At 66.9% G+C, this 45,280-nt stretch carries 29 protein-coding genes; 16 read left to right on the top strand and 13 right to left on the bottom strand.

The window, feature by feature from the left end:
• Window positions 1-15: 15 nt before the first annotated feature.
• Both LBC97_02325 and dapA read right to left on the bottom strand, forming a co-directional pair.
• Window positions 16-1,704 carry a ribonuclease J gene (locus LBC97_02325; protein ID MDR2564895.1) on the bottom strand — a complete coding sequence of 563 codons (1,689 nt, stop codon included), beginning with the start codon at window positions 1,702-1,704 and terminating at the stop codon, window positions 16-18.
• Between the two features lie 46 nt (window positions 1,705-1,750).
• A complete protein-coding gene (dapA, locus tag LBC97_02320; protein ID MDR2564894.1) occupies window positions 1,751-2,677 on the bottom strand; it encodes a 4-hydroxy-tetrahydrodipicolinate synthase in 927 nt (308 codons plus the stop codon).
• A gap of 244 nt (window positions 2,678-2,921) precedes the next feature.
• Between dapA and LBC97_02315 the strand changes: the two genes are divergently transcribed.
• The 6 genes from LBC97_02315 to LBC97_02290 all read left to right on the top strand — a co-directional run bounded on the left by LBC97_02315 (window position 2,922) and on the right by LBC97_02290 (window position 9,310).
• Window positions 2,922-3,452 (top strand): GNAT family N-acetyltransferase, encoded by a 531-nt coding sequence (locus LBC97_02315; protein MDR2564893.1) that lies wholly within the window; start codon window positions 2,922-2,924, stop codon window positions 3,450-3,452.
• A gap of 127 nt (window positions 3,453-3,579) precedes the next feature.
• Entirely contained in the window at window positions 3,580-3,963 is a 384-nt protein-coding gene (locus LBC97_02310; protein ID MDR2564892.1) for an MmcQ/YjbR family DNA-binding protein, read from the top strand.
• A 258-nt stretch (window positions 3,964-4,221) separates the two neighbouring features.
• On the top strand, window positions 4,222-5,982 hold the full coding sequence (locus LBC97_02305) for a sugar transferase (GenBank protein MDR2564891.1): 1,761 nt from the start codon (window positions 4,222-4,224) through the stop codon (window positions 5,980-5,982).
• 302 nt (window positions 5,983-6,284) lie between these two features.
• Window positions 6,285-7,787 (top strand): hypothetical protein, encoded by a 1,503-nt coding sequence (locus tag LBC97_02300; GenBank protein MDR2564890.1) that lies wholly within the window; start codon window positions 6,285-6,287, stop codon window positions 7,785-7,787.
• Window positions 7,771-8,598 (top strand): aldo/keto reductase, encoded by an 828-nt coding sequence (locus tag LBC97_02295; protein MDR2564889.1) that lies wholly within the window; start codon window positions 7,771-7,773, stop codon window positions 8,596-8,598. Before LBC97_02300 ends, LBC97_02295 begins: the two co-directional genes overlap by 17 nt.
• 1 nt (window position 8,599) lies before the next feature.
• Window positions 8,600-9,310, top strand: a complete 711-nt coding sequence (locus tag LBC97_02290; protein ID MDR2564888.1) for a hypothetical protein — start codon at window positions 8,600-8,602, stop codon at window positions 9,308-9,310.
• A gap of 14 nt (window positions 9,311-9,324) precedes the next feature.
• Here LBC97_02290 and LBC97_02285 read toward each other — a convergent pair whose 3' ends face one another.
• From LBC97_02285 to LBC97_02265, 5 genes are all read right to left on the bottom strand, one after another.
• Window positions 9,325-11,052, bottom strand: a complete 1,728-nt coding sequence (locus LBC97_02285; GenBank protein ID MDR2564887.1) for a 2-succinyl-5-enolpyruvyl-6-hydroxy-3-cyclohexene-1-carboxylate synthase — start codon at window positions 11,050-11,052, stop codon at window positions 9,325-9,327.
• 155 nt (window positions 11,053-11,207) lie between these two features.
• Window positions 11,208-12,665 (bottom strand): lipopolysaccharide biosynthesis protein, encoded by a 1,458-nt coding sequence (locus LBC97_02280; protein MDR2564886.1) that lies wholly within the window; start codon window positions 12,663-12,665, stop codon window positions 11,208-11,210.
• Between the two features lie 129 nt (window positions 12,666-12,794).
• Window positions 12,795-14,096 (bottom strand): polysaccharide pyruvyl transferase family protein, encoded by a 1,302-nt coding sequence (locus tag LBC97_02275; GenBank protein ID MDR2564885.1) that lies wholly within the window; start codon window positions 14,094-14,096, stop codon window positions 12,795-12,797.
• Between the two features lie 54 nt (window positions 14,097-14,150).
• Window positions 14,151-15,272, bottom strand: a complete 1,122-nt coding sequence (locus LBC97_02270) for an acyltransferase (protein MDR2564884.1) — start codon at window positions 15,270-15,272, stop codon at window positions 14,151-14,153.
• 110 nt (window positions 15,273-15,382) lie between these two features.
• The gene (locus tag LBC97_02265) at window positions 15,383-16,540 is read right to left on the bottom strand and encodes a hypothetical protein (GenBank protein MDR2564883.1); all 1,158 of its coding nucleotides are present in this window, start codon (window positions 16,538-16,540) and stop codon (window positions 15,383-15,385) included.
• A gap of 467 nt (window positions 16,541-17,007) precedes the next feature.
• Between LBC97_02265 and LBC97_02260 the strand changes: the two genes are divergently transcribed.
• From LBC97_02260 to LBC97_02240, 5 genes are all read left to right on the top strand, one after another.
• Window positions 17,008-18,546: a hypothetical protein gene (locus LBC97_02260; GenBank protein MDR2564882.1), complete on the top strand. Its 1,539-nt coding sequence runs from the start codon at window positions 17,008-17,010 to the stop codon at window positions 18,544-18,546.
• Window positions 18,547-18,634: 88 nt separating this feature from the next.
• Window positions 18,635-19,438 (top strand): WecB/TagA/CpsF family glycosyltransferase, encoded by an 804-nt coding sequence (locus tag LBC97_02255; protein ID MDR2564881.1) that lies wholly within the window; start codon window positions 18,635-18,637, stop codon window positions 19,436-19,438.
• A 166-nt stretch (window positions 19,439-19,604) separates the two neighbouring features.
• A complete protein-coding gene (locus tag LBC97_02250) occupies window positions 19,605-21,083 on the top strand; it encodes an LCP family protein (protein ID MDR2564880.1) in 1,479 nt (492 codons plus the stop codon).
• Window positions 21,084-21,115: 32 nt separating this feature from the next.
• On the top strand, window positions 21,116-22,102 hold the full coding sequence (locus tag LBC97_02245; protein ID MDR2564879.1) for a GDP-mannose 4,6-dehydratase: 987 nt from the start codon (window positions 21,116-21,118) through the stop codon (window positions 22,100-22,102).
• Window positions 22,103-22,120: 18 nt separating this feature from the next.
• On the top strand, window positions 22,121-23,119 hold the full coding sequence (locus LBC97_02240; GenBank protein MDR2564878.1) for a GDP-mannose 4,6-dehydratase: 999 nt from the start codon (window positions 22,121-22,123) through the stop codon (window positions 23,117-23,119).
• Here LBC97_02240 and LBC97_02235 read toward each other — a convergent pair.
• The 3 genes from LBC97_02235 to LBC97_02225 all read right to left on the bottom strand — a co-directional run bounded on the left by LBC97_02235 (window position 23,067) and on the right by LBC97_02225 (window position 37,253).
• Window positions 23,067-28,721, bottom strand: a complete 5,655-nt coding sequence (locus LBC97_02235) for a YDG domain-containing protein (protein ID MDR2564877.1) — start codon at window positions 28,719-28,721, stop codon at window positions 23,067-23,069. The two genes, LBC97_02240 and LBC97_02235, sit on opposite strands and share 53 nt — an antisense overlap.
• A 228-nt stretch (window positions 28,722-28,949) precedes the next feature.
• Window positions 28,950-34,841 (bottom strand): YDG domain-containing protein, encoded by a 5,892-nt coding sequence (locus LBC97_02230; protein ID MDR2564876.1) that lies wholly within the window; start codon window positions 34,839-34,841, stop codon window positions 28,950-28,952.
• 960 nt (window positions 34,842-35,801) lie between these two features.
• Window positions 35,802-37,253 (bottom strand): MFS transporter, encoded by a 1,452-nt coding sequence (locus LBC97_02225; protein ID MDR2564875.1) that lies wholly within the window; start codon window positions 37,251-37,253, stop codon window positions 35,802-35,804.
• Between the two features lie 160 nt (window positions 37,254-37,413).
• Here LBC97_02225 and LBC97_02220 point away from each other — a divergent pair, with 160 nt between their 5' ends.
• Together LBC97_02220 and nudC are read left to right on the top strand one after the other, a co-directional pair.
• Window positions 37,414-38,193 carry an SDR family oxidoreductase gene (locus LBC97_02220; GenBank protein ID MDR2564874.1) on the top strand — a complete coding sequence of 260 codons (780 nt, stop codon included), beginning with the start codon at window positions 37,414-37,416 and terminating at the stop codon, window positions 38,191-38,193.
• A gap of 71 nt (window positions 38,194-38,264) precedes the next feature.
• The gene (gene nudC / locus LBC97_02215; GenBank protein ID MDR2564873.1) at window positions 38,265-39,053 is read left to right on the top strand and encodes an NAD(+) diphosphatase; all 789 of its coding nucleotides are present in this window, start codon (window positions 38,265-38,267) and stop codon (window positions 39,051-39,053) included.
• Between the two features lie 4 nt (window positions 39,054-39,057).
• On the opposite strand, the gene LBC97_02210 is transcribed toward nudC, so the two are convergent.
• Window positions 39,058-40,035: a 4-hydroxy-3-methylbut-2-enyl diphosphate reductase gene (locus LBC97_02210; protein ID MDR2564872.1), complete on the bottom strand. Its 978-nt coding sequence runs from the start codon at window positions 40,033-40,035 to the stop codon at window positions 39,058-39,060.
• A gap of 91 nt (window positions 40,036-40,126) precedes the next feature.
• Window positions 40,127-40,876, bottom strand: a complete 750-nt coding sequence (locus LBC97_02205; protein MDR2564871.1) for a hypothetical protein — start codon at window positions 40,874-40,876, stop codon at window positions 40,127-40,129.
• Between the two features lie 157 nt (window positions 40,877-41,033).
• On the opposite strand from LBC97_02205, the gene LBC97_02200 reads away from it, so the two are divergent.
• The 3 genes from LBC97_02200 (at window position 41,034) to LBC97_02190 (ending at window position 44,409) form a co-directional block, all read left to right on the top strand.
• Window positions 41,034-42,791, top strand: coding sequence for a fumarate hydratase (locus LBC97_02200; protein ID MDR2564870.1), 1,758 nt, complete (start codon window positions 41,034-41,036; stop codon window positions 42,789-42,791).
• A gap of 164 nt (window positions 42,792-42,955) precedes the next feature.
• Window positions 42,956-44,203, top strand: a complete 1,248-nt coding sequence (gene xseA / locus LBC97_02195; GenBank protein ID MDR2564869.1) for an exodeoxyribonuclease VII large subunit — start codon at window positions 42,956-42,958, stop codon at window positions 44,201-44,203.
• The gene (locus tag LBC97_02190; protein ID MDR2564868.1) at window positions 44,200-44,409 is read left to right on the top strand and encodes an exodeoxyribonuclease VII small subunit; all 210 of its coding nucleotides are present in this window, start codon (window positions 44,200-44,202) and stop codon (window positions 44,407-44,409) included. The genes xseA and LBC97_02190 overlap by 4 nt, the downstream gene beginning before the upstream one ends.
• 89 nt (window positions 44,410-44,498) lie before the next feature.
• On the opposite strand, the gene aspA is transcribed toward LBC97_02190, so the two are convergent.
• The coding region (aspA, locus tag LBC97_02185; protein ID MDR2564867.1) for an aspartate ammonia-lyase at window positions 44,499-45,280 on the bottom strand (782 nt) is incomplete at its 5' end.

Below are 45,280 nucleotides of genomic sequence, written 5' to 3'. Positions count from 1 at the left end.
TTGGGCCCCGTCGCCCTACGCCAGGACTATCACCGGGATGATCATGGGGCGGCGGCGGAGCTTCTTGGAGATCCACCGGCCGGCCACGCGGCGCATCACCTGCTGAAGCTGGTGCGTGTCGTGCGCGCCCTGGTCCATGGCCAGCACCAGCGCCTGGCTGATCTGGACCACCAGTTCGTCGAACACGCCCGGCTCCTCGGCCACCCCGCGGGCCTGAATGGTCGGCTCGACCATGATGTAGCCCTCCGCCGGGTCGACCACGGCGAAAATCGACACGAAGCCCTCGTCCGCCAGGATGCGGCGGTCCTTCAGCCCGACCTCCGTCAACTCCCCCACGGAAGAGCCGTCAACGTACACGTTGCCCACTTCGACGGCCCCGACAATCTCCGCCAGGCCCTCTGCCAAGTCGATCACCATGCCGTTCTCCGCCAGCACCACCTGGTCGGACGGGACGCCGGTGGCCACCGCGTGCCGGCCGGCGGCCACCAGGTGGCGGGCCTCGCCGTGGATCGGCATGACGCAGCGCGGGCCCACAATGTTGAGCGTGTACAGCAACTCCCCCGCCGCGCTGTGACCCGAGACGTGGACGGCCGCGTTGCCCTTGTGGACCACCTTCGCGCCCATCCGCGTCAAGCCGTTGATCACCCGGTAGACCGAGTTCTCGTTCCCGGGGATCAGGGAGGACGCCAAGATCACCGTGTCACCGGGCCCCACATGGATCTTGTGGTCGCCGTTGGCGATCCGGGACAGGGCCGCCATCGGTTCGCCCTGCGAACCCGTCGTCACGAACACCACCTCGTCGCGCGGCAGCGCGTCGGCGGTGTTGAGGGGCACAATGGTGCCCTCCGGGGCGGTCAGGTACCCCAAGTCGATCGCGATCGTCATGTTGCGGATCATGGACCGTCCCGCGAACGCCACCTTGCGGTCATGCGCCGCCGCGGCGTCCAGCACCTGCTGAACGCGGTGCACATGCGAGGAGAAGCAAGCCACCATGATCAGGCCCGGAGCCTGGTCGAACACCAGATCGAGGGTCGGCCCGATTTCCCGCTCAGTCGGGATGAAACCGGGCACTTCCGCGTTGGTTGAGTCCATCATCAGCAGGTCGACGCCCTCATCCCCCGCGCGGGCGAAGGCCCGCAAGTCGGTGATCCGGCCGTCCAACGGCAGTTGGTCCAGCTTGAAGTCGCCGGTGTGCAGCACGCGGCCCGCCTCGGTGGTGATGGTCAGCGCCAACGAGTCCGGGATAGAGTGCGTCACCGCCATAAACTCGCAAGTGAACGGCCCGAAGGTGGCGACTGAGCCGTCGTCCACGGCCAAAGTCAGCGGCTTGATGCGGTGCTCGGTCAGCTTCGCCTCAATGAACGCCAGCGTCAACTGCGACCCCACCAAGGGGATGTCGTCCCGCAGCCTCAGCAGATACGGCACCGCGCCGATGTGGTCCTCGTGCCCGTGCGTCAACACCAGCGCGACCACGTCATCCAACCGGTCGCGGATCGGCCCGAAGTCCGGCAGGATCAGGTCCACCCCCGGCTGGTGCTCTTCCGGGAACAGCACCCCGCAGTCGACCAACAGGATCTTCCCGTCGATCTCGAAGACCGTCATGTTCCGGCCGACCTCGCCCAGGCCGCCCAGCGGGATCAGCCGCAGCACGCCTTCTTCGAGTTCCGGCGGCTCGGACAGTTCGGGCCAGACTTTTGATTGCACCGCTCAATCCTCCTTCGGGGGTGTTTGAGCCCCTAACACTAACCGCCTACGCCGCCGGCGCCGTCCGCCCGGGTCCCAGCCCCACCACCGCCAGGGCGTGGCGCACGTGCCCGGCCTCCACCTCCGTGGCCTCAGCCAAGGGCAGCCTCACGGTCCGGCGGGGAAGGAGTTCCATGATCTCCAAGGCCGCCTTGATCATGACCGCGCCTTGGCCGCCGCCCATGACCGCGTCGATCACTGGCAGCATCCGGGCCATGGCGTGACGGGCGGCCGGCAGGTCGGCCCTGTCGACGGAATCGATCACCTGGCGCCAAAGATCTCCCGTCACGTGGCCCACCACCGAGACCACGCCGGAACCGCCGCTGGTCAGGAAGGCCAAGCCCAGCAGATCGTCGCCGGCGTAATACGCCAGGTTGGTCCGAACCATTTTCTGGAAGGCCGCGCCCGCCTGCCCGGTGGCGTCCTTGACCGCGACAATGCGGTCGTGGCGGGCTAGTTCCGCCAGCGTGTCCTCATGCAACTGAACCGCGCTGCGGCCGGGGATGTCGTAAATCATCACCGGCAAGTCCGTCGCGTCCGCGATGCGGAGGAAATGCTGGATCAACCCGGCCTGGCTGGGCCTGGAGTAGTACGGGGTGACGGCCAGCAGGCCGTCCGCGCCAGCCGCGGCCGCGTCAACCGCGAGCCTGACCGAGTGGGCCGTGTCGTTGGTGCCGACCCCGGCCACAACCTTGATGGCCGGACCCACCGTTTCGCGCACATCCTCAATGACCTGGCGCTTCTCCTGGTCGGTGGTGGTGGGGGCCTCACCGGTGGTGCCGTTGACCACAATCCCGTCGTGGCCGTGGGCCACCAAGTGGGCGGCCAGGTGGCGCGCCGACTCGCGGTCAAGGCCGCCGTGCTCTTTGAAGGGCGTGGCCATGGCGGTCAGAAGGGCTCCGAACGGACGCGAAGGGCGGTCAAGCTGAGACATGCACCTAACCTAGCGCTTCACCGGGTTCGACGCGCGGCGGCACCCGGCGCGGGTACGGGACCGTGGACGGTGGCCGCCAAGGCAGAGCGCCGACTTCCGTTTCCCGCCCCTGGAGGCGTTCAGGTGCAACCCAAACCACGATTGTGATCCACCACCGGATCACGATCGGCCCGAAAGTCGCACCCGTGACCGGGAGGCCGGCCGGCGGCGCCAAAGGCGGCGCGGCAGAAGGCACAATGGTCGGGTGCCAAATTCCGTGCGTGCCGCTGCCCCACTCGACGCGCCCGCTCTCGCGGCGATTCACCGCGCCAATTGGCTTGCCCTGTTGGGACTCGATTTGCCTGGCCTGGAAGCCAGTTTGGACGCGGCCGGGCTGACCCAAACCTGGGGCAACGCCATCCAACTGAGCGGCGGCGACGGCCCCTACGCCGTCTTGGCGGCGGAGGATGCGGGCGGGGCGGTGGTCGGCTTCGCGGCCCTGGGCCCGCTACTGGATCCGGACGGCGGCAAAGGCGCCGCCGAACTGGTGGCGCTGTGGGTGTCTCCAGATCACCAGCGCGCCGGCCACGGCTCGCGTTTGCTGGAGGCCTCCGCCGACGCCGCCCGCCGCCTCCAGGCCGCATCCCGCCTCTCACATTGGGTTGCCCGCCAAGACGTTTTCCGCCAGCGGTTCCTGCGCTCGGCCGGTTTCGGCGCTGACGGGGCCGAACGCTCTTGGCAGGCCCCCACCGGGGAGATCATCGACGAGGCCCGCTGGTCCGCTCGCCTCGACTAGCTCGCTGGTGCCAGGGGTGCGCTCGCGCTCGTGATGCCCCAACGCGGCCCGCCCTGGGGACTTCTTGCCGGTGGCGAGAACGCCTTCGCAGCGTGGCAGGTGAGTGGGAGGCATCTACACTGGGCGCATGGCGCGGGCCTGGCGACGGCGATACGACCCGGACGACCCGGTGCTGAAGGGTGTGCTGGACGGCATCGCCCACCTCCCCGAGGCGGGGCATGAGGAGACCTGGGGGGTGATGACGCTGCGGGTGCGGCGAAGACTGTTCGGGGTGTACGGCGGCGGGTTGGCAGGCGAGGGGCGTTGGCTGATCTTCAAACCCGTGCCGTCGGAGCGGGCCGCGCTGGCGGCCGACCCCCGGATCGGCGTGGCGCCGCATTTCAAACTGTGGCTTGAACTGGACCTCGACGCGGTGGCCGACTGGTCGGAGGTGCGGGAATTGTTGACTGATTCGTACGCGCTGGCGGCCCCGGCGGAATTGGCGGCTCGGGCGGGCGGGCGTCCGGTTTAGTCTGCGGCGGCGCGCCAGCGCCGATTCCCTCCAGCATTCCCACCCGTGCGCCTCCCCGTGCCGGGGCCGGTTGCGGTTAGCATTGACCAACAGTCACGATCCAAATAACCCCAACGGAGTTCCAGTCTTGACTACGTGCCTCGGGAGCGCACCCGCGAAATCCAGACTGCCTCGGCCGCGTATTATGATGGTTTTCGAGGTGGGGCACACGCCGCTGCCAGGCGTTTTCGAAGCGGCGGGTCCGACCAGGCGAACTTTATGACTATTCTGACCAAGACCGGCGATCAGCCCGTCCCCTCGTTGCGAGCACCCCGCATGGGCGCGGTCTACTACGTGATCGGCACCGCGATCTTGGTTGCAATGGTCGTCGCAATTCTGGTTCCCGCCTGGGCGCTCGGCCCGTTCCACTCGACCTTCCGGGGACTGGTCGCCGCAGACCGGCCTTGGCGCGAACTCTTGGCCGATCAGCCGGCCTGGCTGTGGGCTGTTCTGGGCGTGTCCGGTTGGTTGATTTCCTCGCTGTCGTTGCTGAGGATCCGGTCCCATTCCCGAGTAGTCGACTATCAGGGTTCATTGACCATGCGTAGCGCCACCGGGTGGCGCCGGGTCTACTCGCACCGCCTCGCCCTAACCGATCTGATGTCCGTCACCTGGGCGGTACTGGGGGCGCAGCTGATCTGGTTTGGCACCTCCGCCGAGTCGGCGCTGGTCGGCGCCGGCCAAAGACTCGACTATCCCGGGATCTCGTTGGTCGTGATCGTTGGCTGGATGGCGGCGCTCGAAGTCGCCGGCGGCCGGGACCCGTTGCTTTATGGCGAAGGTCCGGGCGAGTACAGCCGGGTGGCGGCGGCTTCTTTTGTCTGGTTCGGGTTGGTGGCGATCATCGCGATGGTTTGGAAGATCGACCTCGCGCGGGGATACATACTGCTCGCTTTTCCGCTCGGGCTGACGGCCTTGGTCGTGGACCGCAAAATGTGGCGATCATGGCTGGTCATCAAGCGAAGCCGCCAGGGCCTCTACACCCAGCGGGCGGTTGTGGTGGGCTCGGCCGGGCAGGCGGAAACCATCGCCAACGAGTTGATGCGCTCGCCGGCCGCCGGCTATTCAATTCAAGCGGTGGCCCTGCCGGAGGGCGAGGAACCGCCAACGGCGCTTTACGAGCTAGGTGTTCCGATCGTGACGTTCCCCGAATCGGTCACCGCCATGCGGGCCTGCATGGCGGATTCGCTGATCATCGCCGGTGGCGAAGGCGTTGACGCCGCCCTGGTCAGAGAGCTGAGCTGGGAGCTCGAACCCGGCGTTGAGCACCTGGCGGTGGCACCCAGCCTGCTGGACGTGGCCGGGCCCCGCCTGGCCACCCGACCCGTCGCCGGCCTGAACTTGCTCCACGTTGAGACCCCGCGTTTCACCGGGCCGGGCGCGAAAGCCAAGCGAGTGTTCGACGTGGTTGTGTCCGGCGCTGGCCTGTTGATCCTGTTGGTGCCCGGCGCGGTTCTGGCCCTCTTGATCAAGGCCACCTCCAAAGGGCCGGTCTTCTACCGTCAGCAACGCGTGGGACTGCATGGGTCCACTTTCTCCATCTGGAAGTTCCGTTCCATGGTGGCGGACGCCGACCAGCATGTGGAGCACCTGCGGGACCAACGCGACGCCGGCAACGAAGTCTTGTTCAAGATCCGCGACGATCCAAGGATCACGGCGGTCGGGCGCTGGATGCGGCGTTTCTCCCTGGACGAGACCCCGCAGTTGCTGAACGTCCTCTTCGGCACCATGTCCCTGGTGGGACCCCGCCCCCCCTTACCCGAGGAGGTCGACCACTACACCCAGGAGCAGGTGGCCCGGCGTTTCTTGGTGCGTCCAGGCATCACGGGGCTCTGGCAGGTGTCGGGCCGTTCCGACCTGAGTTGGACCGAGTCGATCCGACTGGATCTGTATTACGTTGAGAATTGGACGTTCATCGGCGACCTGCAACTGCTGTTCAGGACGCTGAAGGTGGTCCTTGCGGGACACGGCGCCTACTGACGCCGGCACCGCCATGTGGTTGGGGGCGGCCGGACTCCTGTCGTGGTCGCTGGCGTCATGGACGGGGGACCATCCCCAGGCCCCCGAGGCGGTTCGGCGTCACCTGGCGGAGGAAATCGCGGATCTGCCGAACGACCGGCGGCCCACTCTGCGGCTCAAGTCATGGCGCCTTTGGGGACAGAACACGACAGCCACCCGATATTTCAACATTGACGACCCGGCTCCTGCCACAAGGACGCCTCGGAAACCTGCGGCAGCCCCGGTTTTGGCCCAGGTCAGGAACGCGGCTATCCTCGTTGCCTGTGTCGTCCACCAAGCTCGGAACTGTCCTCGGGTGGGCTCTGACGATTGGGCTGGTCGCAATACTCTCGGTGATCGCGGCGGTGGCGGTGCGGTACTCCGACAAGATCCAATTGGGCCCGTGGTGGCTGGCCGTGGGCGAGGGAATCGTGTTGGCCGCGCTGGCCTGGCGCCGGTACGGGTACCGCGTGCGGGTTGCGTGGAGCCGCCGGAGCGCGCCCGGTTGGGCCGTCCCGTGCGCCGTATTCAGCGGCTCACTGGTTGTCGACCTGGTCGCGGCGCTCGCGGTGAGGACCAAGCAGTCCATCGACTGGGAGGCGATGCTCGGAGCGGCGCAGTCCATCGCTGACGGCGATTGGAGTTTCAGCGAAAGCGCCTATTACTACTATCACGCGTACCAGACGCCGTGGACGCTGCTTGAGGCCGGCCTGCTACGGGTGGGCGGCGGCAGCGTGGTGCCCATCCTGATTGTGAACGCCTTGGCGATGGCCGGCACCAATCTGCTGGTGTACCTTATGGCGCGGAGGCTGACGGGATCTGCGGCGGTGGGGATCGCAGTCGCTGCGGCCTACTTGCTGTGTCCGGGGCATATTCTGCTCGCGAACGTGTTGACGAACGAGCACATGTCTACGGTCCTCCTGTACCTCGGCTTGTACCTGGCCGTTTTGGCGGCGGCAGGACCGTTCAAATGGCGCGGCGCGGGCCTCTTCGCCGCGGCGGGCCTGGCGCTGGAGCTTGGCAACCTGGCGCGTCCGGCCGGGATAGCCATGTGGATGGGGATGATCGGCCTACTGGTCTGGTCCTTGATGTCCGCGCGGAAAGGAGCCGCAGGCCGTCGGGTGGGACGGATAGCGGCCGGGATGGGAGTCGCCGCAGCCGTTTACTTGATCGTGGGCGCCGGCGCCTCTTGGACCATCCAGGCCACCGGGGTCAATGACCAAGGCCTGAAAAACAACCTGCCGGAGCTGAAGGTCCTGAGGGCTTTTGCACCCGCCAACCCGGAGGTTCTGGACCAGGCGCGTGAGGACGTCGGCTTCGGGTTTCCGGGTGTGCTGGAAGACCCGCCGCATCCCGAGGCCCGCGAGATCGTGCGGCGCTATGTTGAGAAGGAAATCGCGGATCTGCCGAACGACTGGCAGCCCACTCTGCGGCTCCAGTTGTGGCGCCTTTGGGGACAGAACACGATGGGCGCATGGTATTTCAACATTGACGACCCGACTCCCGCCACCAGTTTCGCCCGCGCCGGCCTGGTCCTGCTGGAGCGGGGTCTTTTCCTCCCGATCGTCATCATGGCGGGATGGGCCACCATTATGAACCGGCGCTCATGGAGTGTTCTGGCGACCGCCCTCGCGTGTTTCGTCGCGGCCTACGCGCTGATGCATTTGGCGATCGAAGTGCAACCGCGCTACCGCTACCTCGCCATGCCGGCCCTGTTCGCCCTCGGCGCGCCAGCCTGGGCCCGCCTCATGGGAGGCACCAGGAGATCGCGTGACCGACAGCCGTAGGCCCCAGGTTCCCAGCTTCACGTTGGGCACATTCAACCAAAAGGATTCGCGCGCGCTGGGCCGCGTCGTGGCAGAGGCAGTTCGGCTGGGCGGGATCGGCTTCGACACCGCCCCCGGGTACGGGACCCAGCTCACCCTCGGCTCGGCGATTCGCGCCACCGGGTGCGACCGCTCGGCCGTTTTTGTCTCCGACAAAGTCGACGGGATACAGGTGCAAGAGAGCGCCGAGGGGGGAAAGAGCATAGTCCGGCAAGTCCTCCAGGTGCTGGCGGCGAACCGCCTTGCGTACTACGACGCCATTTACGTTCATTGGCCTTTTCTCGACTACCTTGACCACGCCTGGGCTCAGCTGCGCGAACTGAGGGACCGGGGAGCGGCGCGAGCGCTGGGGTTGTGCAACGTGACTCCCGGCCACCTCACCGATCTACGCGATCGGGGAATAATCCCCGACCTGGTCCAGAACGAAGTCCACCCCCTTTGCACCGACCAGGAACTCACGTCCTATTGCACCGAACACGGCATTCCGCTGGTCGCCTACACGCCGACCGCCCGGCTGAGCCCACCGGTCGCCCAAAGTCCCGCGCTCGCGCGGATGTCCCAACAGCACGGTGCTTCGCTAACGCAGGTCATTCACCGTTGGCACATCCAAAGAGGTCGGCACGTGGTCTTCATGACAACCAAAGTGGGCCGCGTCTTCGAGAATACGCATGTCGACCATTTTTCCCTCGACGAGGACGACCTTCGCGCGATCGACCAACTCAATCAGAACGCAAGAATGTTCCTGCCGTCGCTTGGCGTCACAGGATACTGACATGGGCAGAATCTACTTGGTCCTGTTCGCCGGCAAGTTCGCCCTGGCGGGCCTGCTCGCGCTTGGCGGCGCGGCCGGCCTGCTGTTCGGCTGGCCCGGCTGGGTGTGCGGGATCGCATTCTTCTTGTCCGTCCTCGTTCTGGCGCTCACAGCAATGGACCTCTGCGTGCACCGGATGGTCGCACGGCCGCTCGCTCTCACTTGGACCGATTTCCCGGCCTCGCGGAACTTCGACGCGCTCATTGTGGGCGGCAAGGAGGCATGGCTCCGCCATGGTTTCAAGGCGACGTTTGGGGACGCCAAGACTCTTTCATTGTGCCTGCCCGGCCAAGAGGAGCGGCTCAGCACACTTGTTGTGATGCGCTACCACTCGTACCTGCGCAAAGGCGGCACAGTTGTCTATTACCTGGACCCGGCGGCCGAAAAGGGCCGGGCCCTGCGGTCATATGCCAACCTGTCAATGCTTCACCCGATGGACCAACGCCGCCTGACGGGAAAGATGCTGCGCAAGTGGGACCGGATGGCGCCGTTGGTCTTTTACCCTTGGACCATCCAACTCCCGGCCGCGTTGTTGCGGGCCGCCATTAGGCGTCGCCGAGTTGAGCCAGCCGAATGCCCCCCAGGCGAGCCGCCGGCCCCCTTGCTGGACTTTTGCCGGGAGCGCGGTTACAAGCTGGATTACCTGGTGGTGGGAGACGCCAGGCCTTCATGAGCCGGGGCGCCCGCTCAGCGCATGCCGATCAGTCGTTTCACGGCCGCCTTCAGGCCCGGCGGCAAGCGCCGTCCAACGGACCTCGCCCAGCGGGAGCCCCGTGCCGGGCTTCTCATCAGCTCCACCGCTCGCGTGTCGTCCTCCATGGTCACGAACACTTCGAACAGCACGGGCGCCTCTCCGTCTTCTAGAAAGCGCCCGATGCCGTCGTCGAACTCGGCCGTGGAACGGGCGGCCACGTACCGAAAACCGCTCGCTTCGGCCCATTCGCGGGCGGCGCCAAAATGACCCGCCGCCGCGGTGAAGCGGTTCGCCCGTTCTCCGAACTGGTAGGCCGCGTTGGTGGTCATGCGGAACTCGGCGCCACCACCGTTGTTCACAACCAGGATTCGCGCGTTGCCCTTGATGTGGCGATTGCCGATCGCGTTCATGTCGTAGAAGAAGCTGAGATCTCCTATGACCAGCACGGAAGTGCGTTCCGTGGCCACGGCGTGCCCCAGGAAGGTCGACAAGGACCCGTCAATCCCGAATCCCGCGACGTTCGAGTAGACCCGGATGCTCGGATCCAACGGCACCATGTCCCAGTGGCGCAGCGAATTGAGGATGCCCAAATGAAGGACGCACCCGGCCGGGAGGCGTGGCGCCAGCGCCTGCGCCACATACGCCTGAGACAGGGGCAGACCGTCCGGCGGTTCCACCTTTGCCGCAGCCTCCGCCCAGGCATCGAAGAAGGGCGCGGCCACCGGGCCGTCGCCAAGGGACTCGGCCATGCGCCTGAAAAACTGCTCGTCATCGCATTCGAACACGCGGGTCATCCGGCCGTAGGTGTCCCTGATCTCCCCGTCCGGGCCGACCCGCCAGTGCTCGTATTCGCCAAGGCTCAAGAAAGCCCGAAGATCGTAATCGCCGAGCAGGCCGCCAATCGAAATGACCACGTCTGGTCGAAAAGCCGCTGACGGCACGCGCCCCAGACGCTGCAAGACCGGGTTGCCGTGAACGGACCTTGGGCCATGGTAGTTGGACAGGTGGCTGACGAACACGATTGAGTTCGTGGCCTCGGAAAACGAATCCAGGGCCGCCTGCTGGGAAGCCGTGAACGGGCTGTGTTGGCCAACCACCACCATGACCCGGCTCCGGCGCCCAAGGCTCGGCCAATCCTGGTCCGGCAGCGAATGGTGCCAGATCCGACGCGGCTTTTCCAGGCGGTCACGCCCCCGCGCCCACTGGTCAATCGTGGGGACGTTCACCTGGACCGGGCCGCCTCCGTGGAGCGTCAGCGCCGTCAACGCTTGGTTGACCAACCTGACGCAATAGCGGGCGTCGTCGTCATCCTTGACGACCGGAAGCGTGACCGTCACCTTGGCCGTGTCCGAGGGCACAGACGATTGCCTGACGCACTGCATGTTTAACTGGTCGATTTGGCTGGGGGGGTAGTCGCCCATGATCGCCACGATCGGCGCCTGCCGGTAATAGGCCTCCGTCAATCCCGGGAGGTAGTTCCTGGTCGCTTGGCCGCTGGTGCAACTGAGGGCCACCGGTTCGCCGGTTTCAAGATAGATCCCTATGGCGAAGTAAGCCGCGCCCCGTTCGTCCACCACGGAGTAGCAAGTGAAATCCGGATCATCCTCGACGCTCTTGACGAAGGGGATGTTTCGCGCCCCCGGAGAGATCACCACATGGCGGACACCGTAATCCTTGAGCAGCGGTAGCAGGATCCGGTAGTTCCTTTGCGCGGTGTACAAGGGGTAGACCTCCTGACGGCCTTACGATTGATCGGCTTGACCGGGTTCCCGGCGGCTCCTGGGCCGGTCTCAACCAGGTCGGCTGTTCATACTACCTCAAGGCCTGTCTCAAGCCGGGATCCGACCACGCGGGCGGTGGCCTTCTTGCCGCCGTCCTAGGCCATTGACCGCACGGCGGTTCTGGCGTCGCGAAATGCGGCCCTGAGCGCCCGGCGGCTCGCGCCCCAGGCCATCGACAGAACAAAGAACACGGCAACGGCACCGAGGGCTCCCGCAATCGTTCCGACCAACGCGCCCAAACCGGACAGGTATGGTGCGCCGACCCAGCAAACCCCGTAGGTGACACAGGCGGGAGCCAGAATCGCAATGCCGCCGCGCACAAAGTCATGTGAGACCAGCGCGCCGTGACGTTGGCCAACCCGCAGGGCTATCAGCCAGGTGAGGCCGGTTGAAATGGAAAACGCCCAGGCCACGGCTTCGGTCGATATCAGCGAGAACAAGACCACAGCGGCGACTGTGATGGACTTGGTGATCGCGTTGGATTGCAGAAGACCGCGGCTCTTGCCCGATGAGACAAACGCCCAATAGTTAACGGTGTTGAGCGTCCAGAAGACCCCGCCCAAGGCGAGAATGCGAAGCAGCGTGCCCGTCTCCGCCCAATCGGCTCCGAACAGCAGGTCTATAAGAGGAGACGCGCACCCCGCGATCGCCAGGAACACTATGGCGACGGGGAAGCCGACCAGCGACTGCAGCCTGACCAGCAGCGCCTGCCTATCGCGTCCCTCTTGGGAGGCTTTCCTCAACGTCGGTATGACAACGTTGGTCATCGGCGACAGCAGCGCCGCCTGGGGCGCCAGGAGCAGTTGAAAAGCGCGGTTGTAGTAGCCCAGGGGCGTGGACCCGAAACGCGCGCCTATCACCATGGTGTCGGCGTTGGACGCGGCGAATTGCAGCAACGACGACAAACCGTAGTGCCCTCCCGCCCGGAAAAGCGCCGTTGACGACCTGAGATGCCTGGGCTTTTGGGGACGGAATCTGGTCAGCCACCACCGTGACACCACCATCACACACGCCACAACCAGCGGCTGAATGGCCAGCGCCCAATAGCCCATGCCGTTCGCGGCTCCGACGATGGCGAACCCATAGCCCGCGCCCCACGCCAGGCAGTCGCTGACGACCACGGCGACGAACCGCATGGCCCGCACCAGTTGCACCTGGAGCTGGGCTTGGGCACCGTTCAACAAGGTGGCGGCCGCCATCCAGGGAATGATGGTCCCCAGGCGCGGCTCCCCGTACAACGCCACCACCAATGGCGTGAGCCCCACCAGCAGGAGGCCGCCCAAAGCGCCGAGCACAACGTTCGCCCAGAACAAGTTCGAGGCCTGCTGGGCGGACAAGTGCTGTGCCTGGATCCCGGAAGTCGACATGCCGAAGTCCCGGATCAGTTCGCTCAGGGCCACGAATACGGCCACCATTGCGACCAAGCCGAAATCCTCAGGCAGCAGAAGACGCGTCAACGCGATGGTGCCGAAGAAGTGAATCGCCACCCGGCCGAACTGGCCCACAAGGCTCGCCCCCGCGCCGCGGGCCCCGGAACGCAGAGCCGTGGACACGGCATCCAAGACTACCAAGAACCCCTGGTGCCGATGGCCTTCCCGCGTTTCCCCGTCCCCCGTTCCCCTGCGCCACGTCTCCGCGGCCGCCGCCGTCCAGGCCACCGGCCGTGGGGGCCGCGCCCCCGCTCAGCGCTCGGCGCGCGAACGCTCGTCGGCGGGGGAGGCCGGGGCCGCAAGGCCGACGAAGTTCGACTGGGCCAACTCGCTGAGCCGCCCAACTCCAGGCCCCACGTCGGGACCGGATCCTTGGCGGGCATAGGCCTCAAGAATCGGTATCACCTGGTCGGCGAAGCCTTCTTTGGGTTCTAAGCACCAGTCCGGGGTTCCAACCTCGCGCAGCAGTCCCGCCACTTTCCCCTGGGTGCTCAGGACGATCGCGGGAGTGCCCTGCGACAGGGCGAGAATCGCCAGGTGCATCCTGCCGGTCAGCACCAGGCTCGCGCGCTCCGCCAGGGCCTTGATCTGCTGGGGGGTTAGCAACGCCGACACCTGCCCCGGCTCCCAGGCGAGCCGGTCCACCACGGTCCGGATGGCCGACGCGTCTCCCCCGGCGGCATCGCCGACATGAGGGACAAACAGCACTTGAAAACCCAACGCGCGGGCCGCGTCCGCGACCCGCTGGTAGTCGCGGGAAAGGTCCACGCTTCGCGCGATCAAGGCGCTCACGTTGACCAACAGCAGCGGCCCCCGCGAGGCCAGCTCTTGCGCCAGACGAACGGCCGGCTCCGAATCATCCTTGCCCTGCAGACGGAAGACTATGTCGGCGGCGCGGCGGGCGGGCGCACCCGTGGCGGCTTCGAAGCGATCCGCCGAGTCGGGGTCCCTCAGATAGGCGACCACGCCGGACTCGACCGCGCTTCGAGCCGCGTCCGCGACCGCCTGGTCAACGTCCTGTTGCCAACTGAAACCCAACACTCGAGTCGGCAACCCCGCCTCAGCCGCGCCCTGGGCCAACGCCCACTCCACGACCGACTTGCGGACGCCGTAACCCCCGTCCATCACGTCGGCGCCGACCAGGGCGACCGACCGGGCGCGGGTCGCCAGGCGGGCGAAGCGCGCCACGTCCCGTCGATGCGAAAGGCCGAATCCGTAGATCAAGCGGCCAAGCTTGACCAGACGAACGCGGTCCGCCGCGTCATCCGGAATCCGGTACGTCGCCCTGGGCCCCGTTATGGCGAGGATGCGGCCCGGCGCGTTCTGAACAAAAGTCTCGAACATCGCCTGGTCGCCAATGTTGTTCACCCCTGTCGACGTGATCAAGAGATGATAGCCGGGCCCCCTCCGGGGCTCCCGCGCGGCCTCCCCAAACGTCCTGAGAACGCGCCGCCGAGTCGCCCGCACCAAACGGGGAGAGTCCGCCGCGCCCAAGACGGCGCGCCGCGCTTTCATGAGGGCGCCGATCAGGTGCCGCTTCAGAGCGTTGGTCATGTTCCGCCTAACCTTTCGCCGACTTGCAACTCACCGCTACCCCCAGTGGAGCTATCAAGTCCGCTCGCTTGAAAACAGTTGTTTCAGTCTTAGCGCCGGCGTCTCGATCAATCGCCAACTCAAGTATCCCGCGGTGATCGCCAACCCCATCGCGCCGAATGAGACGACTAGCGCCCACAACCCTGCCAGGGCGAACTCCCCGGTGACAAACGAGACCAAGTGGAAGACGGGGGCGTGAACCAGGTACAGGCTGTAGCTGGACAATCCGACCACCTGCACAAACCGGACGGAGACGACCTTCTCAAAGGCCAGACGGATCCGGGTCGGCGAATTGGGGCGCAGCATGCCGTAGAGGATCAGACCGCATGCGACTGCGGATTGCGCGGTGTAGCGGATTGTGTCCCTGAACATGTCGTTGCGCACCGCCACCGAAGCCAGGTAGAGCATGATCATCGCCAAGAGCATCCAGTCGCTGCGGAAGATGGCCGACACCCGTCTCCAGAGGTTGTTGGCCAGTTTCCGGTAAAAGACAATCGCCGTCAGAACGCCGATCCCGATTGAGTCGAGCCGGGTGTCAGTCCCATAGTAGGAACGCTCCCATGAGGCGCCGGCGAAGGCGAAGGCAAAACGCTCCGTGATCGCAAGGCACGACATGACGACCGCTCCGTAGGCCAGAACCCTTATGGGGCGACCACTTCGGTGGACAAGCCAGAGCCAAGCCAACGCGAACGCGATATAGAATTGCTCCTCGATCGCCAGGCTCCAGGTCACGCCTGATCCGGGCAGAACGCCGGGTCCTTCCGGCTCTCGTGTCCAGTTGTAGAAGAAGAAGACCTGGCTCAGAAACCTTCCCCAGTTGACCGGCCGAAAGACCGCATAGACCAGCGTGGGCACAGCGATTATCGCGACAAAAGGCGGGATTATCTTGAGGCAACGGCGCCAATAAAACCCGCGAACGGAGAACCCGCCCGTTCTGTCGAATTCTTTCAATGTCACCAGCGTGATGACGAAACCCGAGATGGCGAAGAACAGCGTCACGCCGCTGCCGCCAGGCACCGCCAGGTCGGGCCAAAGGTGGGAGACCACCACCACGAGAACCGCGTAGGCCCGCAGTGCGTCGATATGGGCGTAACGTCCCAGGCGATTGGCCAGCGGGCGCACGCGATTGGAATCCACCGTCACCTTTCAGAATCTCCAATCCGGGGTCTTGTGCGCCTCCGCCGCGACCGGAATTCGGAGTACAGCCATCCGCGAAACGCCCACCATAGCAAAAGCCCGCTCGACCGTCAGGCCTTGACCAGCACGGCGCCGATCGGGTGGCTGTTTGTCAGTTCCAGATCAACGCCAAGTTGGCGAAGGCTGGTGATTCTGGTCTTGCCGGGCACTGCGGCGAGCAGCACGCTCTGCGTCAGGCTTGCCGCAGACAGGGCGATTGGCTCGGCGTCGCAAACGAACAACACCGGCCGAGTGGCCGAATGGGCGAGCAGTTGGCGCGCGGCGCGGCCGGAAGCCATCAGCTCGGGGGTCAGCAACACCCGCTGTTCCAGCCAGGGCACAAGCGGCAATTCGTCCAAAGACTGCACGATCTCTTCGCCGACCTTCCCCTTCCCCGCCACGATGACGGCATCCGGCCCCATGACGGCCGCGAGGCGCGACGCGGCGCCAGACTCGGCGATTGCCGCCACATCTGCGGCGCTCGAACACATCATCAGCAGGAACCGCACCGAGTCGGCTCGCAGGGCCAGCCTGATCTTCTCAAGAACCCGGCTTTCCTCCGGCACCGGGATCCGTGAGGCACGTGGCCGGGAACTGGCAAGCGTGCCGAAGACGGGCAGCCCGAACTCCCGCATGGTGTCAGAGCTGAGCACGGTTCGCCGGGCGAAGTATGCCACCCCCACCAGGACAAACCCCAGGGCGCACCCGAGGATCCCGCCGGTCGCCATCTGGCTGGCCAGACTCGGGCCCGGCGCGGAGGTGAGTTCCGCCGTGACCGGCCCCGGAACATAGACGGCGCCGCGCCCGCCTGCCCCCGCCAACTCCTTGACGTTGTCCGTCACGGCGGTGATCACCGCCGCCACGGCGGCGCGGGCGGCCGCAGGCTCATTCGCGTCGACAAACGCCTCGATTCTCGCCTCGTCTGGGGTCTGCGAGATTCTGATGGCCTGCTCCAGGTCGACCAGCTCGAGATCCAGTCCCCCGGCTTCGGCCGCCGCTCGGTAGTCTTCCTCGTCCAAGCCCATCGCCAGGACCTGGGCCGCCCAGGTGTTGGAGTAATGAGTCACGCGGTCGGCGCCATACCAGCCAACGATCACATTGGAACTGGCCGTGTAGGTCGCGGGTTGAGCCGTGAACGTCTGATAGCCGACCGCCACGCCCGCGACAAGGCCCACAAGGATCAGCCACCAAAACTTGCGCACCACAAGGAGCCCGTCACGAAAACTCATTGTTACCCCTTCCCGAACTGCCAGGCGCGTGTTGGGCGGACGGCCGTCGCAAGGTCTGAGCGGGGCTCAGACGCATGCGGTTCGCCACCGCCTGGTGCGATAGCCCACCCAGCGTCCCTGGGCGCGCTTCCGGTCCGGACGGCGGCTGAAAGGCTACGGGCACGACAAACGAGAATACTAGACGCGAACGCCGCTCCTTGTGGCCGCTCGCCGGGAACCGGCGAAGACAGGCGCGCCTTGCCCTCGCCGCCAGGGCGGCACATCCCAGCCAGTCACTTGGGAGCCACGTATCCTAGGTGTGCAGCGGCCTGCGGCCGGCTGGGCGAAATTGGAGGTCCCGACACCACATGGCATTGAACGATCGGCCTGCGGCGGCAACGCGCCAGGCTGCGGCCGGGGGAAAGCCCCCCGGCCGCCGTCGCGAGCGCCTGCGCGTTCGGTGGTTACGCCAGGTCGACTCCGTGCCTGTGGACGCGGTGCCGGCGCTTTGCTGGGGCGGGGCTCTCGCGACGGTCACCTACGGCGTTCCGGCGGTCCTGGCCCCCATATTGCCAACGGTCGGGTTGGTCATCAGCTGCCTTGTCACGGTGGTCGCGTCCGCGCTGATGGCGCGGCGCGCTTTTGACGCCTACCTGTATTACTGGCTGGTGCTTGCCATGAGCCAAAACTTCATCTCCGGGCTCTGGTTCCGACTTGTGCAAGAGGAAGCGCCTTTGGCCGTGACAGAGGCGAAGACGCTGTCCGCTTTGGTGGCCGCGGCCGCCTGTGCTCCTGCGGTTTGGAACTACCTCTCCCGGCTGCGCCCGGTGCTTTGGGTGCTGGCCGCGTATTTCGCGTGCATGGCGATCAACCTGCGGTCCCTGGCGCCCAGCGCGCTGGCCTACGGGCGGAACTTCGCCCTGCCAATCCTGGTCCTCTTGCTGGTGGCGGCCAGGACGCGAACGTGGCAGCGGGAGAGGAAGAACCAGATCCTTGGCAGTTGGCTGTCGTTTCTGGCAAGCGCGTTGTTCGCCGGGGCGATGATCGAGGAAATGGTCGGCACCTCGCGATGGCGCGGCTTCATGGGCACCGAGACCCTTGCCTCGCTCTCTTCTTTGTCGACCTCCACGCCGCTGTTCGGCATCAAGATCGAACGGATCGGCGGTTTTCTAGGCGAACCCGTGACCGCCGGATACATCGCTTCGGGCACCGTCCTCGCGGCGGCCATGCTGTGGTTCTCCGCCTCGTCAAGTCCCGAAGAGCGGTCCCGCCTGGGGGCTCTTGGCGTTGTGCGCTTTTGCCTGGTAATCATGGGAGCCGGCATTGCCTGCTTCCTCTCCGGCGTGAAGATGGCGCCTTTGCTGCTGGTGCTGGGCTTCGCGCTGTACGGCCTGGGCCAGCGGCCGGCGTGGCGAGCAAAAGTCGTGGCGGCGGCCCCGGCCATGGTGGCCCTCGCCACCTTGACATACATGACCGTCCTCTACCGAGGCGCCGTGGTCCACGCCTTCAGCGACCCCGCCTCCCTGATCCGGGGCGACAGCTCTTCGATTCACTGGTCCGGCCTGGTGCTGGGCGTCCGGAGCGCTTTGAGCCAGCCGTTGGGGCACCATTTGGGCGAGGGGGGAAACTTCGGCAGGCTGTTCGACGTCCTCAACGAAGATTCCAGCGCGCCGGCGTCCGTGATTGGAACCCTTGAAACCGGCAGCGAGTCCGGGCTGGGGGTCATGGCCTACCAAATCGGGTTGCCGGGCCTGATCCTCTTCGTGGTCGTTGTGGCTCTCCTCGCCCGCATGCTGGGCCGACAGTCTGCGGCGCTCCTCGGCACTTGGATCGGCACCGCAGCCATCGCAGAGTCCATGTTGGGACCGTTGGTGGCGGGCCCGCTGCTCATTTCCGCAGCCTTGCTGGCCGAGCCCGAACACAGCCCGGCCCCGCCGCGCCGAAGGGCCTCGAAGCTGGGCGGCAAATCAGACAAAGCCGCCAGTCGGATGACTGTGCGCCGCAGCGTTCGCCCCAAACAAGGCTGACCCGCAGTTGGCCGCTCTCCGTGGGAAAGCCTCCGGTCCGCAGCGGGGCGCCACCGGAAACAAAAGGCGCCCGTGTAATCTTGCCTGAATGACTGCAAACGGTCGCGGCCGCCGGCCAGCGCGCTTCGAAGTGTCTGAAGGCGTGCTCAGGCTGTACGGGCAGGCCGTGTTCAGCGGGAGCCCGAACGCCTTGCTTGCCCGGATCGACGAGTTGGCGAAAGACGGAGACAGGCACCTGGTGACCACGCTGAACGTGAACCAAGTCTTGGACCTGCAGGAAAACCCGGCCTACCGCAGCGCTTACCAGGCGGCCTCACTGCGAACTATTGACGGCATGCCCCTGGTGGTGCTGGCCCGGTTGATGGGTCTGGCCAAACCGTGGCGAAACACGGGCGCCGACTTGATCTTCCAGGTGACTCGCGCCGCGAACGCGCGCGGTTGGAAAGTCGCGCTGGTCGGCGGCGCCCCCGGAATTGCGGCGAAAGCCGCCGAGCGTCTCACCGAAATCTCGCACGGGGCAGCGATCCGGGGCTTTGGCCTCCCGGTGCTGCGTTCGGCCGCCGATCAAGGATCTGCGGACGTGGTGGGGGAACTGGGCGCTTTTCGTCCTTCGGTCGTGTTCATCTGCCTGGGCGCGCCGAAACAGGAGTTGTGGTTCCGCCAATGGCGCGACACCCTCCCGCCGGGCGTCTACGTGGGCGCGGGAGCGGCCGTGGACTTTGCCGCCGGAGTTGTGCGGCGGGCTCCGAAGTGGACGCAGAGCCTTGGCCTCGAGTGGGCCTGGCGCCTTGCCCAAGAGCCCAGGCGCCTGGCGCGGCGTTACCTGGTGGAGGGTCCCCGATTCTTGGGGGTCGCCGCAGCCAGTTTGAGGCAAGGCCGCCGGGGAAAATGACCCGGCTCGCCGGGATCACGAACGACTTCGCCTTTGTTCCGACGCGCTATTGTCGGAACCCAAGGCGACCGGGAAGCTCGGGGAACGTCAGCGGGCACCATGCCCCACCAAACGGGCGACGTTGCGTAAACACAAGTGACTAGAGGGATTCAAAGGGGCTACAAACGTGAGAGCAAGACCGGACGCCGTGGAACAAGCCAGTTCTGGTGCTGCTGGCGGCCGCTTCCCGCGCTGGGTCGCACGGGTGCTGGCGACGGCGCTCGGGGTGGCCGTGGTGGTGGGCCTGGTCGCCCTGAGCCGGTTCGGCGTTCTGCCCGTGCCGTGGCTGGCCGGAACGGGTTTCGTGGCGGTCCTGGTGGCGGGGCTGGTGGCGGTCGCCCTGTGGCGCACCCACGCGCCGCCTTCCTGGTTCCGGTTCACCGCGCTGAGCCTGGTCGCGTTACTGGGCATAGCGGCATCGGCGGTGGGCGTGAAAGCCGTCTCCGACGTGGAAGGCTTTGTCAACCGAGCAAGGCCTGTGCAGCCCAAGAGCGAATACGTCGTGATTGCGCTGCAGGACCACGACCCAGCCGAAAGCTCGCTCAAGCGCGAGAGCATTGGCGAACTCGCCAATGACGTGAACCGACAGGCCGTAGAGCTGAAACTGCAAAGCAAGTTCGACTCATCTTTCACCCAATGCGCCGACCCGACCGAATTGGCGGCAGGCCTCACGGCGAAGGGGTTCGACGCCGCCGTGCTCGACTCCAGCTTCCTCGCCATCTACGAGGAGTCCGACCCGGACTTCTACGACTCAATCCAGATCATCTACACCTTCGACCTAGACGCGGCCCCCGTGGCGGCGCCGCCCAGCGCCAGCCCCAAACCCGCCGGTTCCTCCTTCGTGGTGTACATCTCCGGAATCGACACCGCCGGGCCGATCAACCGGGTGTCGCGCTCCGACGTGAACATGCTCATGGCGGTCAACCCGGACACCGGCCAAGTGGTCCTGGTCAACACTCCGCGCGACTACTACGTGCAACTCCACGGCACCACCGGCACCAAAGACAAGCTGACCCACGCCGGCATCTACGGCGTGCAGAAGTCGATCGAAACGCTGGAGGACCTTTACGGAATCCAAATCGACTACTACACCCGCGTGAACTTCTCATCATTGGTGAAGATTGTGGACACATTGGGCGGGGTCGATGTGAATGTTGACCAGGCTTTCACCTCGCGCCACGGGAACTTCACCTTCACCACGGGCGTCAACCACATGAACGGCGAGCAGGCCCTCGGGTTCAGCCGGGAGCGCTATTCCTTCGCCGCCGGCGACCGCACCCGCGGCCAGAATCAACAGAAGGTGATCGCCGCCTTGATCGACAAGGCGTCGCAGCGCTCCAACCTGCTCCGCTACGACAAGCTCCTGGACGCCCTTGACGGCGCCCTGGAGATGAACGTCCCGATGGACCAGATCACCTCCGTGGTCCGCCAACGTCTTGAGGACGGCAAGTCGTGGCAGGTCGAATCGGTCAGCGTGGACGGGCAGGGCGCCAGCGAGCCCACCTATTCGATGGGGGCGCAGCGGCTCTACGTCATGATTCCCGACCAGGCGACAGTGGACAACGCCAAGGCGAAGATCAACGCCGTGCTTGACGGCACGCCGTAGGCCGCGCGCGAGTTCGGGGTACCCTTGTGCGCGTGCCCAATGCCCTCATCACCGGTGTCACCGGCCAGGACGGCCTCTACCTGGCCGAATTGCTGCTCAGCAAAGGATACGAAGTCTTCGGCTTGGTCCGCGGGCAACAGAACCCCAAGGCCGAGTTGGTCGCCCGCACCGTTCCCGAGGTGCGCATTGTCCAGGGCGACTTGACGGACCAGTCGTCGCTCCGGCGGGTCCTCGACATCTCACAGCCGAGCGAGGTCTACAACCTGGGCGCCATTTCCTACGTCGCCTATTCGTGGGACAACGCCCACGTCACCGCCGACGTGACGGGGATCGGCGTGTTGAACCTCCTCGAGGCCGTCCGCCTTTTCGCCGGCGATGCCGTGGACGCCGTCCGCTTCTACCAAGCGTCCAGCTCGGAGATGTTTGGGAAGGTACAAGAGGTGCCGCAACGGGAAACGACCCTCCTTTGGCCGCGCTCGCCCTACGGCGTGGCGAAGGTGTTCGGCCACTACATGACTATCAACTACCGCGAGTCCTACGGGATGCACGCCTCCAGCGGCATCCTCTTCAACCACGAGTCGCCCCGGCGAGGCCCGGAGTTCGTCACCCGCAAGGTGTCCTTGGCGGTGGCCCGCATCAAACTGGGGCTGCAAGACAAACTGGTCATGGGCAACTTGGACGCGGAGCGCGACTGGGGTTTCGCCGGGGACTATGTGCGGGCAATGTGGCTGATGCTCCAGCAACCGCAGGGCGACGACTACGTGATCGGCACCGGCCAGACCCGCTCGATCCGGGACCTGCTGGACCAGGCCTTCGGCCATGTCGGGATTGACGACTGGTCGCCGTATGTGGAACAAGACGCGCGCTTCTTCCGGCCAGCGGAGGTCGACCGCCTGGTGGCCGACTCGTCGAAGGCGCGCCGGGTCCTCGGCTGGCGCCCGGAGGTCGATTTCGAAACGCTGGTGGCCATGATGGTGGACTCGGACTTGGAATCCCAAGCGAAGCTGGCCGCCAAATAGGCATAAGGGGGGCACCCGATGAGTGTCGCGCTGATCACCGGCGTGGGCGGCCAGGACGGCTCCTACCTCAGCGAGCGGTTGTTGGGCGAGGGAATGGACGTGCACGGCACGGTGCTCGACACGGCATCGGAAAACGAGACGCGGTTCGTCCCGGCGGGCGTGCGGATCCACGCTGGCGACCTGGCCGAGCCGGGGAGCGTGGCGGAACTGATCCGGGCGCTGGAACCGGATGAGATCTACAACTTGGGGGGCGTCTCCTCGGTGGCGCAATCCTGGGAGGACCCCCTGACGACGGGGCGGGTCAACGGGACCGGCGCGGCGGCGGTTTTCGAGGCGGCGTGGGAACTGCAAAGGCGCACGGGGCGCGGCGTGCGCGTGCTGCAGGCGTCCAGCGGGGAAATCTTCGGGTCCCCCAAGGACTCGCCCCAAACCGAGGCGACTCCGATCGCGCCGGTCAGCCCCTATGGGGCCGCCAAGGCGTACGCGCATTTCATGGTCGAGGCGTACCGCGCCAAGGGCTTGTTCGCGGTCGCCTGCATCCTCTACAACCACGAGTCGCCCCGGCGACCGCTCAGCTTTGTGACCAGGAAGATCACGGCCGGGGCGGCCCTGATAGCGGAGCGCGGCGGCGGCGTTTTGCGCCTGGGAAACCTGGACGCACGGCGTGACTGGGGTTGGGCGCCCGACTACGTGGACGCGATGGTCCGCGCGGTCAGGCACCCGGAGCCGGCCGACTATGTGGTGGCCACGGGCCAGGCCCACTCAGTCGCGGACCTGGCCCGTGAGGCGTTCGCCTGCGTCGGCGTTGAGGACTGGCGGGCTCACGTGGAGGTCGACCCGGCGCTGGCGCGCCCGGCCGACCCCCACCTGCTGGTGGGCGACCCAGCCAAAGCCCGCCGCGAACTGGGCTGGGCGCCCACAGTGGACTTCGCCGGCATGGTGGCCCGCATGGTCCAGGCGGACATCACGTCCGCCAGGTCAGTTCCAGATCCTCCGCCCCTGGCTGGTTCGAACTGAACACGTGGCGCTGCTCGCTCGGGGCCGCGCAACCGTTCACAATGCGACCGACGTCGCTGAGCAGCGTGGTTCCACTCGAAAACGCGTATTCGAAGTTATTCCGCTTGTCGACCTCCGCTTGATCAAGTTTCGGCCACATGAACGAAGCCGGCAGCGTTCTCAACTTGCCGTTGGTATTGAAGCGCCAAAAGAAGTTCTCTCCTACCGACACCAACCTGCTGGAGTTGAACGAACCCTCCGGCAGGCTCTCCAGTGCCCCGTAGGAGTTGAAGGTCAAGAAGAAGGCGTTGCCAACCGACTCGATGTTGTCAATGTTGAATGAACCCTCCGGCAGCGATGTCAAGGCGCCTTCGGAGTTGAAACCGGCGAAGAAGCTCTCTGGGGCCGACACGATGTTCCTCTCGGCAAATGACCCCTCGGGCAACTCCACTAGAGAACCCCGGTAGTTGAAGTATGAGAAATAGGCCTGGTCCACTGAGCTAACGCTCTCATTCGTGAAGGAGTGGTCAGGCAACCGCACTAGGCTGCCGCCAGCGTTGAAGGCGTAGAAGAAGCCGTATCCCGTCGACGTGATCGCGCCCGTGTTGAAGGAGCCTTCAGGGAGCGTTGTCAAGCTCCCGCTGTCATTGAAGCAAGAAAAGAAGTCTCTCTTCACTGACTCGATATTCGTGATCTGGAACGAGCCAGCGGGTAGTTCAACCAGTTTCGCCCCGTTCATGTTGAAACGCTGAAAGAAGCCGTCGTCAGCCTCGCGGATGCCCTTCAGATCGAAGGATCCGGTCGGCAACTCCTCAAGCGCGCCGTACGCGTTGAACAACGCGAAGAAGTCCTTGCCGACCGACGTGATGTTACTCGTGTTGAACGAGCCAGCCGGCAGCCCGGTCAAGGCGCCGCTAGAGTTGAAGCTGGCGAAGAAGCCCGAACCCGCCGAGGTTATTGCGTCAGTCATAAACGAACCAGTCGGCAGCGTATTGATGGGTCCGCCGGTGTTGAAACCGCTGAAGAATTCGTCGGCCGCAATTACGATCTGTTGCGTCCCGAACGAGCCTTCGGGCAGTTTGGTCAGCGCGCCCCAGTCGTTGAAACGCGCGAAGAAGGACTTCCCAACCGACTCTATGCCGCTAGTGTTGAATGACCCGTCAGGCAGCTCTTCAAGTTTACCCCCGCTGTTGAAGCGGTAGAAGAACTCGGCTCCAGCTGAGGTGATGCCGCCCGTCTCAAACGACCCCTCAGGTAAGCGCGTCAAACTCCCGTAGTAATTGAAGTAGGCGAAGAACCGGCCCGCCACCGCCGCTATGCCGCCGGTGTCGAACGAGTTCGCCGGCAACTCCCGCAGAGTTCCATACAGATTGAAATTCGCGAAGAAGCCCGTCGGCGCCGCAGTGATTCCGCTGATGTCGAACGAACCGCGAGGGAGGCCTACCAGATTGCCCTGCTCGTTGAACCGCGCGAAAAACTCCCCCCCGGCTGTCTTGAGGCTCCCGGTGTCAAACGACCCATCGGGCAGTTCCGTCAACGGGCCGTGGCCGTTGAACTCGGCGAAGAATTGATATCCCGCCGAAGTGATCGCAGACGTGTCGAAAGAGCCCTCCGGCAGGCGCGCCAGGTTCCCGCCATAGTTGAATGCCCTGAAGAACCCGTCTGCGGCGGCCTCAATCCCGCTGGTGTCGAAGGAGCCATCCGGCAAGCCGGTCAGCGCGCCCTCATTGTTGAAGTCAGCGAAGAAGTTGCTTGCAGGCGCTCTTCCGTTCGCAGTGAACCAACGAAGTTCCGGGAACTCCCTTATAACCACTTCTTGCGCGGTCGTGCCTTGTCTGGGGACAAGAGCCTTCCCGGCATTCCGGAAGCTCCACCGCTGCGTTCCGGACGTGGTGGATTTCAGCCGGACCTGATAGGTGTCGGCGTCAGCGTAGACGTGGGTCAACGAGTTCGAATCCCACACCGACACGGAATCCGTCGCCCCATCCCCCCAGTCCACGGTGTATCCGTTCGAGAAGTACTTCGACAAAGTCACCTGCTGCTCCGGCTCGGTGATCGTGACCCCCAGAACGATTTGCGTCATGGCGACCTCCACCTGGACGGTCGGCTGCTCGACTAGCGCATAGTTCTGGGCCTTGACGCCATAGCCGGCCTCAAATCCAAAGGCTCCGGTCACCGCTGCCGGCGAAACACCCTCCACGTCAAACACGCCGTTGGCCGGAACGACCTCGGTGACCCCGCTGGCGACTAGAGTAAGCGCCTCACCTGCGACCACGTCCGCGAAGGCGGTCCAGTTGTCGATTCGCAGGCTGAAACCGGAGGGGTTCGCGTCGCCAAGTTCCCGGTCGGCTTTGACCGATCCGGTGTAGGTCACCGGACGGGCGTTGATCGATGCCGAGTAGTCGCCTGCCATTTTCAAGGCATAGTTGCCCCGGTCTTCGCCAACCAAACTCAACGAGGCGGCGTCCAGCGCGACGCTCAAGCCGGTCCCAGCGTCTTTCGAGGCGAATGTCCCTGTGGGAGTGCCTTCCAGCGACACTTTGTCGCCAGCGACCTTGCCCACCAGCGCAGCCGGGCCGGAGAACGAGGCTTTCTTGGTCCCGTCGTAGACCTTGTCTTCGGCCGCCAAACCCCCCACGGTCACCTCCGCCCGCGCCACCGACGCCTTCAGCGCCGGCAAGACCAGCGCGTAGTTGCCCGCATGCGCGCCGGACAGGGTCAAAGACCCCTTCTCCAGCGTCACAGTCTTACCCTGACCGACGTTCTTGGAGTCGAACGCCCCTGCGGCCGCGCCTTGGACCGACACCACGTCACCCTCGACCACGCCCGCCAACACGGGTTTCCCCGCGATCTGGGCGTCACGGGAGCCGTCGTAGGTCTTGGCGAGGGCCGTCAGGCCCCCGAGCGCAGCTTCCCTCTGGGCTATCGACGCCTCGAAGGCGGGCAGGCGCAGCACGTAGTTGGGGGCGTCGCCGCCGGTCAGCCGAAACGCGCCTGGCGCCAGCGTGACGGTTTTCCCCGCCCCGGCGTCCCTTGTGTCGAACTCTCCGGACGGCGCCCCGGCCAGGTGCACCAGGTCTCCCTCAACCGCCCCGACCAGCACCGGCGACCCGGCGAACATGGCTTCCGCAGACCCGTTGTAGACCTTGTCCACAGCGGTCAAACCGGCCACATCGGCGCGTTTCGCGGCGATCGAGGCCCGCAATTCGGGCAGGCTCAACAGATAGTTGTCGGCGTCCGCGCCGGCTAACACGAACGAGTCCGCGTCGAGCGTCACGGCCTGGTCGTTCCCGGCGTCCTTCGAAGCGAAAACGCCTGACAGGGCGCCCTTGAGCGACACGGCATCGCCGTCCAGAATCCCGGCGAGCGAAGCCTCGCCCGCGAACGCAACGTCCCGCGACCCGTCGTAGATCTTGTCCTCGGCCGTCAGACCTTCGACGGTCGCCACCGCCGGGGTGACCGATGCCGTGTAGTCGCCCGCCGTGTCCAACACGTAGTTGGCAGCCTCCGCGCCCGCCAGGCCAACGGAGTCGGCGTCCAGGGTGACGGTCTTGCCGTCGCCCACCTCCTTCGATGCGAACGTGCCGACCGGTGCGCCCGTGAGCGTGACGGCATCGCCGGCCTCCACGCCCGCCAACACCGCCGAGCCGGTGAACGAGGCGACCACAGAGCCGTCGTACACCCTGTCCTGAGCGGCCAGGCCCTCTACGGCCAACCGCTTCGGGGCGATGGCCGCAGTCAACTCCGGCAATTCCAGCGCGTAGTTGGCGGCGTCCGCGCCCGCCAGGCCGAGCGAGTCGGCGTCCAGCGCCACCGTCTTGCCCTCGCCTGCGGCTTTCGAGTCGAACCGGCCGGCCGGGGCGCCCGCCAGGGACACCTGGTCGCCTTCGACCACGCCGACCAAGGACCCCGTCCCGGCGATCGCCGCGTCCGCGGACCCGTCGTAATCCTTGTCTTGGGCGGCCAAACCCGCCACCGCCAACGTTTTCGGCGCGATGTCGGCCCGCAGCTGCGGGACCCGCAGCGCGTAGTTCGAAGCGTCCGTGCCCTCCAACCGCAACGAACCCCGGTCCACGACCACGATCCTGCCGCTCCCGGAGTCCTTTGACTCGAACGTGGCGGACGCCGATCCGGCCAACGACACGTCATCGCCGGAGAGCAACCCGGACAGCACCGGGGTGCCCGCTAATGAGACAGCGTCAGTCCCGTCGTAGACCTTGTCCTCGGCCGACAAACCGACAACCTCAAGTTCCCTCGGCACAACCGCGACCACCACCGGCGCCTCCGCGCCGCCCTCGCCGCCGTCCACGCCGTCGCCGCCGCCGTCGCCGCCGTCCTGGCCGCCATCCCCGGTCCCGGGGGCGACAACCTTCAACACCGGGGCCGCCAACCGGTAACGCCACGAGTCCTCCCCGGACAAACCCTCCACGTGGCCCGCCACCGGCAGGCCAGCCGCCGCGTCAACCCCGCCGACGGTGAAGCCTAGGCCGTCCAACACCACGTCGTGGTCGGCGGCCACCCCTACCGGCACCGGCTCCCCCGCCGGAACCAGCACATCAGTCCCGTCGTACTCCTTCGGCGCGAACGCAGCCTCGACCGCGCCGATCACCGCCCGGTCGTCAACGGCCACGAACGTCGAAACCGCCTCATACACCCCCACCGGCAGGCCCTCATCGACCGTCACCTCCAGGTCGACCGCCAACCGGCCGTCGAAGTCCTTGTCCGCCACCTGGACGACACGCACCGGCGAACCGCCCACAGCCTTGCCGTCCGCCAAGAACTCCGCCTCGAAGTCGGCGTTGACCACCTGGTCCACCCCGACCACCTTCGACTCCAACCCCGCCACATCCAAACCGACGACCGAGGCCCCCGACAGGGACGCCGCCTTGTCCACAACCACAACCACCCGGTCCGCGCTCGCCACGCCGCCGTCGCCAGCCGTCCCCGCAGAGCCGGCCACCAGGCCGTCGTCGCTGGCCGGCTCCGCCGACGCGGCCACCACCCCGCCAACTCCAGCCATCACAGCCACGCCCAGGAGCACCCCGGCCGCCACCCGCACGCCGCGTGCCGGGCGCCGCCGAGCGACCAAAACCGCGAGCCCCGCGGCCACCAGCAGCAAAGCCAAGGCGGCCGCGTCCCAACCAAACCCGGTGAACGGCAACACTCCAGCCGAAGGACCATCGCCACCGGGCAAACTGCCACCGGCCGCACCGTCGCCATCGGCCGCGTCCTCGCTGCCAGTCGCATCCTCGCCACCCGTCGCGTCTTCGCCACCAGTCGCATCTTCGCCACCTGCGGTCGAATCCTCGCCGCCTTCCGCCGGGTCGCCGTCGCCACCGGCCGCGTCCTCGCCCCCGGCCGTAGAATCTTCGCCTTCAGCCCCGCTGTCGCCGCCGTCGGGCAGACCGCCCTCCGCCTCGCCCTCGTCGCCGCCGGTCGCGCCCTCCTCCGGCTGGCCGGAGTCGATCACCTGGACCGTCACCGGCACCTCGACCTGCAACGAGCCCGCATCGGATCCATCCGCCTGCGCGGGGGCCGCAGCCGCGACCAACAAGGCGAAGAAGAACAACAACCCCAGCAACGCGAAGCCCAAACCCCGTGCCGCGACCGACAACCCACGCATCAAACCAACCCTCCCAGCGGCCCACCAATAGCCGCACATTGACGAAATTGCTGCACCCGAACAACCCCACAAGAGCCCCACATATTCCACTCAGAGGCGAAGAATCGGGCAATCCAGTAGCCGACCAGGCACCCAAACGAAAAGAGGGCGGTCCGGCGGCATTCGCCGCCGGGCCGCCCGCAGGGTCCAAGCAAACCGACTCAATCAAGCCACATGGGGTGGCTCAATTCACTGGGTGTCCCTCTCTTCGTTCCCTTCCGACTCGCGCGGCGACTGCCTCCAGTTGTCGTCTACCTCATCCACGCCCGGTTGGTTGTCGCTGAAGGTGTTGCGGTCCGTGTCGGGAGTGGCGCAACCGCCGATGATCTCGCTGGCCGCACGGCTTATGCGGATCGAACTGTTGAAAGCCTCCTGGAAATTTCCCGCCTGGCTCGCTGTCGTTTTGTCCAGTGCCGGCCACCTGAAAGAATCCGGAAGGGTGGCCAGTTGCCCGCGATAGTTGAAATAGGCGAAGAACCCTGATCCGACCTGCAGAACCCTGCGGGTGTTGAAAGAACCAGCCGGCAATTCCGTCAAGGCGCCGGCGTAGTTGAACGCGGCGAAGAATTCGGACCCGGCGCTGGTGATCCTGCTCGTGTCGAACGACCCTTCCGGCAGCTTCGTCAACGCGCCGTAGTAGTTGAACGCGACGAAGAAATTGAACCCGGCGCTGGTGATACTGCTCGTGCCGAACGACCCTTCCGGCAACCCCGTCAACACGCCGTAGTAGTTGAAGTAGGCGAAGAAATAGGAGCCCGCCCTGGTGATCGCCGACGTGTCGAAAGAGCCCTCGGGCAGCCGTTCCAGTTTGCCATTGAGGTTGAAGTCGTCGAAGAAATGATCTCCCGCCCAGGTTATGTCGCTGGTGTCGAATGATCCCGGCGCTAACTCGGCCAAAGCTCCGCTGTAGTTGAAACTGCGGAAGAAGTGGTCGTCAGCTCGCGTTTGGCTCGACATGAACGCCCGAAGCTTTGGAAACTTCTTAACAACCATCCGCGCGGCCGTGGTTCCCGACTTTGGAACCAAAGGCGCTGAGCCGTTCCGGAAAGTCCACCGCTGCTCCCCGGTCAACAAAGACGTGAGCGTGATCTTGTAGCCCCCGTCCCTGGCGCCGTCGTAGACATGGATCAGGGAACCGGTCGCGGATTCGGGTGCCTGCTCGACCGGGGTTCCGTCGCCCCAGTCCACCGTGTACCCGTTGGCGAAGTACTTGTTCAGCTTCACCTGTTGGCCGCCGGCGGTGATCTCGGCTCGCAACACGATTCGCGCTGCCGCAATGGTCACTTGTGCGGTCGGCTGCTCCGCCAACGTGTAGTTGTCGACAGAAGCTCCGGCACCTGCAGAGAGGCCGAACTGGCCGGTCACCACCCCCTGAGAGGTCCCCTCGATCCCGAACGCGTCGCCAGCGGGCACAACGGCCGAGACCGCATCCGCGCTGAGCGACAAGGCTTCGCCGTGCAGCACGTTCCCAAATGAGGACTCGTCCTCAACACGCAGATCGAAGCTCGCCGGATCGGTGTCGTCCAGATCGCGCGTGGCCTTCACGGAGCCCTCGAAGGTCACAGGCCGCCTGGCGACCGACGCCGTGTATTGCCCGCCCACCCCGAGGATGTAGTTACCCGCGCCCGCACCGTCCAATTCGACGGAAGCGGCCACAAACGTCACAGTCTTGCCGTCCCCGGCGTTCTTCGAGTCAAACAGCCCGCGCGGCGTGCCCTTGACCGACACGGTCTCGCCGTCCACCACGCCGGACAAGGTCGCCTCGCCCGCGAACGTCGCGTCCGCAGTCCCGTCATAGGTCTTGTCCTCGGCCGTCAAGCCTTCGAGCGTCACCACTTGCGGGGATATCGAAGCGGCCATCACGGGCAGCCTCAACGCGTAGTTGGGGGCGTCGCCGCCGGACAGGGTCAAAGATCCCGCCCTCAGCGTGACCGCCCTGCCCTCTCCGACGTCTTTCGAGTCGAAGGCGCCCGCCGGAGAACCTTCCAGCCAGACGGCATCGTCCTCGACAACGCCTGCCAGCGTGGCCTGACCCGCAAACCGGGCGTCCGCAGTCCCGTTGTAGGTCTTGTCCTCAGCGGTCAAGCCCTCCAGCGTGAGTTCCTTCGGCTTGATCGATGCCGTGTAGGGGCCAGCCGCGTCCAGCCGGTAGTTGCCGGCCTTCTCGCCTACCAGGGAAACCGAGTCGAAGTCCAAGGTGACCGTCCGGCCCGTCCCCGCTTCCTCGGAGTCGAACCGGCCGGCGGGCGAGCCGACCAGCCGGACCTCGTCCTTACCCACAACCCCGGCCAAGGCCGGCGCGCCCGTGAACGAAGCCGCCGCCGTGCCGTCGTAGATCTTGTCGACGGCCGTCAAATCGGTGACCGTCAAGGCCTTCGGGTTGATCGAGGCGGTCAGTTCCGGCAGGCTCAGCGTGTAATTGGCGGCATGGGGCCCGGACAACGCGAACGAGTCCGCATCCAGTTTCACGGCCTTGTCCTGGCCAGCCTCCATGGAGTCGAAAACGCCCCGCGCCGCGCCATCAAGCGACACCGAATCCTCTTCGACAACGCCGACCAGCGCGGCCGTCCCCGCAAACGAGGCGTCCTCGTTCCCGTCGTAAGCCTTGTCTTCAGCGGTCAAGCCCGCAATGACAAGCTCTCGCGGGGTGATGGTGGCCGAGAACTCTGGCAAGGTCAAGGCGTAGTTGGCGGCATGGCCGCCCGCCAGCCCGAAAGCGCCCGGGTTCAACGTCACCGCTTTGGCGCCGCCAGCGGCCGCCGAGGCGAACACGCCCCGCGCCGTCCCGGTCAGCGACACGTCGTCCTGGCCCACCTCACCCGTCAACTCCGGCGTGCCGTCGAACACAGCGGCGGCGGTTCCGTCATACGTCTTGTCCACGGCCGTCAAGCCTGTGATGGCCAAGTCCTTTTGAATGATCGACGCCGTGAAGCCGGGCAGGTGCAGCACGTGGTTCGGAGCGCCCGAGCCGTCCAGCCGCAGCGCAGCCGGATCCAAAGTCACCGTCTTGTTGGCTCCGGCGTCCCCGGACCCGAACCAGCCCGAGGGAACCCCGGTCAGCCACACGGGATCCTGCCCAACCGCCCCGGACAGCACCGGCGAACCGGCGAACACCGCGTCCGCCGAACCGTCGTAGACCTTGTCCACCGCCGTCAAGCCGGTCACGTCGACCCGCTTCGGGGTGATGGACGCCCGCAGTTCGGGCAGGCCCAGCGTGTAGTTGGCCGCGTCCTCGCCGGTTAGCGCGAACGAATCGGCGCTGAGCGTCACAGCCTTGTCGGCGCCGGCGTCCTCCGAGTCGAACGCGCCGACCGGGGCGCCCTCGAGCGAGACGGCATCGCCGTCCACCACGCCCGTCAGCGAGGCCTCTCCCGCGAACGAGGCGTCCGCCGTCCCGTCGTAGACCTTCCCGTTGGCCGTCAAGCCCGCGACGCTCAAGCCCTTCGGGGCCACCGACGCGGTCAGTTGGGGCAGTCGCAACGTGTAGTTTTGTGCGTCCTCGCCGGCCAAGCTCAACGCGTCCGGGTCGACCGTGACGGTCTTGCCCTCCCCGGCGGCGGCGGAGTCGAACACGCCCACCGGCGCGCCCGCCAGCCACACCAGGTCGTCGTCCACCACGCCGACCAGGGACCCGGCGCCCGTCAGCGAGGCGGCCTCGGTTCTGTCGTAGATCTTGTCCTCGGCGGCCAAACCGGCCACCCCGAGTTCCCTCGGGGCGACCGCCGCGGTCAGTTCCGGCAGGGCCAGCGCGTAGTTGGCGGCGTCCTCGCCGGCCAGGGTCAGCGAGCCCTCGTCCAGGGTCACCACCTTCACGTCGCCCACGTTCTTCGAGTCGAACCGGCCTGACGGCGCTCCCTGGACCGCCACGTCGTCGCCGGTCACCGCGCCGACCAAGACGGCCGCGCCCGTGAACGAGGCGTCCACGGCGGCATCGTAAGTCTTGTCCTCGGCTGCCAGACCGTCAACGGTCACTTCTTTCACGGCGACCGATGCCGTGTGCTCGCCAGCCACGTCCAGCACGTAGTTGGCGGCGTCTGCGCCAGCCAGGCCGACCGATGCGGGGTCCACCGTCACGGGCTTGTCCGCGCCAGCCGCCTTCGAGTCGAACGCGCCGAAGGGCGCGCCCGTCAGCGACACCTGGTCCCCGGCCACCACGCCGACCAGGGATCCGGTCCCGGAGAAGTGGGCGTCTTGGGTGCCGTCGTAGACCTTGTCCTGGGCCGTCCAACCGGCCACCGTCAGAGTTTGCCGCGTGACCGATGCCGTCAGCCCCGGCAGGTCGAACGTGTAGTTGCCGGCGTCGGCGCCCGCCAGCCGCACGGCATCGGCGTCCAAGGCGACGGCTTTGCCATCGCCGGCGGACTTCGAGTCGAACTCGCCCTTCGGAACGCCGCCGAGCGTCACCTGGTCGGCCGCCTCGACGCCGACCAAGACGGCATCGCCGGTGATGGTGGCTTCGACGGCCCCGTCGTAAGTCTTGTCCTGGGCGGCCAAACCGGTCACCCCCAAGGGCTTCGGGGCGACCGACGCGGTCAACTGCGGCGAGCGCAGCACGTAATTCGCCGCGTCCGCGCCCTCAAGGGCAAATGAGCCCAGATCGAACGCCACGGCCTTGTCCGCGCCCGCGTCCTTCGACTCAAACCTGGCGGACGGCGTGCCGGTCACGAACACCTTGTCGTCGCCGACAACGCCGCCCAGCGCCGGTCGCCCGGTCAACGACACGGCGTCGGTGCCGTCGTAAACCCTGTCCTCGGCGGCCAGACCGGCCACCACCAGTTCCCTCGGGACGATCGCGGCCACCGCCGGGGCCCGCTCCTCGCCGTCCTCATCCGACCCGCCAGGGGCCACCACCCGCAACACGGGGCTGGCCAGCCGGTAGCGCCAGGCGTCCTCGCCGGACAAGCCATCCGCGCGCGCCGTCACGGACTGCCCGGCGGCGGCTTCAACGCCCGCGGCCGAGAATCCCAAACCCTCCAGCGCCACCTCATCGCCATCGGCGACTCCGACCACCACCGGGGCCGCCGTTGGCAGCAGGGCATCCGTCCCGTCGTATTGCTTCGGGGCGAACGCGGCCTCCACTGCCTCGACCACCACGCGCTCGTCGAAGGCCTCCACCACCGAGGCGGCCTGATAGGTCCCCACCGGCAAGTCCGGGTCGACCGCGACCTCCAGAACAAGCTCCAACCGGCCGTCGAAGTCCTTGTCCGCGACCTCCGCGACGCGCGAGGCCGACGCGCCCACGCCCACACCGTTGACCGAAAACTCGGCAAAGCCGGCCTCGATAGCCTGGTCCACCCCGACCACCTTCGAGCCCAGCCCGGCCACATCCAACCCCACGGTCGCGCGGCCCGTCAACGACACGCCCTTGTCCACCACTACAACCACGCCGTCCGCCGCCGAGGGCCCTGCGGGCTCCGCCGACGCGGCCACCACGCCGCCCACGCCGGCGACAACGCCCACGCTCAGAAGAACCCCGGCCGCCAGCCGCACGCCCCGGCCAGTCCCGGCCCTCACAACCAGAATCGTCACGCCCGCGCCGACCAGCAACACCGCCAAACCAGCAGCCCACAACCCGGAACCAGTGAACGGCAACACCCCAACCGACGAATCCGCGCCAACCGAACCGCCCTCACCATCAGCGTCCCCGTCACCCGAACCGCCATCGCCAGCTTCGCCCGAGCCGCCATCGCCGGGTTGACCGCCTTCACCAGGCAGCCCATCTTCACCAGCCGAACCGCCATCGCCATCAGCGCCGCCGTCGCCCAAACCGCCGTCGCCAGGCTGGCCGCCGTCCCCAGGGAGCCCATCCTGACCGCCCGAGCCTTCATCGCCAATCTCACCGTCGCCCGAGCCGCCTTCGCCGGGCTGGCCGCCATCGCCGATCTCGCCCGAACCGCCGCCGCCGCCATTGGGGGACCCGGAATCAACGACCTGTACCGTCACCGGCACCTCGACTCGTACAAACTCCGGGTCAGAACCCTCCGCCAGCGCTGGGATGGCTGCCGCCAGCAACCCCAACACCAGCGACAATCCCAACACCGCAAAACCCAAACCACGACCAACACCCGAGAAACCACGCATGAACACGAACCCTTCCGGCGGCCCGAGAACGGCCGCATGACGACGAATTGCTGCACCGCAATAACCCGCCCAGAGCCCCGCATATTCCATCCGCAGCAAAACCACCGCGCCCAAGGCCACCCCGGCGACCGGCACCGCACCAGCGCTCAGCCCGCAACCCGCCCCGTCCAGAACCCGCCACTCGGGGAGGCGTTGGAGCAGTCGCCACTGGCCACAGGCGGAGGCACAAAGCCCATCGGTCGACGATCCGGAACCCGCTTCAGCCCGAAGCGGATTCTTTGCGCGAGGCGGCCTGATTGACCTGAAACGGGTCCCCGAGGCGGTTTGAGGTCAATCCGGCCACGGCCAATAGCGCCGCCCTTCTCGGCGCCAGGGCGTCTTGCCCGCCCGACCTGCGGGGCCAGACAGGAACGTACACTCGGGCCGGAGAGCCAGACAAAAACGTACAGTCGGCACCGAGTGTACGTTCGCATCTGGTCAGGGGCGGCGAGTGTAAGCCCTTATCTGGTTGGGGGCGGTGAATGTAGGTTTTCATCTGCCGGTCGGCCCTCCTTCGAGCCCGTGACCTTGGAATACGGAATTGGCCCCAAGACAGGAACGTACATTCGACTGTCCGGGCCAGACAGGAACGTACACTCGGGCCGGAGAGCCAGACAAAAACGTACAGTCGGCACCGAGTGTACGTTCGCATCTGGTCAGGGGCGGTCAGGGGCGGCGAATGTAGGTTTTCATCTGGTCGGGGACGGAGCCGGCGGCGCAAGATCCGCCAGTCGGCGGCGAGGGGGTAGGAGAATCCGCCAGTCGATGAACCGGTGGCGCGGGATCCGCCGCCGGGCGAGGGGGATCAGCGAGAAGGCACGGAGCAATCCGACTTGCGACTGGAATCCGGAACGCCGAGAGAGTGGACGGATCGCTTGGGGGCGGCCCGAAAAGACTGCCCCCGCCCGCGCCAAGACGGCGCTACCGGCCTGCGGCCACTTCGCGCGCCGTGCGGGCCACCGCACGGGCCCGGACCAGCGCCAAGGCGGTGCCGACGAATCCCGCCGTCATCATGGCGACGAAACCGGCCTGGTAGCCGACCTTCTCGATCAGCTGACCCGCCAGGGCCGCGCCGGCGGAGACGCCAATCCCCAGAGACGTTCCGACCCAGGCCAGCCCCTCGGTCAACCGGTTGGTCGGCACCAACGACTGCATCAAGGCGTTGAGGTTGATCATGGTGGGCGCGATGGTCAGACCAGCCGCGAATCCGACCAGGCTCAGGAACAGCGGATCGGACGCGAACAGAACCGACACGCAGGCCAGCGACAGCAGCCCCAGGCAGATCACCCAGCGCCGGGCCACCGAACTCACCCAGTTCCGCGAGCCGTACGCCAAGCCGCCCAGCGCGGAGCCCAGGGAAATCGCGCCCAGGACCGCTCCGGACAACGGCTTCACACCCCAGGCGTCGGTGGCGGCCACGACAGTCACGTCGCACGCCCCGAACAAGGCGCCCACCATCACGGTGACGATCGCCACCGGGGCGACGCCCGGCATGACCAGAATCAACTCGGCCGTCAACCGGGACGCAGCCGCGGCCGCTGTGCGCGCGCCACGCGCGAGCCCACGCCGCACCCCGCGCGACTCATCCGCAGCGCCGTGCGGCAACCCGCCCGCCGCTCCCGCCACCGCCCCTTCCGGGAGGGACCCAGTCCCGCCCGACCGCTCAGCGGGCGGGGCGGCCGAAGGCCCGGCGGGCGCGTCTTCGGCGGGGTGCGTCGCCAAGTCCGGCGGCTGGGCCTCATCCTGTCGGCGCGGTTCGGCGACATGCGGTTTCCGGCCCAAGACCGGCGGTTCGGTCGCCCGCATTGAGTAGAACCAGAGCGAGCCGACCACGCCCAGGATGACCGGCGCGATCAATCCGGCGCTCGGCATGACCTGGGTGGCCAAGAATGTGGCCGCGACCGGCCCGACCACGAAGCAGAGTTCATCCAGTGTGGATTCCAAAGAAAACGCGGTGTGCAACTGGCGGGCGCTCTTGACCACCACGTTCCACCGTGCCCTGACCATGGCACCAGGGGCGCCGCCCGTGGCGCCGGAGATGACCGCCGGGGCGAACAAGGCCCAGTCCGGAGTGTGCAAAATGCCGAAGACCACCAGCACGGCCAGCGTCCCCGCCGACACGAGCGCCGCCGGCAACATCACCCGCCGCTGCCCGTAACGGTCGACCAGATTCGACAACACGGCCGTGCCGACTGCCCAAGCGATGACATTCGCGGCCGAAACGCTGCCCGCCAGCGCGTAGCTGTGGTACTCGGTGGAGACCATCATGACCGTCCCGATCCCCATCATCGCCCCGCCCGCGCGCGCCACCAGCGCAGCCGCGCAAAACGCGGCCGCACCTGGGATTTTGAGCAGGTCGAGGTACGGACGCATAAGTTCAAAATCATAGGCCTCGCGGGTGAACGGCGCATGTCGTAGGACCACCTGGGCCGAAGGTCCCTTGGCCGGTTTGGGAAAAGCGCGCGCGCAACGCAGAATGGAATGAACGGCGCGGTCACAGCCGACCGCGCCCCAGCACACATCGGGGGAAAACATGCGGACCTACTTGGTCACCGGGGCGGGATCGGGAATCGGCCAGGCCACAGCGACGCTGTTGGCGGAACAAGGCCACCGGGTCATCGGGGCCGACGTCAAAGGCAGCGACATTGATTGCGACCTGGCCACGGCGGACGGGCGCATGGCGTTGGTCGACCTGGCGGGAGAACTGGCGGGGGGACGGCTGGACGGGATAATCGCCGTGGCCGGGATTTCGGCGCCAACTGCGCTGACGGCATCGGTCAACTACTTCGGAATGGTGGCCACGCTGGAAGGGTTGCGGCCCTACCTGGCGGGTTCGCCGGCGCCCAGGGCGGTGGGCGTGTCCTCGACCGCCAGTCTGCATCCGGCCGACCCGGCCTTGGTGGACATGATGTTGGCCGGCGACGAACCGGCCGCTCTGGCCAGGGCAAAGGAACTCGAAGCGGATCCGCGTTTGGGGTACTTGATCTACTCTTCGTCGAAGGAGGCGTTGGCGCGCTGGGTGCGGCGCTCGGCCCCGAAGAGGCGCTGGGCGGGCCAGTCCATTCCGCTCAACGCGATCGCCCCGGGGGTGGTGGAAACGCCCATGACAAAGCAGCTCTTGTCCACCCCGGAGGGACGCGAATTGGCCTTCAAATCGACGCCCATGCCGCTCAACGGCCCCGCCGCGCCGCCCACAGCGCCCGCGCGGCTGCTGGTTTGGCTGGCCTCGGAGGAGAACACGCACTTGTGCGGCCAGGTCGTGTTTGTGGACGGGGGCACGGACGTGCTCACGCGCGGCGACGCCACCTGGTAGCCCCGCCCGCCGGCTGGCCCTGGGCCTGTCGCCCACCCCCGCCCGCGCGACATGACAGTAAATTGGGGAGAGTGGCACAGGTCATCGGCGTGATTCCCGGCACCGCCCCCCTTTTGTTGATGTCCGGCCATCGGTTGGCCGATGCCGCTCAGGCGCTCCCAGCCATTCCGCCAGTCCCGGTGGGCGACGGCATTGCGGCCGTCGTGACCGAATCCCGATCCTCGCCGTTGGCGATCCCCGACGCGGTTTGGGTGCCCGCGCGGGCGGCGTTGCCCGCCCTGCCTCCGGCCACCCAGCCAGCCGCGTTGAGGGCCGTCGCGGTCGCCAATTGGCGCCATCAGTCCCGGTTCTGCCCCGCTTGCGGCGGCCCGGTCGAACCCGACCCCGCACGGGAGGGGTACCTCTGCGTGCGGGAAGACCGCGCGGTTTTCCCCCGCACCGACCCTTGCATCATCACCGCGATCCTGGACCAGGACGAACGGCTGTTGTTGTCCCATGCCGCCAACCACCCGGACGGCCTTTACACCCTGGTGGCCGGGTTCGTGGAGGCGGGCGAGGCGTTGGAGGCGGCGGTGCGCCGCGAAGCCTTGGAAGAGGTGGGGATCGAGGTGTCCGAATTGCGCTTCATCCGTTCGCAGCCCTGGCCGTTCCCCGGTTCGTTGATGGCCTCATTCGCGGCCCTGGCGACTTCCACCGAGATCAGGGTTGACGGGGTCGAAATCACCGATGCCGTGTGGTTCACCCGGCCCGCCCTCACCCGCGCCCTCGCCTCGGGCCAGGTCACCCTGCCGCTGGATTACTCCGTGGCGCGTCAAACCGTCGAGTCGTGGCGCGCGGGCGCGCTTGCGGGCTGGTTCTGACCGCTCAAGCGCGGTGCGGGAGCTGCGGGATCGGTTGACCCGCGGATTCCATGTCTTTGCGCAGGTCGCGCGGCAGCGCGAAAGCGAGCGCGTCAGAGGCGGCGGCCACCTCTTCGCGGTGGTCGAAGCCCAGGACGGCCAGCCGGTCCAGCACCTGGTCCACCAGGACCTCCGGCACCGAGGCGCCCGAGGTCAGCCCCACCGTGGCCGCGGCGTCCAGCCAGCCAGGGTCGACCTCGGCCGCCGAATCCACCCGGTAGGCGGCCTTCGCCCCGTGGCCAAGGGCGACCTCGACCAGTCGGACCGAGTTGGATGAATTGGCGGACCCGACCACGATCACCACGTCGCAGCGCTCCGCGATTTGTTTGACGGCCCCTTGGCGGTTCTGCGTCGCATAGCAAATGTCGTCCGAGGGCGGGTCGGTCAGGTCCGCGAAACGTTCCCGCAGGCGGGCCACGGTCGCCATGGTCTCATCGACCGACAAGGTGGTCTGGGACAGCCAGGCCACCTTGGCGGGATCTGGCACCTCGACCGCGTCTACCTCCGCCGGGGAGTCGATCACCTGGATGGCCTGCGGCGCCTCGCCGGCCGTCCCTTCCACTTCCTCGTGGCCCTGGTGCCCAATCAGCACAATGGAGAAGCCTCGGCCTGCGAATTTGCCGACCTCGCGGTGCACTTTGGTGACCAGCGGGCAGGTCGCGTCGATGACCTGCAGGCCGCGCGCCTTCGCCTGTTCCCGGACGGCCGGGGAGACACCATGGGCGGAGAACACCACCCACGCCCCGTGGGGAACCTGATCCAATTCGGCCACGAACACCACGCCCCGGCCAGCCAGCCGGTCCACCACATGGCGATTGTGGACAATCTCCTTGCGCACGTAAATCGGCGCGCCGTAGAGCTCCAAAGCGCGCTCGACCGTCTCAACCGCCCTGTCCACGCCCGCGCAATAGCCGCGCGGCGCGGCCAGCAGCACCTTCCCCACTAGCGCTCCCCCGCCAGCCTTGCCCGCCGGGCGGTCCGGCGGCCCACCCGCGTGCCCCGCCTTTTCCAAGCCGACCGGCTTCCCCGCGTTCTCAAGCCAAAGCCTGGGGCGCGTCAGCCTGGTCGCCAGCGCCGGCCGACCCGACGGCGGAAGGGGATTCGGGGACGTCGGCGGCGGCATCGTCCAATCTGGCGTCAAGGCGGTCCTGCCACGAGCGTTCCGCGCGGGCCCGGATGCCCTGCAACATGGCGCGGCTCATGACGAAACTGACCCACCCCACGGCTTTGATGGTCAGCCCGTCCAGCCACCTTGACCAGGAATAACGTTCCCGGACCACCAGGCGCGTGCCGACGGGACCCTCCGGTTCAAGCACAAACGCCCAAGAGAAGTCGAACTGGCCCATTCCGGGCGGGGGGTCGCCCGCCCCAACCAGCACCAGCGCGCGTTCCGGTTCGGCGCAGGCCACCGACAGCCCCAAGTCCTCGGCCAGGTTGACGGTGCTTCCCACCTCGATGTCCGCCCACTCGGGCACAATGGCGTCCGCGTTCTCAATGTCGAGGCCCGCCAACCGCTGCAACCAGGCGTAGGAGTAGAAACCCGCCTTGCCGTAGCCGAGTTGTTTCAGCCACGGCCAGACCACGTCCGGCGGGGCGTCAATGCCGATCGCCCGCGTGGCCTGGGCCAACGGCTGCGGAATCAGGTCGTCCCCAGGCAAAACGGCGCGTTGTTCGGCGGCGGTGGCGCCCCAGCGGCGCTGCCAGCGCCAGGCGGCCAGGGTGCCCAGGGCGGCCCCCGCCATGAGCAAATGCCAAAGGACAACCTTGCCGGTGCTTTTCGCCATTCCCCTAGTCTCTCACCCCGGCCGGACCCGTCGAACGCCCGTCGGTTCCAGCGACGGGGGCAGCGCCGCAGGCCGCGAGCGCGGGCAGCGTCGTCAGGGGGGCATGGGAGAATTGGCCCGGCGGAACTGAACACCCTCGAAGCAAAGGAGCCTGGCCATGGCCGAATTCCGGTACAGCGACATGCTGCCCACAGGGGCGGACGAAACCCCCTACCGATTGCTCACCACGGACGGCGTGTCCGTCGAGGAGGGACCGGACGGCGCCAGCTTCCTCAAGGTGGCGCCGGACGCGCTGGCGCTGCTGGCGGAAACGGCGATGCATGACATTGCCCACTACCTGCGGCCGGCCCACCTGAGGCAATTGGCTGCCATTTTGGAGGATCCGGAGGCGAGCGCCAACGACAAGTTCGTGGCGTTGGACCTGATGAAGAACGCCAACATCGCGGCGGGCGGGATCCTGCCGATGTGCCAGGACACGGGCACTGCCATCGTCATGGGCAAGCGCGGCCAGCGCGTGCTGACCACGGGCCCGGACGAGGAGGCCCTGTCGCGGGGCGTCTGCGACGCCTACTCCAAGCTGAACCTGCGCTATTCCATGAACGCGCCGCTCACCACCTGGGAGGAGCGCAACACGGGCACCAACCTGCCCGCGCAGATCGAGTTGTACGCGGACACGGCGCCCGGCCACGAGTTGGCCTACAAGTTCTTGTTCATGGCGAAAGGGGGCGGCTCGGCCAACAAGTCCTACCTCTATCAGGAGACCAAGGCGATCCTGAACCCCGAGTCCATGCTGGAGTTCCTCGACGAGAAGATCCGCTCGCTCGGCACCGCCGCCTGCCCGCCTTACCACCTGGCGGTGGTGATTGGCGGCACGTCCGCCGAATACTGCCTCAAGGTCGCCAAGTACGCCTCCGCGAAATACTTGGACGCGCTCCCCACCCAGGGGTCAATGGACGCGCACGGCTTCCGGGACTTGGAGTTGGAGGCCAGCGTCTTGGAGTTGACCAGGCAGATGGGGATTGGCGCGCAGTTCGGCGGCAAGTACTTCTGCCACGACGTGCGCGTGGTGCGCCTGCCCCGCCACGGCGCGTCCCTGCCCGTCGCCGTGTCCGTGTCCTGCTCCGCGGACCGCCAGTGCCTGGCCAAGATCACGCCCGCGGGCGTGTTCATCGAGGAGTTGGAACGCGACCCGGCCCAGTACATGCCGCACGTGCCGGAGACCCAGCCCGTCGCGTTGCCGGGTTCGGTTGACGCCCACGCGCACGATGCCGCCGGGTCGCCCTCCGCCGCCCAAGGTTCCGCCGGTGCCGGGTCGGCCGGGGAAGTCGTGCCGATCGACCTCTCGCGGCCCATGGCCGAAATCCTGGCCCAACTGGACCAGTACCCCATCCGCACGCGGTTGTCCCTGACGGGGACCATGATCGTGGCGCGGGACATAGCCCACGCCAAGCTCCGCGAACGCTTGGACGAGGGCCGGGGCCTGCCGCAGTACTTCAAGGACCACCCGGTCTACTACGCCGGACCGGCCAAGACGCCGGCCGGGATGCCGTCCGGGTCCTTCGGCCCCACCACAGCCGGCCGCATGGATTCGTATGTGGATCGGTTCCAGGCGGCGGGGGGGTCCATGATCATGGTGGCGAAGGGCAACCGCTCGCAGGCGGTGACCGACGCGTGCAACGCCCACGGCGGCTTCTACCTCGGGTCGATTGGCGGGCCGGCGGCCCGCCTGGCCCAGGACTGCATCAAGTCCGTCGAGGTGGTCGAATACCCCGAGTTGGGCATGGAGGCGATCTGGAAGATCGAGGTCGAGGACTTCCCGGCGTTCATCGTGGTGGACAACAAGGGCAACGACTTCTTCGCGGACGTCTCCAAGAAGCGGACGGTGCCCTTGTCGCTGCGCGGCCTGAAGGCCTGAGCGGTGGCCCCCGAGCTTCAGGCCGGTTCGCCGCCGGAGCGCGTGCCGAGTCCAACGAACTGCCGGCGATCCGGGACCCGGGACGCCGGACGGTCCGGACTCCGGGCGGCCGACCCGTGGACCGGGGGTGCCGGGGATTCAAGGCGCCAGACGGCGGGGCCGGCGTGAACGACTCGTCCCCGGAGACTCCGTGGCCGGTCAGCCGGGTCTCCGACCTGGTGAAAGGCTACGTTGAGCGGCTCGGCGCCGTCTGGGTGGAGGGCCAGGTGGTGCAGTTCAACCGCCGCGCGGGCATGGCCTTCGGCGTGCTCAGGGACACCGCCCAAAACGTGTCGATCGACATCTCGGTGCCCGCCTCCGCGCTGGTCGGCTTGGAGTTGGCCGAAGGCGCGCGGGTCGTGGTCAACGGCAAGTTCGAGTTCTGGACCAAACAGGGCCGGCTGTCGTTCAAGGTCCGCGAGGTCCGCCTGGCGGGCGAGGGCCAGTTGCTGGCCCAGTTGGAGCGGCTCAAACGCAAGTTGGCCGCCGAGGGCCTGTTCGCGCTGGAACGCAAGCGGCCGTTGCCGTTCGCCCCGGCGCTGATCGGACTGATCTGCGGGCGGGACTCCAAGGCGGAACATGACGTGGTGGAGGTCGCCACGCGCCGCTGGCCCGCCGCCCGCTTCTTGGTCAAGAACACGGCGGTGCAGGGGCTGACAGCGGCCGCGCAGGTGACGGCGGCCCTGGCGGAACTGGACGCGGACCAATCCGTGGAGGTGATCGTGATCGCCCGCGGCGGCGGATCGCTGGAAGACCTGCTGCCCTTCTCCGACGAGGCCCTGATCAGGGCCGTGGCCGCCGCGTCCACGCCGGTGGTGAGCGCCATAGGGCATGAGCCGGACTCGCCGCTGCTTGACCTGGTGGCCGATTTCCGGGCGGCCACGCCCACGGACGCGGGCAAGCGGATTGTCCCGGATTGGGCCGACGAGTCGGCCCTGGTCCGCGGCGCCGCCGAGCGGCTGGAGCGAATCCTCGCCGTGCGGCTGGACCGCGAACTAGAGACGCTGGCAGCCTTGAGGACGCGACCGGCGTTGAAAGACCCGGCTTGGATCATCGCCAGCCGGGCCCAGGAGGTGGCGAGTTTGGCGGCGGACGGGCGGCGCGGCATCGGGCAAAGGCTGGGCACCGCCGAAGCCAAACTGGCCGTCTTGTCCGGGCGGCTGGTGGCGTTGTCGCCCCAGGGGACGCTGGACCGCGGTTACGCGCTGGTGACCAAGGCGGGCGCGCTGGTCACCGACCCGGCGCAGGTCGCCGGGGGCGACCAACTGCGGGTGCGGGTGGCGGGCGGCGCGTTCGGGGCCAAAGCCGCAGGGGCGGCGGTTGGAGCGGAGGCCGGACCCGCGCCGGGGGCCTCGCTAGGCTTGAAACCATGAGCAACCCGGTCCCCGCTGGGGAATTGTCCTACGAACAGGCCCGCACGGAGTTGGTCCAGGTGGTCCAGGAGCTAGAGGCCGGTTCGCAAACCCTTGAGGAGGCCATGGCGCTGTGGGAGCGGGGTGAGGCGCTGGCGGACCGCTGCCAGGAATGGCTGGACGCGGCCCGCGCCCGTCTGGCGGCCCGCGCCAATCCCCCCGACTAAAAACGGGGACGGTACCCTTTTCCAGCTCGAGAGAAATGGGGACGGTACCTTTTTCCGGCAGAGCCGGAAAAAGGTACCGTCCCCATTTCTCATGCGGGGTGGGTCATCGACATCACATTTAGCGCGGCATCCAGTTGGGCTTCGGTGATCTTTCCCTGGGCCACCAGGCCCAGGTCCAAGACGGCCTGGCGAACCGTGGTCTCATGCGCCACGGAGTACTTGGCGACCTTCGCGGCCTCCTCGTAGCCGATGATTCGGTTGAGCGGCGTGACAATCGAGGGCGAGGATTCGGCCAGTTCCAGGCAGTGCACGGCGTCAGCCGTGACGCCGTCCACCACCTTGGTGGCGAGGAGCCGACAGACCGCCGCCAGCAGCCGAATCGACTCCAGCAGCGCCGACCCGATCAACGGGATCTGGACGTTCAACTCGAAGAAGCCGGAAGCCCCGCCCCAGGCGATCGCCGAGTCGTTCCCAATCACCCTGGAGCAGACCTGCAGCGTGGCCTCTGGAATAACGGGGTTGACCTTGCCCGGCATGATCGAGGAGCCGGGCTGGAGGTCCGGCAGGTGGATCTCGCCCAGCCCGGCGCGGGGCCCGGAACTCATCCAGCGCAGGTCGTTGCAGGTCTTGATCAGCGAGACGGCCACGGTCTTGAGTTGGCCGGACAACTCGACCAACGCGTCCCGGGCGGATTGCGCCTCGAAGTGGTTGCGGGCCTCGACAATCGGCAGGCCGGTGTCCTCCGCCAGCAGTTCGACCACCCGCTGCGGGAAGCCCTGGGGCGTGTTGATGCCCGTCCCCACGGCGGTGCCGCCCAGCGGCACCTCCGCCACCCGGCCGAGAGCCGACTGGACCCGCTCCGCGCCGTACC

The organism is Bifidobacteriaceae bacterium, assembly GCA_031281585.1.
GTDB lineage: Bacteria > Actinomycetota > Actinomycetes > Actinomycetales > WQXJ01 > JAIRTF01.
Note: the sequence above shows the minus strand (reverse complement) of the source record. Positions and strands in the feature narration are given on the sequence as shown.

Excerpts from the sequence above, each read along its gene's own strand:
- LBC97_02220 (MDR2564874.1), top strand. The coding sequence starts at position 37,414 with ATGCGGACCTACTTGGTCACCGGGGCGGGATCGGGAATCGGCCAGGCC.
- LBC97_02310 (MDR2564892.1), top strand. The coding sequence starts at position 3,580 with ATGGCGCGGGCCTGGCGACGGCGATACGACCCGGACGACCCGGTGCTG.
- LBC97_02235 (MDR2564877.1), bottom strand. The coding sequence starts at position 28,721 with ATGCGTGGGTTGTCGGTCGCGGCACGGGGTTTGGGCTTCGCGTTGCTG.
- LBC97_02200 (MDR2564870.1), top strand. The coding sequence starts at position 41,034 with ATGGCCGAATTCCGGTACAGCGACATGCTGCCCACAGGGGCGGACGAA.
- LBC97_02265 (MDR2564883.1), bottom strand. The coding sequence starts at position 16,540 with ATGAGTTTTCGTGACGGGCTCCTTGTGGTGCGCAAGTTTTGGTGGCTG.
- LBC97_02290 (MDR2564888.1), top strand. The coding sequence starts at position 8,600 with ATGGGCAGAATCTACTTGGTCCTGTTCGCCGGCAAGTTCGCCCTGGCG.
- LBC97_02275 (MDR2564885.1), bottom strand. The coding sequence starts at position 14,096 with ATGACCAACGCTCTGAAGCGGCACCTGATCGGCGCCCTCATGAAAGCG.
- LBC97_02205 (MDR2564871.1), bottom strand. The coding sequence starts at position 40,876 with ATGGCGAAAAGCACCGGCAAGGTTGTCCTTTGGCATTTGCTCATGGCG.
- dapA (MDR2564894.1), bottom strand. The coding sequence starts at position 2,677 with ATGTCTCAGCTTGACCGCCCTTCGCGTCCGTTCGGAGCCCTTCTGACC.
- LBC97_02230 (MDR2564876.1), bottom strand. The coding sequence starts at position 34,841 with ATGCGTGGTTTCTCGGGTGTTGGTCGTGGTTTGGGTTTTGCGGTGTTG.
- LBC97_02305 (MDR2564891.1), top strand. The coding sequence starts at position 4,222 with ATGACTATTCTGACCAAGACCGGCGATCAGCCCGTCCCCTCGTTGCGA.
- LBC97_02190 (MDR2564868.1), top strand. The coding sequence starts at position 44,200 with ATGAGCAACCCGGTCCCCGCTGGGGAATTGTCCTACGAACAGGCCCGC.
- LBC97_02225 (MDR2564875.1), bottom strand. The coding sequence starts at position 37,253 with ATGCGTCCGTACCTCGACCTGCTCAAAATCCCAGGTGCGGCCGCGTTT.
- LBC97_02240 (MDR2564878.1), top strand. The coding sequence starts at position 22,121 with ATGAGTGTCGCGCTGATCACCGGCGTGGGCGGCCAGGACGGCTCCTAC.
- LBC97_02255 (MDR2564881.1), top strand. The coding sequence starts at position 18,635 with ATGACTGCAAACGGTCGCGGCCGCCGGCCAGCGCGCTTCGAAGTGTCT.